This window comes from Pseudomonas sp. RL_15y_Pfl2_60 (assembly GCF_963970595.1).
GTDB lineage: Bacteria > Pseudomonadota > Gammaproteobacteria > Pseudomonadales > Pseudomonadaceae > Aquipseudomonas.
On sequence record NZ_CAXAOE010000001.1, the window covers coordinates 802,053 to 859,723 of the forward strand.

The following is a 57,671-nucleotide window of genomic DNA, read 5'->3' on the forward strand; positions in this document are numbered from 1 at the left end:
GCTTGGCGAACTCGAAGCCGTCCATGTCCGGCATTTGCACATCAAGCAGAATAAGATCGACTTCATGATGTTGTAAAAAAGCCAAGGCGGCGACAGCGTTATCCACGCAATGTATAGCTCGATGAGGGTCCTCAAGTAGCTCCTGCATGGCATCCAGGTTGTCTTGCAGGTCATCAACCACCAATACCACCGAGACCACCGGGGCCTGATCTAGTTGCGGCTCTAACATGCATCCCCCAAACCGTGCGCCGGTCTTTTCTAGCATTGGCCTATAACACTGATGTCGACTGTGGCGCGGATTTCTTGAACGTCAGTTCCAATCAAGTCTAGCTAGACGCCGAAAAATAGCACTGTGCCAGCACCGCTAAATTTCAGGCACAAAAAAGCCCCCAGCTTGGGGGGCTTTTGAGCTTCGCCTGAATTATAGCTGGCGAAGGGTTATCTCCACGCGACGGTTTTGCGCGCGACCTGCTTCGGTCGCGTTGCTGGCAATCGGCTGGTTGGGGCCGGCGCCAAAGGCTGAAATGCGATTGCTCGCAACACCGTTGGCAGCCAGGTATGAGGCAACACTTTGTGCACGAGCATTGGACAGGTTCTGGTTCAGCGCCAGAGAACCGGTGCTGTCAGTGTGACCGGTGATATCAATACCGTTCTTGTCGAACTCTTTGAATACGGTTACCAGCGAGTTCAGCGTTGGATAAAAGCTGCTTGAGATATCCGAAGAGTTGCTGGCAAAAGTGATATTGCCTGGCATGATCAAGGTCAACTGGTCGCCGTTACGCTGGACTTGAACCCCGGTCCCCACCAGCTTCTGACGCAGTTGAGCTTCCTGCTTGTCAACGTAGTAGCCATAGCCACCACCGGCAGCACCACCAACCGCAGCACCGATCAATGCACCTTTGCCTCGATCCTTCTTGCTTGAAGTTGCGGCACCGATCACAGCACCTGTTACGGCGCCAATACCGCCATAAATACCTGCCTTACCTGCTTCGCTTTCCCCGGTGTACGGGTTGTTAGTACATGCGGCAAGAAAAGTGGAGGCTGCAACAATCAGTGCAAAATTACGCACATTACTCATAAAGATTCCTTTGCTTCATAGGTTAAACAGGCATGTACCTGTGCCTTCAGGCTGACGACAGCTTTAAACAAGCCTACCAACTCTTACTCGTCCGCTGCTAGTCGTTCGATGCTCATGCCTTGATAAATGGATTCTCGCGCATCTCATCACCCAACAGAGTGTCAGGACCATGCCCAGTCACCACCGTTGCATCTTCATCAAGACGGTACAGGCGCTGCTTGATGGAGCGCTCGATGGTTGCATAATCGCCGCCCCACAAGTCGGTACGACCAATACCACGCCGAAACAAGGTATCACCGGCAATCAACAGCTTCGCCTCTGGAAACCAGAAACTCATCGAACCGGGAGTATGCCCGGGCGTATGCAAGGCGACCCCACAACCGCAATCCAGGGCCTGGTCATCGGCCAACCACTGATCGGGTGATGGCACAGGAACATAAGGGACACCAAACATCTTGCACTGCATTTCAAGGTTGTCCCACAAGAACTGGTCCTCCTTGTGCAGATGCAGCGTTGCGCCGGTTTTCTCCTTCATCTGCCCTGAGGCCAGAAAGTGATCCAAGTGCGCATGGGTGTGAATGATGCTGACGACTTTCAATCCATGCCGATCGAGGCGAGCCATGATCTCATCGGGGTTACCACCCGGATCAACCACAATTGCCTTCTTACTGACAGAGTCACCAATAATGGTGCAGTTGCACTGCAAAGGCCCGACGGGGAATGTTTCGCGGATTAATGCAGCTTCGATGGAGTCCATAAGGGTTCCTGCTGGGTAGACCGTGCAATTCTGGCACAGAAGTTTAGTGCCCCGCGAACAGATCACAGCCGGTGCTCAATCGTAATCAGGTGCTTTAACGAACGTAAATCAATAAACCATAACCACAATGACCCAGGCATAACTTTTAGTCATGCTTTGCCCGATAAGTGCTGGCACTTAAGAATCAATCACCCACACGGTAGGAAAAGCCTTACATAAAACCGATAGTGTTTTATCCACCATAGCAACGCCTCTTAAAATGAGTTGACGCTAGGCACTTACCGTCATTCGTTTTTTTTAAATTGGATTACATAGAGTCAAAACATGTAGACCCAGAGTTTTTGTATGAGCCTAGAGCCTATTGAGTGAACAGATGACGAGTTATGGCTTCTAACAGCCGAGATATAGGGCTGTAAAAAATGTCCGCAAAATGGAGAAACTAAACCTTACGAATCTGTAAACACTGTTGCTTAGGCTAGACTCTTCGCTGTGCCTAAACAAAGTCACCGAGCGGTTCAACTACATGTATAAGTGCACAATCTATCTCATGCGAACGAGAACAGAAATCGAGTTCGCCTAAGGACACGATGTGTTGATTCAGCTGACTTCGATGTACGTACCAACCCCAAGGATGAGGACGCTGGCAAATGACCGGCAATGGAGACCCGATGTCGCCTCAATGCACGTCTAGCATGAGGTCGGCATCAACCTTCAAGATGCACAAATAAATCAAGGATTTATTGTCACTCGCTAAAAGGTCTCCACAGTCGTATAACGCTGTTACTGGAAAAGATCCTGAACATGAAGTCTTAATAATTATTAAAGTATTTAGGAACCCTATGCGCAAAATCCTGATTGTTGATGATCATCCAGTAATACGTTTAGCCGTTCGAGTACTGCTCGAGCAGGAAGGCTATGAAATCGTAGGTGAAGCTGACAACGGTGTAGATGCCTTGCAGCTTACCAAGGACAAGAATCCCGACGTTGTCATCCTCGACATCGGAATCCCCAGGCTCGACGGACTACAGGTTATTTCCCGCCTGAAAGCGACAGGAGGATTGACTCGTGTCCTGGTGCTAACCTCACAACCGGCCAGTACCTTGGCAAACAGATGCATGCAGGTGGGCGCCGCTGGTTTTGTCAGTAAAGATCAAGATTTGGCCGGGCTCTGCAGCGCAGTCAATGCGATTCTGTCTGGCTATACCTATTTCCCCTACGGGATCTTTGGCTCGACACATGACAGCGAGCAACCCGAAAGCCAGTTACTGGAAAGCCTGTCCGACAGGGAGCTGATGGTGCTGCAATACTTAGCCAAGGGCATGACCAATAAACAGATTGCCGACATCATGTTGCTGAGTAACAAAACGGTGAGTACCTACAAGACACGCTTGCTGCAAAAGTTGGGGGCGACGTCTTTAGTAGAATTACTCGAGTTTGCCAAACGTAATAATGTTGCTTGAGTCTGATGGCTAATTTCCTGCGGATTACCTGCCTGTTCTTATTAAGCCTGTGTGTGCTCACAGATGCGCACGCAGCTAAAATGGCTGAAGCAGTCACACGCTTGGAACTGCTGGGGTTCTCACAGCCAGCTTTGCATCGCACGCAATTAAGCGATGACGACTGGAATTGGTTACGCAAGAAAGAAACACTGGTTCTAGGCACATATGGCACAGACTATCCACCCTTCAGGCTCGGCGCTGATAGCAACGAATTTTCAGGCGTCATTGCGGATATTGTCGAGCTCATCAGACACGAGCTGGGGATAAAAGTTGAGGCCCATCTCTACAAGGATCGCCAGGCAGCTGTGAATGCGCTAAACAGCGGCGAAGTAGACATGCTCAGCTCACTAGGACCGATTGAGAGTACGCCCGGGCTGCTAAAAAGTGACCCCTACGTTAATTTAACGCCTGCCTTGGTACAGAACGCCAGTAAAGGCTGGGAGGTGTCGAAGAAAGACCTATCGGCCAACAAGGTTGCTTACAATTACTTAGACATGAGTCGCTCTCAAGCCCAAGCGTTAATGCCCAAGGCAACACTCACCCCCTATTCAAGTGACCTGGAAGCGTTCTCATCTGTTGCATTCGGTTTACAGGACGCGGCACTAAGTAATGTGGTGTCCGCCAATTATCTGGTCAATATTTTCTACGCAAACGAACTCAAGGTTACCCATGCATTCTGGAGTACGAGACCGAATGGCGCGCGATTTGTATTACGCAACGATAATGAACGCCTACTAAGGATTCTCAATAATGTGCTTCGCAGTGGGATTTCGCCCGAACAGCACAAGCACATCATAAAGCGCTGGAACGGAGGCGGGCTCTCTAACACTAAAATGCCCGAGCTAACCACGCTGCAGAAACGCTGGATTACGACCCATCCGACCTTGCGTGTTGGCGTCGCTGAAAGTTTCGCTCCGTATTCTTATATCGGCAATGACGATCATTACTACGGTATCACCTCCGATCTACTCACTCTGATTCAGGCGCAAACCAACCTAGAAATAGAGATTACCCGGTTTACCAAGATCGATGACATGCTCGAGGCATTGATCAATGGCGAGGTCGATATGCTTGCCGATATGTCTCCGTCGGAACAAAGACGGGACAGGATGGCATTTAGCCGATCCTACCTACCGACGCCTTATGCGCTAGTCAGCGCACTGAACCAAAAAAACATTGTGTCTCTTGAGCAAGTGAGCAATAAGCGTATTGCAATCGAAAATGAACATGCATTGATACCCTTCTTGCGCGAGCACTACCCCAGCCTCAAGTTGGTCGAAGCCACCGATACGACAGATGCGTTTGCAATGGTGGCAGCCGGCGAAGCGGATTTCACCATCCAACCCTTGTTTGTTGCCCGTTACTACATCGCACGTTTCTATCAAAAACAGCTGCACATCAACATGACGTTAAACAAGCCATTATCGGCTGCGTCCTTTGCCCTACGCCGTGGAGACCGTCAACTACAAGAGATCATCAACAACGCACTGGTTGATATCTCACCTGATGAATATGGCGCCCTGATCAATCGCTGGCGCAGTCGGGTGGTGTTGTCCCCTCCCTCCTGGCGCAATTACAAACCCCTGATCTACCAAGCGATAACTGCAGCCGTGATCGTGCTGATGATTTTTCTCGCCTGGAATTTTTATCTACGTAATCAAATACGTAAACGCAAAGCAGCTGAACGCGAGCTTAGCGAACAGATACAGTTCATGGAGCTACTCATCAACGGTACGCCGCATCCGATCTATGTCCGTGACCTCGACATGAGCGTTCGCATCTGTAACGACAGCTACTTGGAAGCCTTGGGCGCATCCAGAGAAGACGTTATCGGCCATGCCGACCTTAGGCATTTTTCCCCCGAAGATGCCCAAGCAATAATGCGCGACCATCACAAGGTCATCACTGAGCGCGAACCGGTGATTGTCGACCGCGCCATCACACTCAATGGCGAGCCCAGGGTTATTTATCACTGGAAACTACCCTACGTGGATCGCGAGGGTGAGGTTCGGGGAATTATTGGCGGTTGGGTCGATATCAGCGATCGGCGCGCCTTGATCGAGCAACTACGTACAGCCAAGGATCAGGCGGATAAAGCGAACCGAACCAAAACCACGTTCCTGGCGACCATGAGCCATGAGATCCGCACACCACTCAATGCGGTGATTGGCATGCTCGAACTGGCCTTGAAACGTGAGAGCAATGCTCCAGCAGACCATGCGTCACTAGAGGTTGCCTATAATTCCGCCCGCGGCCTGTTGGAACTGATTGGAGACATTCTGGACGTGGCCCACATCGAGTCCGGGCACCTGAGTATTCATCCGGAACGCGCCGACCTTAGGCAAATAGCCGAGGGCGTTGTCAGGGTCTTCGAAGGCTTGGCAAGGCAAAAATCGCTTGAGCTGCGGCTGGAACTAGAGGGCGCACTCGAGGAACATGTACTGCTTGACCCGCTGCGTTTCAGGCAGGTGTTGTCAAACTTGGTCAGCAACGCAATCAAGTTTACAGCCCGGGGCCATGTCTTATTAAAGTTGGTCGGTACTGAGCTAGACGACGACTACTTGCAATTGAGAGTCGACGTATCAGATACGGGGATTGGTATCTCCCCGAAAAATCAGAAAATCCTATTCCAACCTTTCGTCCAGGTACATGAAACTTCAGGCGGCAGCGGCTTGGGATTGATGATTTGTCGAAATCTTGTCGAGATGATGGGAGGCAGCCTTGAGTTGGAAAGCCAGGAAGGTATGGGAACCTGCGTCAGCGTGTCACTAAAGCTCTTGTGCTTGGAGCCGGTGCAATCCAGCGTTACTTTATCCCCACCCGAGCATGCCCCCCGACAGGCGCTGCCCAAGCTCAAGATATTGGTAGTCGATGACCACCCGGCCAACCGCATGCTCCTGGCCCAGCAAATGGAGTTTCTCGGGCAACAGGTAGAGTGCGCCGTGGATGGTGAAAACGCCTTTGCGCTTTGGCAGTCGCAACACTTCGACCTTGTTATCACCGACTGCAACATGCCTGTCATGAACGGCTATACCCTGAGCCGGACCATTCGCAGCAAGGAGCAGATGCAAGGTGCAACCCCCTGCACGATCCTGGGCTTCACGGCCAATGCACAACCTGAAATGCTTCAGCGTTGCATCGACGCCGGCATGAACGGCTGCCTGTTCAAACCGGTCGAACTTGATGACCTGGTCAATGCGCTGACTGAAGTAACACCTACCGAGCCTGTGGCCCGGGAAGTGCCATTTGACCAGGAGGCTCTCGAGCGCATATCTGGAGGCAACAAGGCAGTCAACATCCGACTGCTTGAACAGATAAAGATAACGGCGGCAGAAGACCTTTCCAATATCGATAAGCTGTTAGAAAGCACTGACTTGGCCGCCCTTTCGGAACTCGCGCACCGTATCAGAGGAGCGGCGGCGATTATCCGGGCGACTGAGCTGATCAGCTGCTGTGTTGCCGTGGAGCAGGCATGCGAGGATGGTGACACACCGCAGGCCACGGAACAGGCACAGCGAATGGCCAGTGCCCTACGAAGACTGATACAGGCGATTGAACAAGTGAATTCTGCGCACGAAACCCGCTAGAAAGACAAGCAGAGGCCGCGCCATGCCGGCACAGCCTCTGGACAAGGTTATTTATCGGACTCAATGATCGGTAATGCGTAAAGATCAAGCAGCGACTGATCAGTAGCGCTTGGGGCACCGAGGTACTTGCGATAGGTCTTGAGTAACTCACCTGACTCATTCATCTCACTGATTACCGTATCAACCAGCAACCGGAAGTCTTCGTCACCCCGACCGAGCACCATACTGACAGGCGCGCGTTCGTAGATGTTGCCCAACACTCGAATGCTGTTGCTCTTGGCCGACTTGTGCGCATAGCTGGTGAGGAGAATACGGTCGGAAATGAACGCCGAGACTTCACCATCAGCTACGGCTTGAACGCCCTGTTCATGATTGTCGACGGTAATCAATTTCGCGACCAGGCCCAACTTGTTCATCTGCTGGCGAATCCAATCGAGGGTAACTCCGCCTTTGATCACCGCAAAGGTATGGGTTGCGATACCGCGGTTTATGGTTGCCCGCCAGGTAGGTCCTGTATGTCCTTCCTTGCCTTGGAGAATTCTCACCAGGCGTTCTGGCGCATCATCACGAACCAACGCAGCAAGGCCAGCGGTGTAGACCGGCAACGAGTAACTGATCAGCTTACGCCGGGCAAGCGTTTGCGGTAACGGCGTGCATAGAATATCAACATCACCGGAGCTGACCGCCTTAACCGCATCATCATCGCCAACCGCCTTAAAGTTCAGCTGCAGCTCAGGCAGTTCGAGTTGTTGCTTAACCCGCGCAGCGATATTGCGACAAATATCTATGGCGTAGCCATCTACCGTATCACCTTGCCTGCTGCTAAAAGGCTCGACATCCGGCATGTAGCCCATCGTTATTTCACCACTGCTGCGAACGCGGTCGAGCGTTGCCGCAGTCGCCAGCATGGGTATGCTAAAAGCCAGTGCCAGCACACAACCGAGTAGTTTTTTCATATGTTTCATATTCATTTCCTAATCCCTTGATTCCTGATGTCCGAGGCGCTGTGAGCGCAACGGCTATGGGCTTGCAGGCTGGTTTGCAGGTTCATCGGCAAACCGCTTGGCAATAAAGCCATACATCAGGTAACCAACAGCCATGACAATCATGGCACCGAATACCGCGTCTTTACCGGAAGCGTACAGGGCATAAAAGGAGTAAAGCATTGCGACCAGCAAAATCACCACATTGCGTCGAAACACCCCGACACTAACCTTGGCCTTGTACATGATGACCAACAAGGCTGAAAGCGAAGTAACGTAGGGAATCAGGTTGGTGACTGCCGCCAGGTTAACCAGCTTACTGAACTGCTCACTGGCATTTGGCGAGATGGTTGAAACCGCCATCAGGGTCTGCAGAATGCCGCACACGACCATGCCAATCACCGGCGCATTGTGTGTGGTAACCCGGGAAAACAGCTTGGGAAACATACGCTGGTCTGCCGTGACCTTTGCCGTCTGGGCCAAGGTGAACTGCCAGCCCAACAGCGAACCCACGCACGCCATAACAGCAAGTCCCATGATGATCTGCCCCACCAATGGATTGAACATCTGTGCATAAACGGCGGCGAAAGGCGCGCTGGAGTTGGCCAATTCAGCATTGGGCACAATGCCCTGAATCACCGTGGTCGACAGGATATACACCACTGCCGCCCCCAGGGTACCGAACAGGCATGCCAAGGGTACGTTGCGCTTGGGGTCTTCAACGGCATCGGAGTTCTGCGCCGCAGACTCCATCCCCAGGAACGCCCACAGGGTCAGCGGAATGCTCTGGCCAATTGCATCACTCAAGGCCAGATTATGAGGATTCCACGCTGCCGCCAATACATCTGGCTTAAACCAGAACCAGCCAATCACACTCAGCCCTGCGACGGGAATGATCACGCCCCACACGGTAATAGCACCAATTTTCCCAGTAATTTGCGGCCCACCGAAGTTGGCAACAGTGGTTAGCCAAATCAGCCCCACGGTACCAATGAACAGCGGTATTGCACCTGTTCCCAACCATGGGAAAAACGGTGTCAGGTAACCCACAGCCGAGATACCGATGGCCACGTTGCCAATTGCCAACGAAAGAAAGTACAGGAACGAACAAAGGAAGAATGCCGACTTGCCATGGGCTTCTTCACTGTAGGCCGACATGCCTCCCGAGCGATGACAAAATATGCCGCACTGGGCAAAGCAATAGGCAATGGCCATCGACCCGACAGCGGTAATGATCCATGACAACAGTGACACCGCGCCCAGCTGAGCCATGCTCGAAGGCAGCATGATGATGCCTGAGCCCATCATGTTGACCGAGACCAGGGTGGTAAGCCCCATCAGGCCCATTTTCTTTGTTTGCGCCATAAAAGGCTCCTTGTGCTAAACGGCAATATGTTTCACGCACCCATGTGCAGAACTAGGCCTTGACCACGTACACCCTGTAAGTGAGGTCACCGTCAGCGCTGCGCTCTATTTCAACCCCGTGGTTGTCATGTTCAAACCCTGGGAAATGGCCGTCGAACAACTCCATTGCCAACAGGTAATCGATGATTGCGCGCTTGTCCGCGCCCGCTTTCTCCCCCGGCATCATCAACGGAATACCTGGTGGATAAGGCACGATCTGCACCGCCACGGTACGCCCGAGCATATCGCGCACGGCGATCTGCTCGATCTCGCCTTTGACCAACTTGCTGTAGGTCGCCCGTGGTGAACTGATTTGATCCGGTAGCAGGGTGAACGCTGCATCCATGTTGTGCAGCAACTTGGAGGCAAGCATCTCGGCATGCATCTCATCGGCCAGATCTTTCAGGCCCATGCCGCTATAACGTTCGGGATAACTATCGAGCAGGTCAGGCATGACCTGCTCCAGCGATGCATTGTTGTCGTAATGCTTTTTGAACTCCATCAGGCCTGCGACCAAGGAGCCCCACTTGCCTTTGGTGATGCCAATACTGAACAGCAAGAGAATCGAATAAGGCTCGGTTTTCTCGACAACAATGCCGCGACTGGAGAGGAAAGACGAAACCAGCGGCGCCGGAATGCCCGCCTCTTGCATCTCACCTTCAAGGCTTTGCCCAGGCGTCAGTATGGTGACCTTGATAGGATCAAGCATGCAGTAATCGGCACCCAGGTCACCAAAGCCATGCCAGCTGTCCTCAGGCTTGAGCACCCACGACTGACCTTTGCGTAATTGCTCGACCGGCACATCGACAAAGGCTACACCGCCAATCTGGTCTGGCTGCCAGACACCAAACCACCAGTCGCCAGAGTCGCGCTGGCTGATTTCATTGCCAAGCCGAACCATGGCCTGGCGAAAGGCAATTGCCTCGCCAATCGACTCATCGGTTAGGTACTCACCGGAATCATCCATCATCTTCGCCGACACATCGGTCGACGCAATGATGCTGTATTGCGGTGAAGTTGAGGTATGCATCATGAACGCTTCGTTGAACAGCGCAGGCCTGACTGGCACCTTGCCTGAGCGAATATGAATCATGGATGCCTGAGACAGCGCCGCCAAAAGCTTGTGTGTCGAATGAGTGACAGTCACAGTTGCATCATCGGCGTGGCGCTCCCCCCGGTGCATGCCGTAGCGGCCTTCGTACAAGGGGTTGAAGCGCGCGTAGGCGTACCAAGCCTCGTCATAATGGATGCGGTCAACGCTCTTGCTCAGTTCGCGCGTTGTGGTTTGTACGTTGTAGCAAAGGCCGTCGTAGGTCGAATTGGTCAACACCGCCAATGCTGGCTTGGTTTTTTTGTCGGCGAGCAAAGGGCTGTCTGCAATTTTTTTCGTGATAATTTCAGGGCTCATTTCCGACTGCGGAACAGGGCCGATCAAGCCTCGTGCATTACGCCGTGGGCGCAAGTACAACGGCACAGCACCAGTCATGTTCAATGCATAATTAAGCGACTTGTGACAGTTACGGTCGACCAACACCGGATCAGAATCAGTCACTGCCGAATGCAGCACAATCTCGTTACTGGCCGAGCTCCCGCCGACCGAAAAGAAAGTGTAATCCGCACCGAAAACGCGCGCCGCATTACGCTCGGCCTCGAGTACAGGGCCAGAATGATCATTCAAGGAACCAAGCTCACCCACCGAAACACTGAGGTCTGAACGGAGCATTTCCTCACCATAAAAGTCGAGGAAGCTACGCCCTACAGCAGTTTTCATAAAAGCTGTTCCGCCGGTGTGACCCGGAGTGTGCCACGAGTACTCATGGGTGCCGGAGAAGTTGACCAAAGCGCCGAAAAACGGCGGCAAAATACTGTCGAGATAGCGCTTGGCCGCAGCGGCGATGCGTCCGGCAATAAACGCGGGGCTGTCTTCGGGGTGCCAAATAAAGCCGTCAATCTGCTCAAAGAACTCAAGCGGCGCCTGCTTATGCGCGGACTTGCTCATGGCGACGATAATCGGCAATTGCGCAGTGCGCTTGCGGATCAACTGAATGATATCCATGGCCTTTGCCATGTCTTGCTCACACAGCCCCCAACCGAGAATGACACAGCTATAGGCCGGGCTTGCAAGCAAGGCGACTTCACCATCTTCAAGGCTGGTTGCGGTTTCAAAACCCAGGTCATGGGCTGCTAATGCCTCGCCAATTTCCAAGGCGCTGCGCAACATTGCACTGCCCGTTTGCTCTTGTACCTGGGAAATAATCAACACGGGATACTGCTCTGCAAGTTGTCCCGGCAGAGGCTGTTTACGGTTACCCATTTACGCTCACTCCATTAGGCGTGTGAAAGACTGCTAGAGGCTTACTTGAGGCACCAGAAGTGGTAGTCACCGTCCTTATGCACCGCGCCTTCGACTTCTTTCTCGAAGCCGGGGAAATGATTCCCCCAATCTTGCAGTGCCTGGATATAGCGAATCCAGGGACCATCGAGCGGCCCAAGGTTTTCACCCGGCATCACAATTGGAATACCCGGTGGGTAAGGCATGATGCCAACGCCAGTCACCCGGTTTGCGGCCTGAGCCAAAGGCAACAGTTCAGCTTCACCGGCTTGCAATGCCTGAAACGCAGCGCGGGGCGTGGTTTCAATCTTGGGTAGCGAGCCAAATGCCGAAGCCTGCAAGTCATCCATGCGGCTGTTGCGCATAAACTCAAACATCTCTTGGCTTAGGTCACGTAGCCCCATGCCGCTGTAACGCTCAGGTGCTTGAGCGACCAAATCTGGCAACACTTGCGCCAAAGGAAGGTTGTTATCGTAATCACGCTTGAATGCCAGCAATACGCTGATCAAGGTGCCCCACTTGCCCTTGGTCACACCGATGCTAAACAGGCACAGCACCATAAAATCAGTAATGCGAGAAGGCACGATGTTCTTGCGATAGAAATAGGCTCCCAGAATAGGGGCTGGAATGCCCTCGTCCAACAGCTTGCCGTCGGCGCCCATGCCCGGAACCATGATTCCGACCTTGATCGGATCGAGCATGCACCAACCTTCCTCAAGCCCTTCAAAACCGTGCCACTGCGCCCCGGGCTCCAATGTCCAGCAACTCGGGTCGGTGGTCAGTTGCTCGGCGTCAGCATCGGCAAAGTCAACCAGTTCGCCGGTCTTGGCATCTTTAATCTGCGGGGCATTCCAGGGCTCGAAAAACCAATCGCCACGCTCAGCAAATTCACGGTGGGTACGAGCAAGCGCCTGCCTGAAATCAACCGCTTCGCGAATGGTGTCCTGGGTCAGTGAATAACCGCCATTGCCGTCCATCATCGCAGCCCCGACTTCATTGGAAGCAAACAAGGCGTACATCGGCGAAGTGGTAGCCTGGATTACAAAGGACTCATTGAACCGGCTGTGCTCAATCGGATTACGACCATTGCGGACATGGATAAAAGACGACTGAGACAGTGCCGCAAGCAGCTTGTGAGTCGAATGGGTTGCAAATACTGTTGGCTGATCTGGCTGATGGTCCTTAGCCTCACCACGCATGGCAAAGCGACCTTCGTACATGGGGTTAAAACGTGCGTACCCGTACCAGGCTTCGTCAAAGTGAATACGGTCTACATTCTGCGCCAGCATGTCTTCTGCCTTTTCGACGTTCAAGCACATGCCGTCGTAAGTACAGTTAGTGACTACCGCATATACCGCTTTATTGCCTTTGGCTTGCGCAGCCAGAGGGTGACTGGCGATCGCCGCATTGATTCGCTCGGGTTCAAATTGCGTAGGCAATAACGGGCCGATGATGCCGTAACGGTTACGTGTAGGTGTCATATAGATCGGTAAGCCACCGGTCAGAACCAGGCCTTGTTCAATCGATTTGTGGCAGTTGCGATCGCACAACGCATATTGGTTTTCACCCACGCACGCCATGAAGATGGTGCGGTTTGAGCCTGATGTACCGTTAAGCACGGCGTAACTGGCATGGGATCCAAACACCCGGGCGCAATAGGCTTCAGACTCACCGACCGGGCCGCTGTGATCCAGCACCGAGCCCAGGTTGCCGCGCTCGATACCACTGTCCGCACGGAACAGATTTTCGCCAAAAAAGTCGAAAAACACCCGGCCAATGGGTGACTTGGTAAAGGCAATCCCGCCCTGATGACCGGGTGCTGCCCAAGAGTGTTCATCCTTGACCGTGTAGCGCAACAATGCGTCGGTGAACGGCGGCAGCAGGTGTTCCAGATAACGATTGATCGCGGCCACCACCCGGCCAGCAATGAAGGGCGCAGTGTCTTCAAGCATCCAGACAAACTCATCGGCCAACTCCATCGCCTCGACCGTGATACTTTTCTTGGCATCGCGATCAGCCATCAAGAAGACCGGAGCGCGCTCGTGGCGCTGGCGTATAGCGCGCAATAACTCCAATGCCTGGATGTGGCTTGCGGTATCGTTTTGTCCCAGGGTCCAGTCGACACAAAAGCAGTGCAAGGCGGCATCAGATGTCACGCAGGCCAAGCCGTCTTCATAGGAAGTAGCCAACACCAATTCGGCATTACGGCCACGAAGTTCTTCTTCAAGCTCTGCCAATACCCGACCGCGGGCACTGTTTGGATTACCCAAATCGTCATCGACGACCAGAACGCGCATCATGAGCTTTTTATTGGTTCTTCCAATCATTCTGGCCATCCTTGTCTGTTCAAGTTTGAAGGCAGCGATCTAATCACCAGAGCGCTCAGCTCCGCTTGATATAGGTCAATACTTTCGACTAGTTGAAAAACCAGCGTAGGACAAGTTTTTAGTACTTGCTGAATAACTATTATTTGCTATTGACTAACTAGACATGCACAAGCAAACAGCCACTACCGCGGGTTGCAGTAATACCGCCACACAGGCCCACATCGATAGGTGAAATAGTCATTTGCCTGAGAAGGACAAGCGCATCAATAAAACCGACAAACGGTACGCATATTTATCCAGCCCCGCATGGCTTTTGAGCAAATCATTCTGCACAAAACGCGTCAAGGACAGTATTTTCAGCGATAGTCACTGGGCAATTTACCGGTCCATTTCTTGAAGGCTCGGCGAAAATTTGAAGGGTCATTGAAACCCAACAAATAAGCGATTTCATACAATGGCAAGTGCGTGGTAGTCAGGTACTGAAGCGCCAAGCTGCGACGCACGTCATCCAGTACTTGTTGGTAACTGGTGCCCATGTTGGAAAGGTGCCGACGCAAAGTTCGAGTGCTGGTGTGCAGGGTTTTCGCAGCGCTTGCCAGATCCGGAAAATCGCCAGGGCGGGCAAGCAATAAACGGCGCACGCGAGTCAGCAACCGTTCCTCAACATCCAGGGTGGAAAGCAACACTTCACACTGCTGCTCACACATCTGCACCGTAGCCGGATTAGCCAAGGCCATTGGTTTATCCAGATAAGTCCTGGGCATGCTTAACGAGTGGTAGGCTTGCTCGAACTTTGCGTCCACACCAAATACCTGCTTGTAGCGATCCGCATACCCCGGTGCGCTATAGCTGAAACCCACTTCAATGTTACGCAGTCGCTCACCGACTAAAAAACCGGCAATAGTGAACAAACTTGCGAGCAAGCCCTCTGCCGCAAAACGATTGAGGTTACCCAGCGGCATGCTTTCCCTGGCACGCAGTTCAACCCGGTCAACCAACTCAATCAGTTCAAGTTCGAAACTGATACCAAGCACCCGGTAGTACTTCAACGCAAACTGAATCGCCTTACCGAGGTTGGCACTGGCAAGCACGGCGTAACCCAGGATTCCGTGCGTCGAAACGTTCAAGCGTTGGCCAAGTAATAATCCCAATGCGGGCTCATTGCAGAGCTGCAATGCACTGAGCGCAAGCAGGTTGAAATCCACAAGGGACAAACGACCGTTTGGGTTATCCAAGACTTGCAGGCGAACATTGGCATGCGCACAAACCTGCTCGCGGTTGACGCCCAGTTCATCTAATAACTCAAGCAGTGCCTCTGCATAGGCAACAGGCACCAGTTCGGCGTTGAAATTCAAGGTCGGGTCATCCCTTTCTTATTGTCTTTGGCCAGATATGACCATAGACCAAAATAGGTTTTCAAACTGCACTCATTGTTGGCCAAGGCATGCATGCCAGCAATGGCCATATATGACCTGAATATTGGCAGTTGATAACCTTTTCTAATAGTCACCAGCCACTCATAGTGATGCTCTAGAAGAACTAAAAATAAGGAGACAGCATGGTTAGCACTACGCCTGCGGGATTGAAAATTCGCCCCAGACATATGGATTTTGACTTCCCCAATCCTTTGCCTCGCCACTGGCATAGCGGTGACGCATTCAAGAGCCATCTGTTTGACTCCATGTCGGTGCTGTTTCCTGACGGCGAACGCTTTTTTATCGATTCGGTTCGCAACTTTCGCGAGCAAATAACAGATCCAGAATTGTCAGAACAGATTCGTGGTTTCATTGGCCAAGAGGGTCATCATAGCCGCGAGCACCTGGTCTATAGCGACCGGTTGAGAGACTTGGGCTATGACGTTACGCGCATGGAAAACCGCGCCAAAAAACGTATTCACTACACGCAAAACAACTTCTCGGCAAAACGTCAGCTAGCCGCAACCGCGGCCATGGAGCACATCACCGCGATCATGGCGGATGGACTTTTGCGCAACGAAAAACAGATGGAGGGCGCCCACCCAATGATGCGCCAGTTATGGCGCTGGCATGCACTGGAAGAAACCGAGCACAAGGCGGTGGCTTTCGACGTTTACAACCAGGTAGGCGGCAATAGAAAAATCCTTCATCGGGCAATGCGCATAGGCACATTTTTCTTCATCAAGGACACATTTCTTGGTCTGGCACACATGCTCAAACAAGACGGCTTGCTATGGAATTGGCGGGTCTGGCGTGACGGGCTGCGCTGGATGTGGGGCAAGGAAGGTGTATTTCGACCGATGATCAAAACCTATAAAGACTTCTTCAAAGAAGATTTTCATCCATGGCAGCACAACAACATTGAACTGCTTTATGCCACACGCCTTGAATTTGATAAAGCACAGGAACCAGCCGCAGCCTAGCTGCGGCAACAATGGGAACACCTTCGCCAGTGCTATGCGATGTCAGGCGCACTGCACTGGCGAGATTGCGCACAGCAGATAGCCAATTTCGACCTAATCATCGCAATTGCCTGCCTGTAAAAACTGCAAGGCATCGGCTGCGCTTTGCCAAGGAATTTCCTCCATGGGCAAGTGCCCCACACCCGGATATGTTTTCACTTGGAGACCCGGTAAATCTCGCTCCCACAACTGCACCTGCACTGGCGAAATCCAGCGGTCGACCTCACCCCATAACAGCAAGGTCGGCACCTTGAGCCTGGCAACCGCAGCAGGTGTTTGCTGCAACTGAGTACGATTGGTCAACACCAGTTGCCTGAAAATCTGCATCATCGCCTTACGATTTCCAGGACGACGACTTAGCCGATAATAACGTTCGACCACATTCGCCTTGATTCTTTTATGGTCACCATAAACCTCTTTTACACCCTGGGCGATCAATGCCCTGGGCATCCAGATTGACATAAACAGGATAGAGCCCGGCAACTGGGAGGCGGCGATCATCCATGGAAGTTTTTTCATGGCGTAGCCAGCAGGATCAATCAACACCAGTTTTTCAACACGACCGGGCTGGTTCAGAGCAAAGTTCCACGCCAAATAACCGCCCAGAGAACTACCTGCGAAACTGGCTTTATCAACATGCAGATGATCCATCAACAAGCCCAACACCCTGAGCATGCGCTCAAGCGTATAGACGCCGTCCTTGCCAGGTCCAGTCAAGCCAAACCCTGGAAGATCAAAACGAATCACTCGGTAATGCGGGTTGAACTCGGTAAACCAATCATCCCAAGTGTGCAGCGATGCAACCACGCCGTGAAGCATAATGATGACCGGCAGCTTGCGGTCACCCTGGTCACGGTAGTGCACATTGAAGCCATCAAGTTCGACAAAGGCTGAGCCACTGCCAGCCGCTGCATAAATCGATGTGAGATCACGCAAGGCTAAGGCGCCAATCCCCATAGAAGTGAACAACTTAGTCACAGGCGAAAACAGCGCGGTACTGAGCGACATTAAAAGCCCCTTTTTTTATAGTTTTTGGATGCGGTGCTGAAGCAGCCGCCGGGTAGCTCTGAGACAGGCTCACGGACAAGCACGCACAAAGCCTTTGGGGATAACAGCACATAGAAATAAAGGCCTGTACCTCACCTAGGTACAGCTAGCGCTGCGGTGACGGCTTGAGCCACCCTGAGTGCTACTACTTGACTCGATGCCGGTAACACCCCTGAACACTGGCGCCCAGTCAACACCCAAGTCACACCATACTTTCCTTCGGCAGACGCAAGCCGTCTCAGCACGCTAGCCTCAACTGATGCGCGCTCACACAGAACTCAGGGTAAAACTGAAGACTCCATACCGATCAATCAGGTTTCTGGTGGTCGCGTTGCTATTGCTATGGCTAAACGCTGCAGAAGCCAGGCAACTGTTTTATCTGGGCCAAGCGATCCCGGATATACAGCGCCCTTGGAGCAGCATGGATTACCAGCGTTTGATAGAAGCGCTGCAGCAGGTCAATAAAACCCAGGCCAATGCACTGCCAAAACGTAGTGGTGAATTTACCGGACCTATCTATCAGCGCATGGTGAGCGCTGATAATTTGCAAGCACAATTGAATATCTACAGGCCACTGGAGTCGCGCCAGAACGAGGCCCGTGAGGCGTTGTTTCAACTCAAAGAATTAATGCGCCTGTACTTTGACTTTAAGGCATCCAAACAGCCCTACGCAGCTGAAGCGCTGGGTTTGATGAGCTACTCGCTGAATCAACAAGCGGTGCTATTTACCTTAACAACAGAGTTTTGGATGACCCTTTCGCCTAGCGAACAGCGTAACCCCGTGCGCCTGAAAGGATTGTCCGAAACCAAGGCTGGCGCTGCGGTGCTGACTAAAAGCGCACTCGATTACCTAGGGCTCACCCAGCAGTTCGCTCGTGCAGAGTTGGTTCTGTATAGCGCGGAGCTAAGCAAGCAGCTGCCGAGTCTGTTTGTGCACCTTTCCAACGATACCCGCCAGCAACTGATACAGAGAATCAGCCTTATTGCAAAATCTCACACCTATCCGGCTGTGCGTTCTAACTTTGCATCACTGCAGCCGGTGTTGGTGGCGCTTCAAGATGATATGCAAAAACAAATCACAGCCAGTAACCGCAAACCCGCTGAACATAAATCCAGACAGCAATTGAATTTACAGTTGCCTACCTCTGATCTTCCCTTCTAGATGCCGGCCTGCTTGCCTGCCGACTAGACCAACTCAAACCTCAGAGTAACCCCAAGCTATTGGCACGGGCCACAGCCTGGGTACGCCGCTCAACACCTAACTTGCTGTTGATATGCCGGGCGTGGGTTTTAACGGTATGCAGCGAAATGAATAGTCGTTCACTAATCTCCTGGTTAGAACAGCCCTTGGCAATCAACTCCAGTACTGCCCGTTCCCGACCGCTCAACGGCTCAGTGAGGCTTACATGATCATTTGGTACTTCAGGCAAAGGGGCCAGAGCAGGCAATAACGCCAGTAAAGCCTCGTTGACCGGGGTTGTAGCACGCGCCACAAGTTGCTCGCGCAGCCACCTAGGTTTATGCACCAAGAGTTCATCAAACTGTAGCAAGCCTCCACCAGCAGCCATATCCAGTGCGCTATTGAGATGCTGCTGCGCCTCTGCCTCGCGTCCACCGTGGAGCACCAACATAGCCAATTGCACTTGCGCAAATGAGCCAATAAATTGCCCGCCGGTTGTTTGCGCCCGCTGAACTAAAGCCTTCAAGCGACGCTCAGCTTCGCTGGCACAGCCTTTAATTCGCTCAAGCACCGCCAGGTGAAAATCAATGTGCAGTGCAAGTTGTGGGTGATATTCAGGCGCTGTCGCAGCTTGGCCAGCCCCGTATGTTTCATCCAGACGCTCAAGCCATGCCTCGGCAAGGTCAACCTGGCCTTGACGCAACCACAACTCGCATTTGATCAGAGTGATCATGGCCAGATAGTAAACAGGCGGCACATCCCAGATATGCATGAGTCGTTCAGCATCACTGAGCAGTGCAAAAGCTTCAGGCAAACGTCCTTCGCGACCTTCTTGACTGGCTAGAACGCAATAGCCTATCAGTACGCTGATATCGCGACAGGCACGGGCCTCTTTAATCCCTGCGCGTAGGTGCGAGGCCGCCTTATGTGGCTGCATACGGAATGAAAGCAGAGTTCCTTCATACAGTGTAAGCCTTGCCCTGGCCGCATAGAAACGATGTGCTGGAACATCACGCAGCAGTTCCAGGCCTTGGCGAGTCTCAGCCAGGGCCCGGCAGACTTCACCGCGGGCTTGCAGTACTCGAGCACGATCGTAGTATGCAAGCGCCTCAAAAAGTGGATTACCAATGCGCTGGGCAAGTTCTAGCGCGTCGCGATTAAGACCACGCGCCCGCCATAAGTCGCCCTGCACTATTGCCAGGTTCGCCAATACCGAAAGGCAGGTAAGTCGTGGTCCATAGCGCTCATGGGATAACCCAGCCAGTGCCGCAGTGCAGAACTCGATGGCTCGCGGACTATCACCACGCCCCCGGGCAATCACCCCGCTGATCGCCAACCATTGCGCCACCAGTTCCTGCTGTTGCTGAGCAGAAGGCGCGGGCAGGAAACGGCTAAGCTGCGCGGCCAGTTCCTCAGCGGCATCGAGCTGGCAGGCCAGGGCCAAAGCCCAGCTGTAAAGCAGAATCAGCCTGGAGGTACTACTAAGCAAGTGATCGGGCAGGTCCATTTTCCAACGCAGCAATGCCGATACATTTTGCTCCGCCAGTAATTGCTCTTCTGACAAGCTCTGCACCAAGTTTGCCGCGACGTCGGGTTGGCCGGCCTGTAGAGCCTGCTCAATTGCCTCATCCAGAAGACCATGAGAGGTAAACCAACGGCATGCACGTAAATGCATGTGTGCAACCTTTGCTTCCGAGCCTTGCACAGGTCGTGCGCGCAGCAAATCGGAAAACAGGTGATGGTAACGAAACCATTTGCCCTGCTCGTCGAGAGGAACCAGAAACACCTGATGTGTCTGCAAGTAATCGAGAATACTGGCGCTGTCACGGCTATCACGAATCACATCGCATAGCTCAGCGCAGAAACGATCCATGCTTGCAGTGTCATACAAGAATGCCTGAACGTCGGCAGGTTGACGCTCAATAACCTCCTCCAGCAAATACTCACGTATGAGCCCTTGCGCACCATGGGGGACGGCCATGACATGCTGTAGGTCGGCTAACTGACCTGCATCAGTTGCTGCCAGCAGCCATAAGCGCAGGCCCGCAATCCACCCTTCGCTGCGAATACATAACTCGGCTAATGCTTCAGCCGGCAAGCTTGCGCCTTGGCGACCCAGCAACTGGCTTATTTCATCTTGCGTAAGACGTAAGTCCTGTTCGTTGAGCTCAAGTAACTGCTGGGATAAACGCAGCCGGGCAAGGTGCCAATCCGGACGCTGGCGACTCGTTACCAAGAGCAGCATCTCACTAGGCAGATGATTCAGCAGAAATTGCAGACAGCGATCAAGAACGGCCCCCTGGGCAAGATGATAATCATCGAGCACCAGCAATAAAGGCTGGCGAGGGTCCAGCGCTTGGCTCAAGTCATCAAGAAATGCATCGAGCCACTCTTCAAATGCAAAGGGCTGATGACGCTGGCGCATTTTCAGCAAGCCAAGCGCCTCATCGCCAACACTGGGGTAATGTTGCTGCAGCCCTAACAGCAGTCGCTCAAGAAACTTGCCAGGGTCACTGTCCCGCTCACTCAAACCCAGCCACAGGTTTTGCCAGTTGCTCGGCAACTGTTCACAAAACTCGATGGCCAGAGAGCTTTTCCCAAAACCGGCAGGCGCCGAGACCAGCAATAGACGACCCTGCAAACCATGCTGTAATCGCTGGCAAAGGCGAGAGCGGGCGATATGCCCTTCAGGCAGTGGTGGCCTGTAGAAACGTAATTCCCCTTGGGCGGTGATCCGCGATGAGCCAGGCAGGTTGGATAAATCGGTCATTTGCCAGTTCTTGGATTAGTTAGGAGAGCAATCTACATGACTTAATCCCAGACTAACGTTTAGATCAAGCCATTTGAAGCCCTTAGGTGTTACCACAAATATAAGAAATTGCTTACAACCGCAAAAACGCATGCAGCTCAAGGCTCAGGCAATTTATACCGCCAGGTTGCATTTTTTGAGGTTGCCAATGCACTGTCATTAAGGCCCTGACTCTTGCGGCATTGAGACGGCAATAAAAAAACCGGCACTAGGCCGGTTTCTTTAACAACAGCTGAATACGCTTAGCGCACGCCAGCCTGACGCAGTGCCGCTGGAGTGAAGTCACTCTCGGTGGCCTTGAAGTTGAAGTCGTAAGCTTGTTTCTCTTCGTTCTTCATACCCAGAGCCAAGTAACGGCCTGACAACAGGTCATACAGGGTTTCCAGGGTGTACCAAGGCACCTGATAGTTGTAGTAGTACTGGGAATGCGCTTCAGCTACACGCCACAGGGTGCCACGGCCATCGTAATGGTCGATTTCAGCCGCTTGCCAGGTATCTTCATCAATGAAGAAGTCACGCTTGGCATAGATATGGCGCTCGCCCTTTTTCAAGGTTGCAGTCACGTGCCATACGCGGTGTAGCTCATAGCGGGTCAAGTCTTGGTTGATGTGACCTGGCTTGAGAATTTCCGAATACTTCAGCTTTGGCGAATCCAGGTCATAGCTGTTGTAAGGGATGTACTTCTCTTCTTTACCCACCAGCTTCCAGTCATAACGATCTGGAGCACCGTTATACAAGTCAAAGTTGTCCGAGGTACGCAGGCCATCGGCTGCGGTGCCTGGACCGTCATACGAGACCTGAGGCGCACGACGCACACGACGCTGGCCGGCGTTGTAGAGCCAGGCCAAACGTGGCTCCTTCACCTGGTTGAGCGTTTCGTGTACCAGCAGTACGTTACCAGCCAGACGCGACGGCGCTGTTACCCGTTGCTTGAAGTAAAACAGCACGTTGCTTTCTTTGCTTGGGTCAAAGTCAGTCAGGGAGTTGCGGAAGGTGAACTCATCCTGGAAATACACCAGTGAGTAGGAACCATTTGGTTGCGGCGTAGCTTGCGCCACAACCCGCTTGATGCTGCCGCCGCGATAGCGGGTGATGTGGTTCCAGATAACTTCCAGACCATCTTTCGGGATTGGGAACGGGTTGGCAGTGTCGAAGTTCTCCATGCCGTTACCGCCCTCAATCAACTTGGTGTTGAGCGCATTTTTCTTGGTCGCCTCGATAATCTTGGCGGGCACAGTTGCCGAACGATGCGTGGTGTAGACCGGCATCTTGTAGGTGGTTGGATAACGCTTGAACATCGCAATCTGACCTGGGGTCAGATTGGCTTTGTACTGATCCATGTTTTCGGCAGTGATGGTGAACAACGGCTTTTCGCTGGCGAACGGGTTGGACAGGAACCCGCCCGCGTCAACCGTACCTGCGTTGGTTGGCAAGCCGCCAGTCCAAGCAGGAATGGTACCAGCTGCGTTACCAGCCTTTTCAGCACCTATTGGAGTCAAGCTAGCTCCCAACTTGGCGGCTTCCTCAGCAGAAACAGCAGCCAGTACGCTGGTGGAAAGTAAACTCAAGGCAAAAAGCATTGCACTCGATTTGAGCAGACTTCTTGTTGTTTTCATAAATACAGTCTCTTCCTTTAAATCTGGATGCCTTAGAAGTTCATACCGAAACTAAGCGCAGCAAAGTCGCGATCCGACTGAGTGCTGTAGTCACCACCAAAGAAGTTGGTATACGACAGGCTAGCGGTATAGGTGTTCTGGTACTCGGCATCTAGTCCCAGGCTTAGACCTTTACGGCCCTCTTCGAAGTTGGCCCCAGGCCCTGGAGAATAACCGTCAACGTCGTGCGACCAGGAAACGCTTGGCTTGAGGTTGACCCCCGCCAAAGCATCCGGGTACTCCCAGATTGCCCGAGCGCGATAGCCCCAGGAATCAGCAGTGGTAAAACCATCGTTGTTGCAATGACGGCTGACGTTTTTGGCAGTCGGGCTGCCCAAGGTGCCTGCGTTCAATGCCTCACAAGACGGAGCACCACCAATCTGGCCTGGCAGAGCGCCTGGACCGAAGATAGGGTCACGGCCGTAACGGACGTCGCTGGTGCTTTCAAGACCGCCAACGTGGGTCCAGCCAATTTCACCTACCAGGGTGAGTCGGCTAGCGCCCATCACCTGATCGATAAAGTGAGTGAACGTGGTTTGCAATTGGGTGATTTCTTTACGGCGGTAACCTGGCAAGTCCTGGCCTGCCTGGCCATCCAGCAACGAAGCGTTGTCGTATACCGCATTGCCGCCAATGCTGATCGGGTTCAAGCCAGCATAGAGGATATCGGTGGTATTGAGCTGAACGGGCGCATTCGGCCGATAGCTCAACTCACCGCTCCACGCAGTACCTGTAGGCAAGGTGGTCGAAAAGCTCAAACCATATAAGCGAATGTCTTCTGGGTATTCGATGTAGTAGCTGCCGTTACCCGCGGTTGCGGCTGCGGCTAAACGTGCAGCGGTTGAAGGCCCAACCAGGCCAGCCGCAGCAGTTGCCACCGAATTAATGGTATTGGTGGCGTCAACTGAAGCGCCCTGGCCGCTGAAAATCGGCAGGCGGCTGTGGTAGTTCATGAAGTAAGCGCCAAACTCGGTATCAAGCTGGTCGGCGAAGTAACGGAACGCAACGCCATACTGACCGCTGTCTCTGGCGTCACGGTCACCTGCACGTTTCACCACCAGACCTTCATCCCAAGGCGATGGCGTTACACCCAAGCCAGCGCCACCAAGGATGCTGTTAATCAGGTTGACCGCGGCGGGATCATTGGACAGTACTGCCAGGTTCTGGTCGCAGCCATCGGCAACTACGTCAGGCTGAGAAAAGAAGGTGCCGCAATTATCGACAACAGTCTGGTCCCACTCCAACTGATAGAACGCCTCCATCGAGAGGCTGTCAGTTAGGCTTTGAGAGACGTAGAACATGTTAACGGGAATCAGGCCTTCCTTGATTTCTGCGCCAGGACGACGGAAGGCGGAGACGTCAACAGGGTTGATCGAGTTGATCGAGTTCTGGATGAAGGTACTTTCACCCCAGCTGACCACCTGCTTACCCAAACGCACGGTACCTGGCTGATTGCCGATTGCGTAGTTGTGATAAACGAAGGCATCAAGGATTTCAGCGCCCGATGCCTGCGCCGCAGTTTTACGGTTGTGGTCATCGATATCTTTGAATGGACGGTCTTCATCCTTCAGTTCGAAGTCATACCAATACTTGCCGCGAACAAACACGCCGGTATCGCCATACTTCAACTCAAGGTCGTGAATACCTTTGAAGATCTTCGAGAATGTTTCGCCACTCTTGAAGTTAAGGCGCGAATCGTCAGAGGTTTGCGAGAGACCACGTCCGCCGTTGTTAACGCCGATCAGGTCTTTGTCAGGGCTTTCGGTAGACCAACTGGCACCCACAGAAAGTGATGAGTCGAACTGACCCTCAATTTCACCGATGTTGAAGGTCACACCAAATGCAGGTGTTGCAAGAGTAGAAGCGAGGCCGACTGCCAAAGGCAATTTCGCCAAACGCCACTGTGGACTTATTTTTATTGTCATCGACACAACTCCCTGGTGTTTTATTTTTATATATGGCTCGACTATATCCAGCGGGTAATACGAATAGATCCCTCGAAAGTGTGATTTGTTGATCACCAACCACTCTGGCTCAACGGTTTCAGTGTCTATGACAATCTACCGTCAGAGCAAGAATGGCTATAAAACAGCAATTAGCAAGCCAAACGCTTGTTTGACTGATCAGTCACACTCAATCCTTCGACTGACGTGGGCTAAAGCGTCGACAAAAACTCGCTTCCCGCCTCCTGCCATTGGGCGATATCCACGCGAATTCGTTTCTTATCCAACTTACCGACACTGGTCTTGGGAATTTCAGTAACAAGCGCAATTTGCGTTGGGATTGCCCACTTATTTATGTGGCCTTGCTCAACGAAAGGTTTGAGATGTTCCTTGAGTCCCTTGGCATCCAACTGCTGGCCTTCATGCAACACCAGTAATGCGAAGGGTCGCTCTCCCCACTGCGGATCAGCCACGCCCACGACTGCCACCTCACGCACGGCGCTGCAGCGGCTGATAAGGTCTTCAAGCGCCAATGACGACAACCATTCGCCACCGGTTTTAATCACATCCTTGATTCGGTCACGGATATCAATAACCCCCATGCCGTCAATAGTGGCAACGTCCCCGGTGTGCATCCAGCCGTGCTCCCACAACTCCTCACCCTTCTCCGGCTCACGGAAGTAACCTTGGGTCAGCCAAGGCGAGCGCAACACCAGTTCGCCTTGGGTTTCGCCATCAGATGGAAGAATTTTGCCCTCGCCGTTCATGATGACCGCTTCCACCATCGGCACTGGAACGCCGGCCTTGATACGGTAGGTGATGCGCTCATCTTCGCTGCCCGCTTGCAGCTCGGCATTGAGGTAGCCACAGGAAATCAACGGACAGGTTTCCGACATGCCATAGGCGGCAGTCAATTGGATACCCTTCGCTTTGGCAGCATCATAGACAGCCCGATTGAGCGAACTGCCGCCAATGATCATTTTCAACCCACCAAAGTCATGGTCCTTGGCGCCCGGACTGTTGAGCAGCATTTGTAAAATGGTCGGTACGCAGTGCGAGAAGGTTACCTTCTCCTCACGAATCAATTTGCACAGCAATTCAGGCTCGTAACGGCCTGGGTAAACCTGCTTGATCCCAAGCATGGTCGCCACATAGGGAATACCCCATGCGTGTACGTGAAACATCGGCGTGATAGGCATGTACACATCACTGTTGCCGAGCAGGCGGATGCTATCGAGAGAGCCAACCGTGGTGCCCAATGCCAACGTGTGCAGCACCAGTTGACGATGGGTGAAGTACACCCCTTTTGGATTACCCGTGGTGCCGGTCGTGTAGAAAGTGGTCGCCACCGAGTTTTCATCGAAGTCAGCAAAATCATAATGGGCGCTGGCGCTGGCGAGTAATTGCTCGTATTCACCAACACAATCAGGGAGGTTGGAGGTTTTAGTCTCGGTATCGGTCAGTAACAGCGTCTTTTCAACTGTAGTGAGCTGACTCGCCAAGCCGTTATAAAGCTCGACGAACTCGGTATTGACCAGAACAAACTTATCCTCGGCGTGGTTCATGGTGTAGAGGATTTGCTCGGCAGACAGGCGGATATTAATGGTATGCAGCACGGCACCAATCATCGGCACCGCAAACATGCATTCCAGATAGCGATGGCTGTCCCAATCCATCACCGCGACCGTATCACCGGCCTTGACCCCGGCCTCGCTCAGAACATTGGCTAAGCGTGCAATGCGCTCATTAAGAGTCTTGTAGTCGTAACGAACCTGATCGCGATAAACAATTTCTCGGGTCTTTTCATAGCGACCGCCTGAAAGCAGTAAGCGCTTGATCAATAACGGCGATTGATGAGCATTAGCTGCGGGTGGAATTATCCGGGTTTGCAACATTTGGCACCTGTCTACAGTCGGTCGTTAAAGTTGATACGACTCTAGATACCTGCAGCAGGCAGCAAATCAGCCAAAAGAATGATTTGCGACGTGACTCTTTGGTCGATATTGGTCACCAGATACAATCCCTCCATAAACCGGTCACTATTAGTCACCAAAATAGCTTGCAGTTCTTACTTTAGAGGTAACCACCATGCCTGACATCGTTATCGTGAGCGGCGCTCGCACCCCAATGGGCGGCTTTCAGGGCAGCCTGGCGAGCATTAGTGCGGTCGAGCTTGGCGCCACCGTTATTCGTGAAGCGGTCAACCGAGCGGGCATTGCCCCAGCCGATGTGGAAGAAGTGATCATGGGCTGTGTACTCCCTGCAGGCCTTAAGCAAGGCCCTGCCCGCCAGGCCTCGTTGAACGCTGGCCTGCCTAGCGCAACCGGCTGCACCACGATCAACAAGCTCTGTGGTTCGGGCATGAAAGCTGTGATGCTCGCCCATGACTTGCTGAAAGCGGGCACTAATAAAGTCATGATCGCGGGCGGGATGGAGAGCATGTCCAACGCCCCCTATGTCATTGAAAAAGCTCGCAACGGCTTGCGCATGGGGCACGGGGAAATCAAGGACCATATGTTTCTTGATGGCTTGGAAGATGCAACCACGGGTCGCCTGATGGGCTCCTTTGCCCAGGAAACCGCCGACGCCCATGGGATTAGCCGCGAGGAAATGGATGCCTACGCCATTGAGTCGCTTAAACGTGCGCAAGCGGCCATCAATAACGGTTCCCTTGATGCAGAGATAGTCCCGGTGACCGTCAGCAGCCGCAAAGGCGACGTCGTGGTAAAAGATGATGAGCAGCCGCATAACGCCAATCTGGATAAAATCCCCGGCCTGCGTCCAGCTTTCAAAAAAGACGGCACCATCACCGCTGCCAATGCCAGCTCCATCTCAGACGGCGCCTCCGCACTGGTCATGATGACGGCGGAAGAAGCAGCCAAGCGTGGCCTCAAGCCGCTGGCAAAAATCGTTGGCCATGCCACCCAAAGCCAAGCTCCAAGCGAGTTCACGCTGGCGCCGGTCGGTGCAATGACCAACCTGTTCAATAAAACCGGCTGGAGCAAGGATCAGGTTGATCTGTTCGAGATCAACGAAGCCTTTGCCATGGTCACCATGCTGGCGATGCGCGAACACAACCTTGACCACGCCAAGGTCAATATCTATGGCGGCGCTTGCGCCCAGGGCCACCCCGTGGGTTCTACCGGTTCGCGGATTATCCTGACACTGATCAACGCGCTGAAGAACACTGGCGGCAAGCGTGGCGTTGCGGCGCTGTGTATTGGTGGCGGCGAGGCCACGGCTATTGCGGTAGAACTGCTCTAATTACCGTCTCGCAAAAACCAACGCCCGGCTTTATGCCGGGCGTTTTGGTGTTTAGATGCAAGGCTTCTAGCGTAACGAAGTAAACGCCAGCTTGATACCCAGCCCCACCAGAACCACGCCCATTAGCCGGTCAAACCAGTGGCCCATCCGCGCGAAGCCAGCCCGCACACGCCGGTGACTAAACAAGATCGCCACTAGGCAAAACCACAATGCCGTTGCAGCCGCCAGATACACCCCGTAGCCAGCCTGAATCGACAGCGGCGTGTGTGGGTTGATCACCACGGTAAACAACGACAAGAAAAACAATGTGGCTTTCGGGTTGAGCCCATTGGTCACAAAACCGGTGACGAAAGCGCCGCGCGCGCTGCGTTCGCCAACCGGTTTATCCAAGTCGAGGCTCGTCGGATCTGCCGGTTTAGCGCGCAATGCCTTGATGCCGATATACAGCAGATAAGCCGCAGCCAGCCATTTCAAGGCGTTAAAGAGTACGATCGATTGCGATACGATCAGGCCAATGCCGAGCAATGAATAAGCTACATGGACAAAAATACCGACACCTACACCCAAGGCGGTGTAAATCCCTGCACGCCGGCCAAAGCCTACGCTCTCGCGCACCACAATCGCAAAGTCCGGCCCCGGACTGGCAACGGCCAGTAGATGGATTAATGCTACGGTAAAAAACTCGGCCCAATACATGGCAGTCTTCATTCCCATGAGTCTGTTAATCTCGCAAGACTACGCCCTTTCCACCCGCCAAATAAAGGTACAGCTGATGAGCAACAGTCACCTCGCAGTATTTCTCGACCACAGTTCTCTTGACCTCGGCGACCTCGACATGGCGCCTTTGCAGCAGGCCTTTGGTGAGCTTCGCGTGCATGATCGCACTACGCCACAACAGATCATTGAACGTCTGCAAGGTGCTCAAGTCGCCATCATCAACAAGACCGTCATCAACGCTGAAACATTGGCTGCCTGCCCGGACCTCAAGTTAATTCTGATCTCGGCAACCGGCACCAATAACGTCGATCTGAAAGCTGCGCGAGAGCACGGAGTGACAGTGTGCAACTGCCAAGGCTACGGCACGCCTTCGGTCGCGCAACACACCCTGATGCTATTGCTGGCCATGGCCACTCGACTCCCGGACTATCAACGTGATGTAGCGGCAGGCCTGTGGCAAAAATCATCACAGTTCTGCCTGCTGGACTATCCGATCGTCGAGCTCGAAGGCAAGACCCTGGGTGTACTCGGCCACGGAGAACTGGGCGGTGCCGTTGTCAAACTGGCTGAGGCATTCGGCATGCGTATCCTGATCGGACAAATTCCTGGACGCCCGGCCCGCCCTGACCGCCTGCCGTTGGCCGAGCTGCTGCCACAGGTTGATGCACTGACCCTGCACTGCCCGCTCAATGCCGACACTGAAAACATGCTGGGCGCCGAACAACTCAAATTGATGAAGCCAACGGCCTATATCATCAACACCGCACGCGGCGGCCTGATCAACGAGCAAGCCTTGGCTGACACCTTGCGCAGCGGTCATCTGGGCGGAGCGGCCACCGATGTCCTCACCCAGGAGCCACCTAGCAACGACAACCCATTGCTGGCAGGTGATATCCCACGCCTGATTATCACTCCGCACAGTGCTTGGGGCAGCAAAGAAGCGCGCCAGCGTATCGTGGTGCAGATGGCAGAAAATGCTCAGGCATTTTTCAGCGGTGCAGCGCGTCGCGTAGTCAGCTAAGCTGCGCGCCTTTTAAATCGAGGAGCGACCATGGACCCGCGAAGTGAAGTATTGCTGCGACAGGCAGAGTTGTTTGCCGGCCCACTACTCTTGGCGGGATTACCCAGCGATGACCTGCTCGGGCATTTAGCCAATGCCCAGAGCTGGAGCTGGCACGCAGGTGACCATGGCCTGCTTGAATCACGTTTTGCCGGGCGTAACCACTTTGGTGTCAACGCCCCGCAAATCGCAGCGCCAGCTGCGGTACTGTTCCTGCCCAAGTCCCGTGACCTGACCGAATACCTGCTCACTGCACTGGCGGCTCAACTGGCCGGCGGTGATTTATTTCTAGTCGGAGAGAAACGTGCCGGCATTGAGCGCGCAGCCAAGCAAATGGCGGCGTTCGGTAAACCACGAAAACTCGACAGCGCGCGTCATTGCCAGCTCTGGCAGGTACGGGTCGATAACGCGCCGCCCGCGCCCGACCTTGAAGCGCTGGCGCAGCACTACACCTTGCAACTGGCCGATGGTCCATTAACAGTGGCCAGCTTGCCCGGCGTGTTCAGCCATGGTCGCCTTGATGTAGGAAGCCAGCTGCTACTCGAACACCTGGACGGCCTGCAGCCGGGGCATATGCTCGACTTTGGCTGTGGCGCCGGGGTGCTGGGCTCAGCCCTGAAACGCCGCTATCCAGATAGCCAGATAAGCATGCTGGATGTCGATGCCTTTGCCGTTGCCAGTAGCCGCCTGACCCTGGCGCTTAACAACCTTGAAGCCGAGGTTATTTGCGGCGACGGAATTGATGCGGCACCCTTAGGGCTGAGCACTATCCTCAGCAATCCGCCGTTTCATCAAGGTGTGCACACGCACTACCTCGCCAGCGAAAACCTGCTGCGTCAAGCTGCCGAACACCTCAAGCCCGGCGGCCAATTACGCATAGTCGCCAATAGCTTCCTGAAATATCCAGCCTTGATCGAACAGCACCTTGGTACCTGCACGACACAAGCCGAGGCAAAAGGTTTTCGTATTTACGACGCCCGCAAGAACTAAGCCTTTGTTTAATTCAACTTGCCCAACCTCGCCTCTTTAGGCAGAATGCCCGCGTCCTAGGGGAGTAGTCTCCCGCAAACCCTGCGCAGCAGCGCGTTTGCCCGGCGCTCGTCAACATACTTGGTCAACAGACCATGGCGAGTGCGACCCAGGCCCAAGCGGCCAGCGGTTTGACAAGACCTATGACACGCACACCTTACCCGGGGCGGGGAGGCTGTACGTGTCATAGCCGTTTTGACCCGCCCCTCAGGAAGCCTGATGCTAGAATCCTTAACCGTCCCTACCCTGATCGTTGCCCTGGCTGAAATCGGCGACAAGACACAACTGCTTGCGCTATTGCTGGCGGCACGCTTTCGTAAACCCTGGCCGATTATCGCTGGCATCATCGTCGCCACCCTGGCCAACCACTTTGTCGCCGGAGCCGTAGGCAATTGGGTGGCCGGACTCTTCTCCCCCGCGACGCTCAGCTGGGTGCTCGCCATCTCGTTTATCGCAGTGGCCTTGTGGACACTGGTGCCGGACAAGCTCGATGACGACGAAGCCTCGGGCCTCAAGCGCTACGGCCCCTTCCTGACGACCTTGATCGCCTTCTTCTTGGCTGAGATGGGCGACAAGACCCAAGTCGCGACGGTGATGCTGGCAGCGCAATACCCACATTTGATTCTGGTGGTGATCGGCACCACATTGGGCATGTTGGTGGCCAACGTTCCCGTGGTTTTGGTGGGTAATTTTGCCGCTGAACGCTTGCCGCTGACCTTGATTCGTCGCCTGGCGGCAAGCGCCTTTGCGGTTCTAGCAGTGTACGCGGCCTACCAGGCGTTGAAGCTCAGCGGCTATTTATAATCGCACCGGACGCTGAGATACGGGTTCAGGTCGCGCGGCTTTGGAGACGCGCCGCGCCGCCTGAACAAACGCAATTATTTATCGATATAACCGTTATCACCAAACCACTTAATAGTGCGCGCCAAAGTTGCATCCAGTGACTGTTCGGCCACGAACCCCAACTCCTCTCGCGCCTTGCTGCCGTCGAGAAATTGGCCACCCGCCATCACGGCAATTGCCGTATCACTGAGTAACGGTAGCTGGCCGATCAACCGATAACGTAAACGTCCAAGGGCGGCGATAACCCTTACAAGGTGTAATGATGCAGGCTTTGGTGCTGGCACGCCCAGTTGCTGGGCAATCTTCGCGCTGAGCTCGGACAGCATGATGTTGTCGCCGGTCAACAGATAACGCTCGCCAAAGCGCCCCTTCTCCAACGCCAGCAGCAACCCACGCCCCGCTTCGGCGGCATCAATTACATTGCGCGCGCCTTGCACATAGCGCGTCATTTGCCCCTGGGCGATGGCTGTGATCAAGCGCCCCGTGCTCGGTCCATAATCGTATTCGCCCAAGGTCATGGCAGGAATCGCCGTAATCACCGGCAGTCCGCTGCGAGCCTGCTCTCGGGCTTGTTCATCAAGCGCCCACTTACTCAGCAAATAACCATTACGCCAGCTCGGCATGGCTGCATAGAACAACCCTTCATGACCCAGCTCGCCTTGCGGATGACGCGGCAAGGCAATCGCTGCGCCAGTGTAGACAATGCGCGGCACCTCGGCAGCCAGGCACGCTGCATAGAAATGATTGTTGAGGTCAAGCGCGGTCGATACGTCATCCTGCCAGCGCCGAGGCCGAGTTGGGTAATAACCTGCACTAAAGATGACGCCGTCAATGTCCCTTAACGCCTGAGCCAACGCCTCATGATCAAACAGGTCGGCCACTCGGTATTCGGGGTTCAGATAGGCGAGACGCTCAATACGTGATGACGGCCGATGAATCAGCACCAACTCATGCCCCGCCGCGCGAATGGCGCGTGCGCTGTGGTGGCCCAGTAAACCGGTAGAGCCAATGACTGCGTACTTCACAACTTCACCTTTGCCGATAAAAAAGCCCAGAGAAGCTGAGCGCTCGCTGGGCTGTTTAATTCACAGGTTGGAGTTAGCGCTTGGCCTGCTGGTAGAGCGGCATAACCTTTGGAATAGCAGCCTTCAGCGAGGCAATGCGACTATCTGATGAAGGGTGAGTGCTCATGAATTCCGGTGGTGCGCCTTCACTGGCCTTGGCCATCTTGTTCCACAGGCTGACGGCCGCGTTCGGGTCATAACCGGCACGCGCGGCCAATTCCAGGCCGATCAAGTCTGCTTCGTTTTCATTCGAGCGGCTGTTAGGCAACGTCATGCCATATTGCACGGCGTAGTCGGTGAGCCCCATGACATCTTGGCCGAGCCCCAACAACGCACCAGCGCCCTGCTTGGCGATCTCTATTCCATAGGCCTTGGACATGGCTTCACGCCCATGTTCACGCAAGGCGTGGGCAATTTCATGGCCCATGACCGCAGCAATTTCATCATCGCTCAGCTTTAGTTTTTCGATCAGCCCGCTGTAGAAAATAATCTTGCCGCCTGGGCCGCAATTAGCGTTCAGCTCTGGACTATCGATCAAATTAACTTCCCATTGCCACTGCGCGGAGTCAGGACGAAAGTTCGGCGCTTGCTTGATCAAACGATTGGCGATGTTTTGCAAGCGCTTGGCATCGGCCGTGTTTTTTTCCAGTTTGCCCTTGCTTGAAGCTGCAGCCACCGTCTCTTTATAGGACTGTGCGTAAGACTGATTAACTTCCTCGGTCGAGAGCATGCTGAACATGTACTGTTTGCGATCGACACCCACGGCACCACCGCTGGTAGTGTTCACAGCTTGGCATCCTGCCAGCACCAGTGCCGCAGCGAGCGCCGTTACGGACAACGACTTGTTCATCCTGAATCTCCTTTGAGTAAGGCGGATATGCTAGGCCGCACAGCACCGCTGAGCAACTGTAAAAACATCAGGATAGGCAGTGGTTCCAACGCAGTTAGGCCGGAGTGAGGCATTCCGGGGCATCGAGCTTTGGATCATTGACCAGATTCGCAAGGACCCGCTCACGCAATTGAGGTTGCGGGCTGTTGAGTAGGTCCAGCAGCACATCAAGCGGCGTCTCGGCATCAAGCCAGAGTTGCTGCTGGGCCTCATTCAAAATCAGTGGTCTACGCTGGTTGGCCGCGGCTTGGGTAATCACCGCGGCGCTTAAATACACCGCGCCATCGACTGGGTACGCCTCCCAAAGTGCAGCAAAATACAATGTCGGCGTATCGCCAGCCAGCCAGTAAGGGCGCTTGCGGGTCGTGCCGCGCCATTCGTAAAAGCCATTGGCGGGGAGCAATCCCCGGCGCTGGCGAAATGCGTCACGGAACATCGGCTGGTCGGCGACGGTTTCGGCACGTGCCTGGGCCGGCGTTTTACTGAGATCAGTCAACCAGGCCGGGGTCAGACCCCAACGCACACGGCTGAGCCTTGGCTCACCGGCTTCACGATGCAACAAAAGCACTTGGGAGTTGGGCGAGATACTCCAATGTGGCTGTTGGTCCGGCGGAAAACCGGGCAAGCCGGAAAATGCCGGCGACCAACGGAAAAAAGCATAACGTCCACACATGGTTTGACTCAATTGAGCAGCAGGTCATGCAATGCACAGGCATCGCATGCCGGGTTCGACGAAGCGCGCTAACAGACCAGCTCGCCTAGATAGCTTTCGGGCTCATCACCCGGTAGCGGTTGTGCACCATTGTACGCAGTGATCAGCTCACGTGCCTGCCCGGCTTGCAGGTCATTGACCATAAGCCCAAGCAAACCGCTAGCCGGTAACTCGCCAACAGCCCCAGCCAGGTGTTGCCCTGAAATAAAGGCTTCTATTCCTTCACTGGCGAGCATGCCGAGTAACAGCTCAGCCTCGATCAGGTCACGCGGTTCATAGATACGTTGCATCAGTCATTCTCCCCTCTGACATCCAATGTCCAGTCCTCACCATTAGTCGAGAGGTCAAAGACAATCGGCCGACAACACACTTCGCAGTCTTCAATATACTGTTGATCTCCCGCAGAGAGGTCGAGCAGGGCCTCAACCGTCTCACCGCAATACGGGCATTGATACATCTGACTTTCGAGCATCTAAGCCTCCTTGTGACTTGAGGGTATAATGGCGGGTCTATTGCAAGCCCATGCACATACTGTTGATATGCGCCTCGATGCAGACCCACAGTAAATGCAGGGCCTTTACTTCAAAGCCTGGCATCACCTTGCCAGCTAATCACATGAGATCATGATGGGCGAATTCGATTCCATACGGCCCTACGCCGACGCAGAAGTTCCCGCCGTTCTGGCGCGCTTGCTTGCGGACGACGTATTTCTCGGCATCCTCACCCAGTTCCGTTTCCCGCGCTTGGCCAAGCCATTTGGTTGGTTGCTTAAACCACTTATAGCCTATCGGCTGCGCAAAGAGTTTATTGGTGTCAATTCTGTCTCTGCGCTGCAGGACAAAGTTGAGCCCTATGTTGACCGCTCGATTGAAGATGCCACAGACGGCGTCACCTATTCAGGTGTAGAAGGCCTCAAGCGCGGCAGCGCCTATTTACTGCTGGCCAACCATCGTGACATCGTCATGGACCCGGCTTTCGTCAACTATGCGGTTTACCACGCAGGCTTGCCGACACCGCGTATAGCGATTGGCGATAACTTGCTGCAAAAGCCCTTTGTCAGCGACCTGATGCGCCTCAACAAAAGTTTTATCGTGCACCGCACCATTAGTGGTCGCCGCGAAAAAATGGCGGCCTACCAATTGCTCTCGGCCTATATCAGCCATTCGATTATCAATGACTGTGAATCGATCTGGATCGCCCAGGCCGAAGGCCGTGCCAAAGACGGTGACGACAGAACTGACTCGGCAATCCTCAAGATGTTTCATATGAGCCGCAAAACCGAGCCATTCGGTGATGTAATCCGCTCACTGAAGCTGACCCCGGTGTCGATCAGCTATGAATACGACCCCTGCGACCTGGCCAAAGCGCGCGAGTTGTATATCCGCGCAACCACTGGCACCTATGAAAAGGCTGCTGGTGAAGACGACCTGAGCATCGCCTTGGGCATTACAGGCTACAAAGGTCGCGTGCACATTCACTTTGGCAAGCCGATTGAGGATGAGTGCGAAGACAGCAAGCAACTGGCGCTAAAAATGGATCAGTGCATTCTCGGCGACTACCGCTTGTTCCCGGTTCACTACCTGGCTTACGAGATGTGGGCGCAGCGTGATCCGCAGCTAGAGGTGCCGACAGCCGCTGAACTGTTCGCCAAGGACGAGCTTGATACTGCCAAGGAGCAGTGGCAAAAGCGCTTGGCCGCATGCCCTGCCGAACAGCAGCCGTACCTGATCCTGCAATACGCCAACCCGGTGCGCAACCAGTACCGAGTCAAGGCAGGGCTGGCCTTGTAAGCCGGTGCGCTTGATCAGAAAAGGCAGCTTTCAGGCTGCCTTTTTTGGTTCAGGTCGACACTTAGAGTTGTGTGCTCAACTCGGACAACAGCAAGCCAAGCACCAACGCCACACTGGCGAAACTGTAAAAAAACGGATTCAAGCGCTGGGTCGGCAGCTCAATCATTGCCGCACCATCAGCCTGCTTACCTGCATTAGAGCTGGCCATACGCGCCAACGCACGCTGTTCACGGATACGGGTCATGACTAGCAACGCCGCGCCAGCCACGGCAAAGAACAACGCCAGGCCATTAACTGTTTGTCCTGGATACGCCAAAAACAATGACCATAACGCTTGCAGGAACATCAACATCTCCACATCTAAGCTGGTGCAACTTGCCATCGCCTGCACCAACAAGGGGACAAACCACCCCAAAACTGCCGAAAAGTCTGAACAAGGCAGCGCTACTTACGCCTGAAACTTCAGTTTGAAGGGGTCAGGCGCGCCATACAGCCCGATTTCAGCGAGGTTTGAGCAACCGCATCAAAGCCTTCTCTGCCCTGAGAGGCCCACAATAAAGCGCTGCAGTTTACGCGACCCAGTTGCTTAGATGATTCACTTCCGACGAATGAAAAGCTCAGATCAAAGCTGTCTGAAAATCGTCATATAACTGGCCTAATGTTTGAATCCTCTATGTTACGCACCCACGCAATACTGCGCGGCGCGCCTCCTAGGTTAGAGAAGAGGAAACTGTCATGCTCAACCCACAACCTGTTGACCACGATTACATGATTGAATCGCTGGACGAAGTGGACGATGTGATCGACGAGCTTTCTTTCAACGTTCAGGACAATCACTGGCTGGTGTACTGCTCAATGGGCGGTCATGAACATTACGACCTGCCCGATATCGACATGCACACAGGTTTCAGCCTGCCTGAACTCTATGACGATGCCGCATGAGGGCCGCCCGCGATAAGCACCCAGCAAAAAGCCCGCAATTGCGGGCTTTTTGCTGCTAGGCGAACGCTTACTGAGCCAGAATCTGGCCAATAGTGGGATCTTTGAAACTACGCGTCAGCGCATCGCTGAGTACATCGCTGACCAACTTGGTGTTGGTTTCCTGATTCGGTGCGGTTCCGGAACGCTGGTTCAGTGAAGCGCCGTAACGCCCGGTGTAGCGACGGGTGCTGTTCTGCACTTCAGCACGGATGGTTGCGCTGATGTCAGACTCATTGACGAACATGTTGTCCTTGGGCGACTGGAACTTCAAATCAGCCAAGGTCAGGGTCAAGCTCGGTGCATTGACGGCGTTGGCCGTCGGAGTGAAACCCAGCAGGCGTAGAGCGGCTTCAGCCTGGGCTTGCAGCTTGGGCACTATGCTATTGGACGAGACGGAGATCGAGCTGGTTTCCGGGTACAAGCCACCACGCGTGCCCAGCACTGGAGACGGACGACCATCAACCACACGAACTACAACCGGCTGGCCACGACCAACGGCTGTAAGCGGGCCGGTCAGCTTCGGATCGGGATTAAGTTGTTGAGGGCTGAGTGCGCAGCCAGCCAATGTCAGGCTCGCTACAGCTAACAGACCAATAAACAGGCGGTGCAGCATGCTCGTTTCTCCCTATTTGAGACGCAAAAAAGTTGCCGGCAGTATACCCAGCCAGCGGGTGCGCTAACAGCGTCAAGCAATAAGACTGCAAAAGGCCACTACCGGTTCCTGTAATGGCCTTGTAATGCACTTGTGGGATAAAGCCTTCAAGGTTTCAGAAAGCGCAACAAGCGCCACTGGTACAAGCCTCAACGACCACCATCGGAGGTCGCCTGGCATGAACTGTCCCGTGATCGCTAACACAGCAGTTTTCCGAGGAACCTTAGTCTTTGTGAAAGCGAGGTATTAACCATGTCATTATTGCGTTCGCTGTTCGCACCGCACCGTCCAATCCGTACTTTTGCGCTGCTCGATAGCTATGGCCTGTGCCGCGCCTTCAGGCAGTCAGCCCAGGCCCCGTCTGGCGTTGGCTGGGTTGAGATAAGAGAAATCCACCTCAACTGGCTAAATCAACCATTGCCGCCAAGCGCCAGAATCGCACCGGTCGTCACATACTCAAATCGCAAAAAACCGTTGGCTGCCTGACCGGCGGAAGAATAAAAGTCACACGAGGCGATCAATTTTTCCGCTTTCGCCTTATAATCGCGCCCCGATTATAAGGACGCCTCCTGATCGGCCTCGCCGTCCCGCTGATGCACAAGCCATCGGCAATGCCCCAGAGAGTCGCCCACTTCGCACCCTGCTTTGGCTGCAATCAATTGGTTGGTCGTGCAACAATGCCGGCATCTTGTGCCGCATCGGTTGAGCGAACGGCTGACGCATGCCAATCAGCGGCGCGAACTTTTGAGGTTCACGACTCCAAAAGAGCGTGAAAAAAACGGTTTTAACAACTTCACAAGAGTGTGGCGAAAATATGAACAGCATTGCGTGTGGTAAACGCTCTGTTATCACTCAATCCCAAACCAGCGGAGACCTCAGCAACAGCTGACCTGCGAAGTTTCACGCGAAGGCTTAAAGCCGAGATTTGGGTGCTGATTTTGGAGAAGTGGTAATGGCGCAAAACGATTACGAAGCAGTAGATATGGTGCTTGTCGGTGCCGGTATCATGAGTGCGACTTTGGCCGTACTTTTGAAAGAACTCGATCCGAGCATCAAGCTTGAAATTGTTGAACTGATGGATTCCGGAGCCGTTGAAAGCTCCAATCCTTGGAACAACGCAGGCACCGGCCACGCCGGGCTGTGTGAGCTGAACTACACGCCTGAGGCGGCGGATGGCTCGATCGACATCAAAAAGTCGGTCACCATCAATACTCAGTTCGAGGAATCCAAGCAATTCTGGGCCTATCTGCTTGAACAAGGCAGCCTCGGCTCTCCGAAAAGCTTTATCAATCCGGTGCCGCACTTGAGTTTCGTGCGCGGCGAGAAAGGTATCGCATTTCTCAAGACTCGCTTTGAGGCGCTGAGCAAGCATCACGCCTTTGAAGAGATGGAATACACCGAAGATCGCGAAACCATGGCGCAGTGGATGCCACTGATGATGCCAGGCCGCGACCCGAACGAGCGCAATGCCGCCACCCGTGTGATGGCCGGTACCGACGTCAACTTCGGCGCCTTGACCAAACACCTGCTCGACCACCTGAGCAAGCAGCCTGATGCGCTGGTCAAGTGCAACCAGAAAGTCACCGGGCTTGAGCGCAGCGGTGATGGCTGGCGTGTAACCATCAAGAACACCAAAGATGGCAGCACCCGCCAGCTTCAGAGCAAGTTCGTCTTTCTCGGCGCAGGTGGTGCGGCTTTGCCATTGCTGCAGAAGTCGGGTATTCCAGAAGGCGAAGGCTTTGGCGGTTTCCCGGTCAGCGGCCAATGGCTGCGCTGCGACAACCCTGAAGTGGTCAAGCACCATCAAGCCAAGGTCTACAGCCAGGCAGCGGTTGGCTCTCCACCGATGTCGGTACCACACCTGGACACCCGCGTTGTCGACGGCAAGAAGTCCTTGCTGTTCGGACCCTATGCTGGTTTCTCGACCAAGTTCCTGCGTCATGGCTCGTTGATGGACCTGCCGCTGTCGGTACGGCCCAATAACATCGGTCCGATGCTCGCCGTTGCCCGCGATAACTTCGACCTGACTCGCTACCTGATCAAGGAAGTGATGCAGTCGGAAGAGAAGCGCATCGAAACCCTGCGCGGCTTCTACCCTGAACTGAACCCTGCTGACTGGCGCCTTGAAATCGCCGGCCAGCGCGTACAGATCATCAAGAAAGATCCAAAGCGTGGCGGCATCCTGCAATTTGGTACTGAGTTGGTGGCGGCGGCTGATGGTTCTCTAGCGGCTCTGCTGGGTGCCTCACCAGGTGCATCGGTGACGGTTTCGATCATGCTTGATCTCATCCGCCGCTGCTTCCCTGAACAGGCTAAATCCGAGCAGTGGAGCAATAAGCTCAACACCATCTTCCCAGCAATGAGTGATGTGCTGGCGACAGATGCCGAGCGTTACCGCGAGGTTCAGGCGCGCTGCAACCGTCTATTGCAACTCACCGAGCCAGAAATGGCCGAAGCTGAGTTGAATTAACGGCATCAAGGCCGCCGGCAACGGCGGTTAGCGTCATCTAGACACCCTGCAAGGCTATGCTTTGCAGGGTGTTTTCAGTTTCGCTGGTTAATTTAGCCCGAGCACAATTAGCTGGGTACGTGCTTGGGGCTAAGGCTAAAAGCAGTTGCGGCGCTTATGAGGAACTGGCGGGGTAGCGGTTAGGCTGACGCCGAAAGCGGGTGAAAGCTGAAGTAGACGCGAAGCGCTTCAACCATCTCGGTGTACTCGGCGGGCGGCGCTATCAATGAGAAACCCGAGTCAAAACAACCTGGCGTCACATCCTCATGCGACCATTGGCATGTCGCGGTAAAGTCGATAAAGCATTGCGTGGGCTTGCCGGGAATCTTGATCCGCATGTCGAAACGGCCACCCACCAGCATCGGCAATTGGCTGACCAATAACATGCCGTCAAATGATACGTTGCCTATATAACCCATAGGCTTATCAGTGACGCGATTGTATACCTTCAAGTAGTAAGGTAATTGATGACGCTCAATGTGTCGCTGCATTGGCATAGTGGCATATCGCTATGTTTTGTCAGGTAGTATGGCCGCACTTATTCATTTAGACCAGTTCATTGACAACCACTGGCAATCTGTTGGCGCAAATCAGCGCGCGCCTTATCCAGTTGCTCATCACTGTAGTAGGTTCGTTCGCCATTAGCCTCAACTCGGTAATAACGACGCCCTTCAGGCATTTGCGCCAGGTTATCGCGTAACGCCCGGCATTTGGCATCTTGCTCACTGCGGCGCTGGGCAGATGCCGCGTTTGCCTCCGCCTGTTCCTGGCGACGCGCATCATAAAATCGCTCAGAGCGCTGCTCACTGTTGCGGGTGGCCTGGTCACGCTCGATGACCTGCGGCTTGACCTCAACAACCTCGGCGCCCTGCCCGACCGGCCGCTGGTCAAAATGCACCTGGCCATTGGCGTCGGTCCATCGATAAATCTCTGCCGTAGCCAATCCAGGCAACAGCAATAGCCAAACAAACAACCGCATACATCCCTCACCGCAGCAGATTGAGAACCTCGCCAACCAAGAGCACTCAGGCCCTTTTACTAAAGCGCAGTACCGGTTGTTTTCAGCCGGGTTGGCGTGACTTTATGCCCCAGTTCACTGAGCGTCTGCAACCGGGCTTGCGCACGAAATGCATACTCGCTTGCCGGATAGCGACTGATTATAAATTGATAGGTTTGCGCAGCATCGACAAACAGGTTCTGACGCTCAAGGCATTGCCCACGCAGCAATGAAATTTCCGGCTGTATATAGCGTCTGGAACGGCTGTAACGCTCGGCCTGCGACAACTCGAGCATCACCGCTTCACAATTGCCTTTGTCATACGCCTCATAAGCGCTGTTCAAATGGCGATCAAGCGCCCAGCGCGTACAGCCTGACATGGCCATCAGCACAGCTATCAACAATAGGGTCCGCATACATTCTCTCCTTCAATGAAGAGGCTATCGGCACGCCCGCAAAAAGCTTCAGTGCAAAGCGCTGACGAACATTAGCTGCAACCTAAAACGCCTAAACTCTTACTGCGAAAGCCCTTCCTTGGCTGGAAATAGACAAGGCAGCACTGGCGGTATTGAGTCGTACTAACCTGTATCCAGTAATGAAGGGCGATAAAACACCCTTACCTGCACCCTGTGAGCAAGGGAACCAATGAAAAAAGGTAACGCTGTAGTTTTTCAGTGGTTTCCAGATAATGACCGATTAAATAAGCCGGTAGTGCAGATGAACAATGACTACAGCCTTACAGCGTAGTAGCCTCCCAGCCAGCTTCAACTCAGGAGTCTGTGCATGACCTTTCGTCGTACCAAAATCGTTGCCACACTTGGCCCATCCAGCAACTCGCCCGAGGTGCTTGAACAACTGATTCTCGCTGGGCTTGATGTCGCTCGCTTGAACTTCTCCCACGGAACACCCGACGAGCATAAAGCACGGGCCAAACTGGTTCGTGACCTTGCGGCCAAACATGGCCGCCATGTAGCGCTGCTCGGTGACTTGCAAGGCCCTAAAATTCGTATCGCCAAATTCACCAACAAGCGTATAGAGCTTGCCGTTGGCGACACCTTCACCTTCTCCACCAGCCACCCGCTGACAGAAGGCACGCAAGACATCGTGGGTATCGACTACCCGGACCTGGTGAAAGACTGCGGCGTGGGCGACGAGTTGCTGCTCGACGACGGCCGTGTGGTCATGCGCGTAGAGTCCGCCACTGGTGACGCCCTGCATTGCTCGGTACTGATTGGCGGCCCGCTCTCGGACCACAAGGGTATCAACCGTCGCGGCGGCGGTCTGACTGCGCCAGCACTTACCGAAAAAGACAAGGCCGATATCAAGCTCGCCGCCGAAATGGACCTTGACTACCTCGCAGTCTCGTTCCCACGCGATGCCTCTGATATGGAATACGCACGCCAACTGCGCGATGAGTCGGGCGGCACGGCATGGCTGGTCGCCAAGATTGAACGTGCAGAAGCGGTTGCCGACGACGAAACCCTCGACGGCCTGATCCGCGCCAGCGATGCCGTGATGGTTGCCCGTGGCGACCTGGGCGTCGAAATTGGTGATGCTGAACTGGTCGGCATTCAAAAGAAAATCATCCAGCATGCGCGTACGCACAACAAGGCTGTGATCACTGCCACGCAGATGATGGAGTCGATGATTCAAAACCCGATGCCAACCCGCGCCGAGGTTTCTGATGTTGCCAACGCCGTGCTCGACTACACCGACGCCGTCATGCTTTCGGCAGAAAGTGCCGCTGGTGCCTACCCGCTTGAAGCGGTGCAGGCAATGGCGCGCATTTGTGTCGGTGCCGAAAAGCACCCAACCAGCAAGACCTCAAAGCATCGCATGGGCGAGCGTTTCCAGCGTTGCGACGAGAGCATTGCCCTGGCGGCGATGTACACCGCCAATCACTTCCCGGGTGTCAAAGCGATTATTGCCCTGACTGAAAGCGGCTACACGCCACTGATCATGTCGCGGATTCGCTCTTCGGTGCCTATCTACGCATTCTCTCCGCACCGCGGCACACAAGCACGCGCAGCCATGTTCCGCGGCGTCTACCCAGTACCCTTTGACCCAGCTGAACTGCCGCCAGAGCAAGTCAGCCAGGCGGCTGTGGATGAACTGCTCAAGCGCGGCGTGGTTGAGCCAGGCGACTGGGTCATCCTGACCAAGGGCGACAGTTACCACACCATCGGTGGCACCAACGGCATGAAGATCCTGCATGTCGGCGAAGCGTTGATCTAAGCCTCGCAAAGCTATACCCCCAAAACGCCCGATGCATGCATCGGGCGTTTTGGTTTTTGCAAAGGGTCGCAAGCCGTTACCAAGCCAGGATCAGGCAAAGCGTTTCGCCCAGGGAAATCAGCTACAGATTAGAAAAATCAGGCTTACGCCGCTGCATAAAGGCGGTCATGGCTTCGCGTGCTTCCGGCGAGTGCAGGCGTTGGCTGAACAACTCGCCTTCCTCAACGATAACCTGGCGCAATTGCTCACGATTGGGTGCTCGCATCAGCCGTTTACTGTCCGCCAATGCCGTGGGCGGCAGTGAGCCAAAACGCTGGGCCATATCAAAAGCCTTGGCGATTGTCGCCGCGCCATCATGTAGCGCTTGATTGGCAATTCCCCATGCAGCCGCCTGCTCGCCGCTGAATGCACTGCCCAACAGCAACAATTCCGTGGCTTTTGCCTGGCCGAGCAACTGCGGCAAGATCATGCTGGAACCGTATTCAGGGCAAAGCCCCAGGCTCACAAATGGCATCTTCAAGGTCGCATCACGGCTGGCATAAACCAGGTCGCAATGCAGCAGCAGGGTTGTACCAATGCCTACGGCTGGGCCACAAACAGCCGCAACCACCGGTTTGGAGAAGTCGAACAGCGCTTGCATAAACATGAACACTTCACTGTTCAAGCCAGCAGGCGGTGCTTGCAGAAAATCGGCAACGTCATTGCCACTGGTGAAACAATCATGCCCACCGGTGATCAAGACACTGCGAACGCTGGCATCCTGATCGGCCTGGGTCAGTAACTCAGCCATGGTTTTGTACATCGCCCGGGTCAGCGCATTCTTTTTCTCGGGGCGATTCATACGCACAATCATCACCTCGCCTTCGCGCTCAGTCAGTATGTGCTCGGTCATGCGAACTCCTGGTAACAGTCCGCAAACGCATGAAACGACTAGGCGTGCGGCAAGAAAATATCTGAGAAGGTCTGGTTGCGCGGCACGCCTGCCATATACAGGCTGCGCGCAAATAACTCGACGTTATCGGGTTGCCCGCAGATTAAGGCCAGTGTTTGCCGGGAGACAAGCCGCAGTTGCGCCAAAGCCGCGGGCAACTCAGCCGTGCTGACTTGCTGGATCTCGAGCTGAGAAGCGCTACCCAGCAGAGCTTGCAGGGGCTCGCGCAAATACAGCGCCTGGGCGTCATGGGCACTGTGAATAAGACGAATCTTGCCTTGATGATTGTGCGCCAAGGCATCGCGCAGCACGCCATAAAGAGGGGCCAGCCCAGTCCCAGCGGCCAGTAAAAGCAATGGCCGCTCTTGCCAGTCCAGCTCGTAGCGCAAGGCACCGCCGCTGACCACGCCGACATGCAGATCGTCACCGACCTTGAACAAACGCGCCGCATTGGAAAATGCCCCGCTACGCCGACAATCGATATGAAACTCCAGAAAAGGATCGACTTCAGGCAGGCTGGCAAAAGAATAAGGCCGTGCAATACCATCGGCCGTCCAGAGCAAGGCATGCTGCCCAGCACGATAAATCACGGGTTTATCGGGGATCAGGCGCAGCCGTAACACATCAGCGCTGAGCCAATCACATGCTGAAAGGGTTGCACGCCTCGCCTGTTTGGCCGGGTCATAGAGTTCGACACTCAGGTCAGAAACGATTTGGCATTGGCATGCCAACCGCCAGCCTTGCGCCCTGCTTTGGGCATCCAGCGCCTGCGGTTGGTTGTCTTGCGGTTCGCCAGCCACACAACGCACGATACAGGCATGGCAGCTGCCTGCCCGACAGCTGTATGGCACTTTTATCCCAAGATCGAGCAAGGTATCGAGCAGGTTTGCTGCCGGGGCAACGTCGAATACTTGCCCCGCCGCACGCAGCTCAGGCATCCGCATTGGCCCAGGCGGCCGCGCAACGGTTGCGGCCAGTGCGTTTGGCCTGGTACAGCGCTTGATCGGCACGGTGCAGTGCTTCGTCCAGGTCGTCGTCCATTTCCAGCAAGGTCATTCCTACCGATAAACTGAGATTATCCACCTTTATACCTAAAGGTTCCGCCCGGCTAAAGGCCTCACGCAAACGCTCGCAACAGGCTACAAAGTGGTCTGGCTCGGTATCAGGCAATAACAGCACAAACTCTTCGCCACCATAACGCGCGACCACATCGCCATCACGCAGGCAGGTTTGTGCAACGCTGGCGAACGTCTGCAACACTCGGTCACCGGAAGCGTGGCCATGAATATCGTTGATGCGCTTGAAATGATCCAGGTCAATCAGCGCTAGGCCATGCTTGTGCCCACGGCGCAGGCTGGATAATTCACGGGAGGCAATATTGAGGAAATGTCGACGATTGAACAAACCAGTAAGTTCATCCGTTGAAGCCAGGTCCTCAAGCTGGCGCATCATACCGCGCAAGGTGTCTTGGTGAGCCTGCAGCGCAAAGCGGCGTTGACGCATGCGCTGGCGCATACTGTGCACATAACTGGCGAACAAACTCAACCAGGCCAGTGCCACGCTGAGTACACAAACCTCCAGTACCGCCAGCTCAGGCCTGGATAACTTCAGATTGTAGGCCTCAACAATATTCAAACCAGCGAAACCGATAAACGCCACGATGGCGCAACGCACGAACACTTTTGGCCTAAGTTGAAAAACCCCAAACATCAAGATCAATACATACATGATCAGCATTGGGCCACGGGCATCATCAAGCATTGACAGGCTCAGGGTCTGCAAGACCAAACCAACCAGCACCTGCGGCTCGGTCAGGCTGGGGTCCTGAAACAGCAAGTTCCTACCCGAAAGAAACAGGCCCAGAAACACCAACTGACTGATTACGACGCCTGCGTTCAGCAATAGAAAATTGCTCAACGGTATCTCTAGATGATTGTAGATAAAGGCGACAGTGCCCAGAACCATCGCTAGAAAATAGGTAAAGACGGCCATACCAAAGCGCTTCAGCATGAGGCTCTGCAGGGTGCGGCTAGCAAGGACTTGAGCACTTTTACTCATGGACTCCATCCCATAAAGGCATCTTGCCACTACTGTACCTTTAACTCTGTAAACTAACTAGCTACTGATGTGCAGAATCTAAGCCGCATCAGGCGGGTGCCCGCCAGCCTGACTGCGCGCTATACTACGCGCCCTTTTTTACCGTACGCACACCGGATAGCCCTATCGGTGCACCCATCAAGTTCCTGCCCAAATAAAGGAGCGCCAAGCATGACCGTGATCAAGCAAGACGATCTGATCCAGAGCGTTGCAGACGCCCTGCAGTTCATCTCCTACTACCATCCCGTTGACTTCATTCAGGCAATGCACGAAGCCTACCTGCGTGAAGAGTCGCCGGCTGCACGCGACTCCATGGCCCAGATCCTGATCAACTCGCGCATGTGCGCTACCGGCCATCGCCCGATTTGCCAGGACACCGGCATTGTCACTGTCTTTATTCGCGTAGGTATGGATGTACGCTGGGATGGCGCAACCATGGGCGTTGACGACATGATCAACGAAGGTGTGCGCCGCGCCTATAACTTGCCTGAAAACGTGCTGCGCGCCTCAATCCTGGCTGACCCGGCAGGCGCTCGCAAGAACACCAAGGACAACACGCCAGCGGTTATCCACTTCTCCATCGTGCCAGGTGACAAGGTTGAGGTTGACGTCGCAGCCAAAGGCGGCGGCTCCGAGAACAAGTCGAAGATGGCCATGCTTAACCCGTCCGATTCGATCGTTGACTGGGTGCTCAAGACTGTACCGACCATGGGCGCAGGCTGGTGTCCGCCAGGCATGCTCGGCATTGGTATTGGCGGCACGGCTGAAAAAGCCGCTGTGATGGCCAAAGAAGTGTTGATGGAATCAATCGACATTCACGAATTAAAGGCACGCGGCCCGCAGAACCGCCTTGAAGAGCTGCGTCTTGAGCTGTTCGAGAAGGTCAACCAATTGGGCATCGGCGCTCAAGGTCTTGGCGGCCTGACCACCGTTCTCGACGTCAAGATCATGGATTACCCAACCCACGCAGCCTCGCTGCCGGTGTGCATGATTCCTAACTGCGCAGCCACCCGTCACGCCCACTTCGTGCTCGACGGCTCCGGCCCTGCTGAGCTTGAAGCGCCATCGCTGGACGCCTACCCGGAAATAGTCTGGGAAGCCGGTCCATCGGCGCGCCGGGTTGACCTCGACACCCTGACTCCAGAAGACGTGCAAAGCTGGAAGCCGGGTGAAACCGTATTGCTCAATGGCAAGATGCTCACCGGTCGCGATGCGGCGCACAAACGCATGGTTGAAATGCTCAACCGCGGCGAAGAACTGCCCGTCGACCTCAAGGGCCGCTTCATCTACTACGTCGGCCCAGTTGACCCTGTGGGTGACGAAGTCGTTGGCCCAGCAGGCCCGACCACTGCAACGCGGATGGACAAGTTCACCCGCCAGATCCTCGAAAGCACAGGCTTGCTGGGCATGATCGGTAAATCCGAACGTGGCCCAATCGCCATCGAAGCGATCAAGGACAACAAAGCGGTGTACCTGATGGCTGTTGGCGGCGCTGCGTACCTGGTGTCGCAGGCAATCAAAAAGTCCAAAGTGCTGGCATTCGCCGAGCTGGGCATGGAAGCGATCTACGAGTTTGAGGTCAAAGACATGCCGGTCACTGTGGCAGTCGACACCAAGGGCGAGTCTGTGCACATCACAGGCCCGGCGATCTGGAACAAAAAGATCACTGAAAGCCTGGCTGTGGAAGTCAAGTAAGCACACATTCCGCAGCTGAATGCTCGCGGCTTGCAAAGCTCAAAACGCCCCGACTGGTTCGGGGCGTTTTGCTTTGTGTTGCCTGGATTGAATACCGCAGATGGTTCCGCTGGTAATGCATTGATACATGTTCAGGCACAGGCATGCCAAGTTCTCTTTGATTGCCGCATTATCTAGCGCATAAGCCGTTGCAGCTTGCTCCATGCCCGCCCTTTGTCCTCGAGCCGCCCAGTCCGGCGTGTAACTTAATAATCCGTTAAGACTCTTTAAGCACGATACACACCAAGCCCCTTGCTTTGAGAGTACCGCCATGGATTTACCCTGGACTCAACAAGACCAGCCAATCGCCAGGATTGGCCGAGATAAGCCGCTAAATCTGTTTATTACCCATGCTGACAGTGTGCGCCGCCCACAGATCGAGGCATTCATACAGCAACGGTTTGCCCAGCAATACGCCGCCAACGTACATCACTTCATGCCGTGTCTATTTGGGCTCGAAAGTGAAAGCGGGGAGCTTCTTGGCGCTGTCGGACTGCGCAGCGCTGCGCAAGGCCCATTGTTTCTTGAGCGTTACCTTGGGCAACAAACCGAGACCGTCATTGCACAATCCACCGGCACACTTGCGCCAACCCGTAAGCAGCTGGTCGAAGTCGGTAATTTAGCTGCGAATAGCGCCGGTGCAGCGCGCCTGCTGATTGTTGCCATTACTGACTTGTTGGTGGCCATGGGGTTTCGCTGGGTAACATTTACCAGCACGCCTGCCCTGCTCAACAGCTTCCTACGCCTGGGGCTGACTCCGCTGGCATTAGGCCCTGCTGACCCAAAATGCATGGGCGATGAGTTAGTCGACTGGGGCAGTTATTACGAAAGTAATCCGCAGGTGATGGCTGGCGACATCTTCAATGGCCACCAGCGCTTGATGCAACTCGGTGCCTATCCACGCCTGGGTCATAAAGCATTCTACGCACTTGAGGAAATGCCTAATGTGGCTTGCAGCTGAACGCTTTTTCCAGCAACTGCGCAGCCGCAATCACTCAGTCGCGATGCGCCAAGGCACTGACACCCTGAGCTACTGCCAACTGGTCGACGAAGTCAGTGCACGCAGCGAAAGACTCCTCGCCCAGGGCATGACCCGTGTCGCGCTGGCACTGGACAATGGCATCGAATGGGTGCTGTGGGACTTGGCCATTTTGCATGCAGGGCTGGTATGCATCCCCTTGCCTGGATTTTTTTCGACGTCCCAACAACGCCACGTCCTGAACAGCGCCGGCGTCGATTGTTTGATCGGCAAACCAAATGAGATGAGCCATTCACTGGGTTTCAGCGAAAGCGCTGAAGGCTGGTTACAACGCCTGCCAGAGCACTATCCTGCACTGCCTGCCGGGACCTGCAAAATCACCTACACCTCAGGAACCACTGGCACCCCTAAAGGCGTGTGCCTGGACATTGCCACACAGCTAGAGGTCGCCAACAGTCTTTATCTCGCCAGCTTGTCGTGTTCCGTCGAACGGCACTTATGCATTCTTCCGCTGGCGACGCTGCTGGAAAACCTGGCAGGCGTTTACGCACCGCTGATAGCGGGCGCACAGGTTGAACTGATTCCGATGGCTAAATCCGGCTTGCAAAGTGCCAGTCAGTTCAACCTCATGCAATTTCTAACCAGTTTGAATGAGCTGCAACCCCATAGCCTGATTCTACTGCCACAACTGCTGCTGGCACTTGTTGCGGCAGCTGAGCGTGGCCTACCGCTGCCTTCATCCCTGCGTTTTATCGCCGTCGGCGGTGGTCGAGTCGCGCCCCAGCTACTGGACCGGTGCGGTGAACTCGGCTTGCCAGTTTATGAAGGCTACGGCTTATCGGAATGTGCCTCGGTCGTGTGCTTGAACACTCCTGAAGCCCGCAAGGTTGGCACCGTTGGCAAACCACTTGGGCATTTACAGATCCGCCTGGCTGATGACGGCGAGGTGATGATCAAAGGGTCGCGCATGCTCGGCTATATCGGTGAAGCAGCGCCGCAGGATGAATGGCTTGCCAGCGGTGATATTGGCCACTTTGACGGCGAATACCTGGTGCTGCATGGACGCAAGAAACACCAATTCATTACCGCTTTCGGGCGCAACGTAAACCCTGAATGGGTAGAAGCTGAACTCACCCAGCAACTTCCCATCGCCCAGGCATGGGTTCAAGGCGAGGCCATGGCGCAGAACATTGCGGTACTGGTGCCACGCTTCCCCAATGCCACAGATGAAGAACTAGCAGAGGCGGTCCTCAAAGTTAATCAACAACTGCCGGATTACGCCCAAGTCCATCACTGGCTACGCGCGGAACAACCCTTTAGCGCCGCCAATGGCATGACCACAGCCAATGGACGGCTACGCCGCAATGCAGTGCAGCAACACTATCAAAAGGCGATTGCCAATTTAATCGCCGATGAACCGATGACTGGAGCCCTCCAATGAATTTTTATGACGCGCTACTCGAGCAAACCACTGAGGAGCGTAACTACCTACTCAGTGCACCTATCATCCAGCAAGTGATGTCAGGCACCGTCAGCCTGAACAGTTACATTAGCTTTCTCACCGAGGCATACCACCACGTCAAGCACACAGTCCCATTATTGATGGCATGCGGCTCACGCCTGCCTGAACGGCTGGAATGGCTACGCGCAGCGGTAGCTGAATACGTTGAGGAGGAGTACGGCCACCAGGAGTGGGTACTCAATGATATCGCTGCCTGTGGTGGCAATCCTGAAGCTGTACGCAATGGTACGCCCAGGCTGCCGACAGAGTTGATGGTGAGCTATGTCTACGACCGTATCGCCCGCAACAACCCTGTAAGTTTCTTTGGCATGGTCAACGTGCTCGAAGGCACCAGCATCACCCTGGCCACGCAAGCAGCCGGAGTGATTCAAGACAAACTGCAACTGCCAGACAAAGCGTTCAGCTATCTGAGCTCGCACGGCAGTCTGGACATCGAACATATCGAATTCTACAAAAAACTGATGAACCGCCTCGACAATGCAGATGACCAGGCAGCCGTGACGCGTACCGCCAAGGTGGTTTATCGCCTGTACGGCGATATGTTCCGCAGTTTGCCGCTCTCAGCCTAGGAAACCGTGATGAATCTCTCGCAATGCCGTGCCCTGTTAACTGGCGCAAGTGGTGGTATTGGCCAAGCCATTGTTGAGCACCTCGCCACCCGAGGTGCGCGGCTGCTATTGGTCGGTCGAAAAACAGATGCGCTGCAAGCCTTGGCCGAGCGTTTCCCGAATAACCTAGAAACCGTGCAGGCAGATATCAGCCAGCGCAGCGGACGTGAAGCGGTGGTTGCCGCAGCCCAGCGGTTCGGCGGTATAAATACATTGATCAACGGCGCGGGAATCAATCATTTCAGCCTGCTTGAACAACATGATGAAGACCAGTTAGCCCAGATGATTGAGCTAAATGTCACCTCGACCATGCAGCTGACTCGCCGTCTATTGCCTATTCTGCGCCAGCAAGGCCGCTCCTTGATCATTAACCTAGGCTCAACATTTGGCTCGATAGGCTATCCCGGTTTTACGGCCTATTGCGCCAGCAAATTTGCCTTGCGCGGCTTCTCAGAAGCGCTTCGCCGCGAGCTCGCTGATACTCAGGTCAAGGTGCTGTACTTTGCCCCACGGGCCACCCAGACCCGCATGAATTCCGACAATGTTGTTGCAATGAACAACGAGCTCAAGGTGGCCATGGATGCTCCTGACACAGTCGCGGCACAACTGGCTAATGCCATAGATAAGGAAACCGAAGAGTCTTACCTCGGTTGGCCTGAGAAACTATTTGTTCGCATCAACAGCTTGCTACCACGTGTCGTTGACCAGGCTCTGCGCAAACAATTGCCTGTTATTCAACGCTTTGTACGTCACAACGACTAGGAGTCTTTATCCATGCACACATTTATTCGCAACACCGCCTGTATCCTGCTTTGCCTAGCGAGCCTGCCCGTATTCGCATTAAGTGCCCAAGGACAAGACAGCCTTAAACAACTGCAGCAGCGCTGGGCTGAAATCAATTACAGCCTGCCTGCTGACCAGCGTGAAGCAGCCTTTGAAAAACTCAGTATCAGCGCTGAACAAGCAGTAAAATCCGAACCAGACTCAGCTGAACTGTTGATCTGGAATGGCATCATTCTAAGCACTTACGCGGGCGCTAAAGGTGGGCTCGGCGCACTTGGTTTGGTCAAGGATGCTAAAACCAAACTCGAACAAGCACTGCAAATAGACCCTCGTGCGCTCAGTGGCTCTGCATACACCAGCCTGGGCAGCTTGTACTACCAAGTACCCGGCTGGCCCATTGGCTTTGGTGACGACAGCAAAGCAGAGACTATGCTCAAACAAGCACTGGCGATTAACCCAAATGGCATTGATCCAAACTACTTTTACGCCGACTTTCTGTTTCGCCAAAAACACTACCAAGATGCGCAAAAAGTTGCACTCAAAGCTCAGCAAGCAGCTCCACGTCCAGGCCGGGAAACCGCCGACAAAGGTCGCATGCAAGACATCCGCTTACTGCTACAAAAGATCGACTCAGAGCTTAAGTAATAGACTTGGGACAGGTTTGAATAGCTAGAAAGGAGTTACAAATGCGTATTCTGCTTGTCGAGGACGACCCGGCCTTGGGTGAAGGTATCCGTACGGCGCTCAAACCTGAAGGCTATACCGTTGATTGGCTGCAAGACGGCAAAAGCGCCCTGCATGCCCTGAGCGAAGAAGCCTTCGACCTGGCAGTACTCGACTTGGGTTTGCCGCGCATGGATGGCCTGCAAGTACTCAAGCACCTGCGGGCGGCGGCCAACCCGGTCCCTGTTTTAGTGCTGACGGCACGCGACTCCACGGCTGATCGCATCACTGGACTGGACGCAGGTGCAGATGACTACCTGATCAAGCCCTTTGATGTTGCTGAACTAAAAGCCCGGTTACGTGCACTGTTGCGTCGTAGCTTCAATCGCCCGCAGCCTGCCCTGGAGTATCGTGGAATCAGCCTCGATCCGGCCAGCCATGAGGTTAATTACCAAGGCCAAACTATTTCCCTGCAACGCAAAGAGTTCTTGTTGCTGCATGAGTTGCTTGCTCAACCTGGCCGCGTCATGAGCCGCGATAAATTACAGCAAGCGCTCTACGGCTGGGATGAAGAGATTGAAAGCAATGCGCTTGAAGTCCATGTACACCATTTGCGTAAAAAGTTTTTCCCGGAGTTGATCCGGACTATCCGCGGCGTAGGCTACTTGGTCGACAAAGCATGATGCGTTCGATTCGCACGCGAACTCTGGCACTGGTTCTCGGCTTGTTGAGCGTGACCATGACGGTTATTTCCTTCAAGAGCTACCATGACGCCAGGCATGAAACCGAAGAACTGTTTGACGCGCAACTTGCACAAACCGCCCGCTTGCTGGCGGGCTTCGTCGGCGCCGATATGCCCGACGGCTCGCGAGCCCTGCTCCAAAATGCACTCGACCAAGCGCTAGCCGACAGCCGTAGCGACGAGAAAATGCTCGGTGGCCATCCTTACGAAGGCAAGTTGGCCTTCCAGGTGATTGATGACCAGGGCAAAGTATTATTGCATTCGGCCAGTGCCCCCGAGCCTGCGTTGCAAAGTATTCTCGCAAAACTGCATCAGCAGGCTCTACCTGCGCACCTCCATACAGAAGGCGAACCTCTTTCGACGCTCGAGCGTAGCTTGATTGGCTATCACGACATCGAAATGGACCAGAACCAATGGCGGCTATTCATGCTCAGGGACCTCCAAGATAATCATTGGATAATGGTCGGTGAGCGCGGAGATGTGCGCGGTGAACTGGTCAGTAAAATTGCCAAGCGCAGCCTGATACCCGATCTATTTGGCCTGCCGCTGCTCGCGTTACTGGTTTGGGGGGCTGTCGGCTGGGGACTACGTCCGCTACAAACGATGGCAAACAACATCAAGCGCCGAGCCCCGGACAATCTCGCCCCCTTGATTGTAGGGCCGTTACCGTCTGAGCTGGAGCCGATAAATGCGGCGCTGAACCGATTGCTGATGCAGGCTAACCAATTACTCAACCAGGAAAAACGCTTTATCGCCGATGCAGCACATGAACTGCGGACTCCGCTTGCAGTGTTACGCATTCATGCGCAAAACGCACTGCAAACCACCGACCCGAACGACCGCGACGAAGCCCTCAGACAGCTTGGTGTTGGCGTCGAGCGGGCAACCCGGGTGGTCGCTCAATTGCTGACGCTCACCCGGCTCGATCCGCATGTGGTGCAACTGGCGATGGTTGACTTTGACCTGCTGGCCTACAGTCGTAATGAGCTGGCAGAGCTAACCCCCCTGGCCCTAGAAAAAAACCAGGAATTGACCCTTGATGCGGATGAAAATGCCGACTTCACCCTACACGGTGATAGCCCGAGCATTGGCACGTTACTGCAAAACCTGATCAGTAATGCGGTGCAGTACACGCCAGAGGGTGGTCATGTACAGGTTTGCTTGGAATCGAGTGCCAATCGCTTGCGCATTCGAGTTCAAGACAGTGGCGTAGGTGTTGATGAACACCAGCGCGAAAAGGTGTTTGAACGTTTTTATCGACAAGGCGGCGGCCAAGGTGCCGGGCTTGGCCTTTCAATTGTAATGAGGGTGGTCGAGTTACATGGCGGCACCATTGCACTAATGGACTCCCCCTTGGGCGGCCTTGAGGTCAGCGTTGAATTGCCTAGGTCAAGCGTGGCTAACGGTACGCCCGACCACGCTTAACTCGGCCACGGTGCCGCGCCGTTGTGCCAGGTAACGACTGCAACTCACCCGCAAAAAGGAGGCGAAATTCACCACCTCGCCGCGATAATCCATGACCTCGTCGTAGAGCTTGCTGATCAGCTGATTGGTGCTCATACCGTCAACCTCGGCGATCTCGCGCAGAATATCCCAAAACTGATTCTCCAGACGCAAGGTCGTGACCACGCCGCGAATTCGCAGAGAGCGCGAACGCGACTCGTACAAAATAGGGTCGGCTTTTACGTAAAGCTCACACACGGGCTCATCCTCCTTCACATGCCAGGTAAAGCCATGAAAACATGGCTTCGATGGCTTTAGCCTACAGGGAAATTTTAGCCCCCAGCAGCATCAAAAAGCCTGCCAGCCAGGTCGGATGCGCAGGCCATGCAGGCGCGGTCACCAGGTTACCTTCAACGTGAGCATGGTCAACGGCGATATCAACAAAGGTACCGCCCGCCAATGTCACTTCAGGGGCGCAAGCAGGATAAGCACTGCACTCGCGCCCCTTGAGCACGCCAGCAGCAGCGAGCAATTGCGCGCCGTGGCAAACAGCCGCAATCGGTTTATCGGCCTTGGCGAATGCTTGCACCAGCTTGAGCACATCGGCATTGAGGCGCAGGTACTCAGGCGAACGTCCGCCAGGCACGACCAAGCCGTGATAATCCTTGGCCTTAACATCGGCAAAGTTGAAGTTCAGGGCGAAATTATGCCCAGGTTTCTCGCTGTAGGTCTGATCACCTTCAAAGTCGTGAATGGCCGTACGCACAGACTGCCCAGCTGTTTTATCCGGGCAGACCGCATGCACGGTGTAGCCAACCATTTGCAACGCTTGAAACGGCACCATCACTTCGTAATCTTCGACGTAGTCACCGACTAACATCAGAATTTTCTTCGCAGCCATGTTTGCATTCCTCGCTCGGTGGTTAATCTCGGCAAGCAGTATCTGCCCATTGCAGGATAGACAGGTAATAGCCGGTGACTACTTCAAGCAGATGTGCAAATTGGCTGAATCAGAACCCGAGATAACGCACAGACTCGCTCCAGAAATCCGGCTCAGGAGCTGTTGGCGTGATAGTACGCAAGGGTTGGAGCTGGCGCGTATGAATGATCTCGGTCAGGGCCACTTCGGCGGAGACCTGTTGCACTGGTCCATCACCAATCGCAGGTTCAGGGCTCTTTCCCGGTGGTGGATTAAGCTCGTCATAGCGAAAGAAGTAGCGACTCCCCGCCTCGCTGGTCAGGGTGAATTTGGCAATGCTGACAAAGTCGAACGAGCCGCCGGCCAGCCACGTCCAATAACTGCCCAGCAATGGGCGGCGTAGCTCAAGCTGAAAGTGAGCAGGATCTGTCTCGAACGCCAGGTAGCCATTGCTTGGCAAACTGCCTTGGAGCTGGTCATTCACAAACACCCCTGGGGCCTCAAGCTCCTGATCAGCCCAGGCACTCTTTGGTCGGTAGAGGTAGACAATCGCACGTTCGGGCGCAGTAGCTTGCTGCGCAGTAAATGCCGGGCCTTGTGTATCAGCAAAAAAACCACCCAACGTTGAAGAACAGGCGCCAAGCCCGAAACAGATCGGCATGAACAATATGGGTAAGCAGCGCATAACCATTCCTTTTGTTGTTATGCGCTGAGCATATTCCTGGGCGACAGCCACTAACCCCCGACAAAAGTGCGGCACTTGAAACCGACCTTAGGAAACCTCTGAAAAAGCTAGCGAGCGCCAGCGAGTAGAAGCTGCGAAATAGCGCAGTAGATGTTAAGCGATTCCTTAGCGGCGCCGGTCCAGCAGATTGACCGCAATGCGGTCAAGCCAGCCCCAAAGCCGTTGTTGCAGCCGCTTCCACAGTGGCCGGGCGAGCCATAGGTCCAGGTCAACCTGGCGACTGTCGGCAAAGTCAGCTTGCAGGCGATCGACAATGGCTTGGGTAAAGGTTTTGTCCACCGCCTCAAGGTTGGCATCAAGGTTGAAACGCAGATTCCAGTGGTCAAAATTGCATGAGCCGATGCTCACCCATTCATCGACCAACACTATTTTTTGATGGGAAAACCGTGGCTGATACTCAAAAATTTGCACACCTGCGCGCAACAAGCGCGGGTAATAACGATGCCCGGCCAAACGTACAGGCTGGTGATCGGTGCGTCGTCCACTGAGCAGCAGACGCACATCGACACCCCGGGCCGCCGCCTTGCGCAGGGCCCGACGCACCTTCCATGTCGGCAAGAAATAAGGCGTGGCAAACCAGATGCGACCTTCGGCTGACTGCAGTGCACGCACCATGGATTGCAAAATGTCTCGGTGCTGCTTGGCGTCCGCATAGGCCACACGACCCAGGCCGACACCTACTGGCGGCGATACCGGCAGACGATTAAGCCCGGCAGTCGCCGAGG

51 protein-coding genes and 1 riboswitch (2 of these 52 cut by a window edge) are annotated in these 57,671 nt (G+C 54.3%); of the genes, 20 read left to right on the top strand and 31 right to left on the bottom strand.

The features are described from left to right. From AACY26_RS03805 to AACY26_RS03815, 3 genes are all read right to left on the bottom strand, one after another. On the bottom strand, positions 1-229 hold the start of the coding sequence (locus tag AACY26_RS03805) for a putative bifunctional diguanylate cyclase/phosphodiesterase (RefSeq protein WP_339511129.1). The gene continues 1,901 nt to the left of window position 1, outside the view; the window shows 229 of its 2,130 coding nt (coding positions 1-229); the start codon lies at positions 227-229; its stop codon lies off the left edge, out of view. 192 nt (positions 230-421) lie between these two features. After that, positions 422-1,078 (bottom strand): OmpA family protein, encoded by a 657-nt coding sequence (locus AACY26_RS03810; protein WP_010486367.1) that lies wholly within the window; start codon positions 1,076-1,078, stop codon positions 422-424. Between the two features lie 112 nt (positions 1,079-1,190). Further along, a complete protein-coding gene (locus AACY26_RS03815) occupies positions 1,191-1,835 on the bottom strand; it encodes an MBL fold metallo-hydrolase (RefSeq protein ID WP_339511132.1) in 645 nt (214 codons plus the stop codon). 839 nt (positions 1,836-2,674) lie between these two features. Between AACY26_RS03815 and AACY26_RS03820 the strand changes: the two genes are divergently transcribed. Next, entirely contained in the window at positions 2,675-3,295 is a 621-nt protein-coding gene (locus AACY26_RS03820; RefSeq protein ID WP_339511134.1) for a response regulator transcription factor, read from the top strand. A 5-nt stretch (positions 3,296-3,300) separates the two neighbouring features. After that, a complete protein-coding gene (locus AACY26_RS03825) occupies positions 3,301-6,921 on the top strand; it encodes a transporter substrate-binding domain-containing protein (protein WP_339511136.1) in 3,621 nt (1,206 codons plus the stop codon). Positions 6,922-6,968: 47 nt separating this feature from the next. On the opposite strand, the gene AACY26_RS03830 is transcribed toward AACY26_RS03825, so the two are convergent. From AACY26_RS03830 to AACY26_RS03850, 5 genes are all read right to left on the bottom strand, one after another. Continuing rightward, on the bottom strand, positions 6,969-7,892 hold the full coding sequence (locus AACY26_RS03830; protein WP_445261268.1) for an amino acid ABC transporter substrate-binding protein: 924 nt from the start codon (positions 7,890-7,892) through the stop codon (positions 6,969-6,971). A 48-nt stretch (positions 7,893-7,940) separates the two neighbouring features. Continuing rightward, positions 7,941-9,269, bottom strand: coding sequence for a putrescine-ornithine antiporter (gene potE, locus AACY26_RS03835; protein ID WP_339511138.1), 1,329 nt, complete (start codon positions 9,267-9,269; stop codon positions 7,941-7,943). A gap of 52 nt (positions 9,270-9,321) precedes the next feature. Continuing rightward, positions 9,322-11,622 (bottom strand): Orn/Lys/Arg decarboxylase N-terminal domain-containing protein, encoded by a 2,301-nt coding sequence (locus AACY26_RS03840; protein WP_339511140.1) that lies wholly within the window; start codon positions 11,620-11,622, stop codon positions 9,322-9,324. Positions 11,623-11,663: 41 nt separating this feature from the next. Then, positions 11,664-13,967, bottom strand: a complete 2,304-nt coding sequence (locus tag AACY26_RS03845) for an Orn/Lys/Arg decarboxylase N-terminal domain-containing protein (RefSeq protein ID WP_339511142.1) — start codon at positions 13,965-13,967, stop codon at positions 11,664-11,666. A 356-nt stretch (positions 13,968-14,323) separates the two neighbouring features. Further along, the gene (locus AACY26_RS03850) at positions 14,324-15,322 is read right to left on the bottom strand and encodes an AraC family transcriptional regulator (RefSeq protein ID WP_339511144.1); all 999 of its coding nucleotides are present in this window, start codon (positions 15,320-15,322) and stop codon (positions 14,324-14,326) included. A gap of 203 nt (positions 15,323-15,525) precedes the next feature. Between AACY26_RS03850 and AACY26_RS03855 the strand changes: the two genes are divergently transcribed. Further along, a complete protein-coding gene (locus tag AACY26_RS03855; protein ID WP_339511146.1) occupies positions 15,526-16,365 on the top strand; it encodes a metal-dependent hydrolase in 840 nt (279 codons plus the stop codon). Between the two features lie 93 nt (positions 16,366-16,458). Here AACY26_RS03855 and AACY26_RS03860 read toward each other — a convergent pair whose 3' ends face one another. After that, a complete protein-coding gene (locus tag AACY26_RS03860) occupies positions 16,459-17,412 on the bottom strand; it encodes an alpha/beta fold hydrolase (protein ID WP_339511148.1) in 954 nt (317 codons plus the stop codon). A gap of 328 nt (positions 17,413-17,740) precedes the next feature. Here AACY26_RS03860 and AACY26_RS03865 point away from each other — a divergent pair, with 328 nt between their 5' ends. Further along, complete coding sequence (locus tag AACY26_RS03865; RefSeq protein WP_445261277.1) at positions 17,741-18,613, top strand: hypothetical protein; 873 nt, start codon at positions 17,741-17,743, stop codon at positions 18,611-18,613. A gap of 40 nt (positions 18,614-18,653) precedes the next feature. Here the strand turns inward: AACY26_RS03865 and AACY26_RS03870 are convergent, their stop codons facing one another. The 4 genes from AACY26_RS03870 to AACY26_RS03885 all read right to left on the bottom strand — a co-directional run bounded on the left by AACY26_RS03870 (position 18,654) and on the right by AACY26_RS03885 (position 26,933). Next, complete coding sequence (locus tag AACY26_RS03870; protein ID WP_339511150.1) at positions 18,654-21,401, bottom strand: LuxR C-terminal-related transcriptional regulator; 2,748 nt, start codon at positions 21,399-21,401, stop codon at positions 18,654-18,656. 281 nt (positions 21,402-21,682) lie between these two features. Then, positions 21,683-23,056 carry a DUF1329 domain-containing protein gene (locus tag AACY26_RS03875; protein WP_339511152.1) on the bottom strand — a complete coding sequence of 458 codons (1,374 nt, stop codon included), beginning with the start codon at positions 23,054-23,056 and terminating at the stop codon, positions 21,683-21,685. Between the two features lie 32 nt (positions 23,057-23,088). Then, positions 23,089-25,020, bottom strand: a complete 1,932-nt coding sequence (locus AACY26_RS03880) for a DUF1302 domain-containing protein (RefSeq protein ID WP_339511154.1) — start codon at positions 25,018-25,020, stop codon at positions 23,089-23,091. 230 nt (positions 25,021-25,250) lie between these two features. After that, positions 25,251-26,933 carry a fatty acid--CoA ligase gene (locus AACY26_RS03885; protein ID WP_339511156.1) on the bottom strand — a complete coding sequence of 561 codons (1,683 nt, stop codon included), beginning with the start codon at positions 26,931-26,933 and terminating at the stop codon, positions 25,251-25,253. A 193-nt stretch (positions 26,934-27,126) separates the two neighbouring features. On the opposite strand from AACY26_RS03885, the gene AACY26_RS03890 reads away from it, so the two are divergent. Beyond that, positions 27,127-28,302: an acetyl-CoA C-acyltransferase gene (locus AACY26_RS03890; RefSeq protein WP_339511158.1), complete on the top strand. Its 1,176-nt coding sequence runs from the start codon at positions 27,127-27,129 to the stop codon at positions 28,300-28,302. A 66-nt stretch (positions 28,303-28,368) separates the two neighbouring features. Here the strand turns inward: AACY26_RS03890 and AACY26_RS03895 are convergent, their stop codons facing one another. Continuing rightward, positions 28,369-28,998, bottom strand: a complete 630-nt coding sequence (locus AACY26_RS03895) for a LysE family translocator (RefSeq protein ID WP_339511716.1) — start codon at positions 28,996-28,998, stop codon at positions 28,369-28,371. A gap of 76 nt (positions 28,999-29,074) precedes the next feature. Here AACY26_RS03895 and AACY26_RS03900 point away from each other — a divergent pair, with 76 nt between their 5' ends. The 3 genes from AACY26_RS03900 to AACY26_RS03910 all read left to right on the top strand — a co-directional run bounded on the left by AACY26_RS03900 (position 29,075) and on the right by AACY26_RS03910 (position 31,912). Continuing rightward, positions 29,075-30,040: a 2-hydroxyacid dehydrogenase gene (locus AACY26_RS03900; RefSeq protein WP_339511160.1), complete on the top strand. Its 966-nt coding sequence runs from the start codon at positions 29,075-29,077 to the stop codon at positions 30,038-30,040. A 30-nt stretch (positions 30,041-30,070) separates the two neighbouring features. Then, positions 30,071-31,069 (top strand): class I SAM-dependent methyltransferase, encoded by a 999-nt coding sequence (locus AACY26_RS03905; protein WP_339511162.1) that lies wholly within the window; start codon positions 30,071-30,073, stop codon positions 31,067-31,069. Between the two features lie 47 nt (positions 31,070-31,116). Further along, positions 31,117-31,313: riboswitch (yybP-ykoY riboswitch) on the top strand. Positions 31,314-31,327: 14 nt separating this feature from the next. After that, entirely contained in the window at positions 31,328-31,912 is a 585-nt protein-coding gene (locus AACY26_RS03910; protein WP_339511164.1) for a TMEM165/GDT1 family protein, read from the top strand. 74 nt (positions 31,913-31,986) lie between these two features. Here the strand turns inward: AACY26_RS03910 and AACY26_RS03915 are convergent, their stop codons facing one another. From AACY26_RS03915 to AACY26_RS03935, 5 genes are all read right to left on the bottom strand, one after another. Next, positions 31,987-32,976: an NAD-dependent epimerase/dehydratase family protein gene (locus AACY26_RS03915; protein WP_339511166.1), complete on the bottom strand. Its 990-nt coding sequence runs from the start codon at positions 32,974-32,976 to the stop codon at positions 31,987-31,989. A 73-nt stretch (positions 32,977-33,049) separates the two neighbouring features. Next, a complete protein-coding gene (locus AACY26_RS03920) occupies positions 33,050-33,865 on the bottom strand; it encodes a M48 family metallopeptidase (protein ID WP_339511168.1) in 816 nt (271 codons plus the stop codon). 94 nt (positions 33,866-33,959) lie between these two features. Beyond that, entirely contained in the window at positions 33,960-34,577 is a 618-nt protein-coding gene (locus AACY26_RS03925) for an SOS response-associated peptidase (protein WP_339511170.1), read from the bottom strand. Between the two features lie 68 nt (positions 34,578-34,645). Continuing rightward, positions 34,646-34,906, bottom strand: coding sequence for a putative signal transducing protein (locus AACY26_RS03930; protein ID WP_339511172.1), 261 nt, complete (start codon positions 34,904-34,906; stop codon positions 34,646-34,648). Continuing rightward, complete coding sequence (locus tag AACY26_RS03935; RefSeq protein ID WP_010486319.1) at positions 34,906-35,088, bottom strand: CPXCG motif-containing cysteine-rich protein; 183 nt, start codon at positions 35,086-35,088, stop codon at positions 34,906-34,908. Before AACY26_RS03935 ends, AACY26_RS03930 begins: the two co-directional genes overlap by 1 nt. Positions 35,089-35,242: 154 nt before the next feature. Between AACY26_RS03935 and AACY26_RS03940 the strand changes: the two genes are divergently transcribed. Then, positions 35,243-36,406, top strand: a complete 1,164-nt coding sequence (locus AACY26_RS03940; protein WP_339511175.1) for a 1-acyl-sn-glycerol-3-phosphate acyltransferase — start codon at positions 35,243-35,245, stop codon at positions 36,404-36,406. Positions 36,407-36,467: 61 nt separating this feature from the next. On the opposite strand, the gene AACY26_RS03945 is transcribed toward AACY26_RS03940, so the two are convergent. Then, positions 36,468-36,752, bottom strand: a complete 285-nt coding sequence (locus AACY26_RS03945; protein ID WP_339511177.1) for a hypothetical protein — start codon at positions 36,750-36,752, stop codon at positions 36,468-36,470. 389 nt (positions 36,753-37,141) lie between these two features. Here AACY26_RS03945 and AACY26_RS03950 point away from each other — a divergent pair, with 389 nt between their 5' ends. Continuing rightward, complete coding sequence (locus AACY26_RS03950; RefSeq protein WP_010486314.1) at positions 37,142-37,348, top strand: hypothetical protein; 207 nt, start codon at positions 37,142-37,144, stop codon at positions 37,346-37,348. 67 nt (positions 37,349-37,415) lie between these two features. Here the strand turns inward: AACY26_RS03950 and AACY26_RS03955 are convergent, their stop codons facing one another. After that, entirely contained in the window at positions 37,416-38,000 is a 585-nt protein-coding gene (locus AACY26_RS03955; protein WP_339511180.1) for a YajG family lipoprotein, read from the bottom strand. A gap of 991 nt (positions 38,001-38,991) precedes the next feature. On the opposite strand from AACY26_RS03955, the gene mqo reads away from it, so the two are divergent. Then, complete coding sequence (gene mqo, locus AACY26_RS03965) at positions 38,992-40,509, top strand: malate dehydrogenase (quinone) (RefSeq protein ID WP_339511184.1); 1,518 nt, start codon at positions 38,992-38,994, stop codon at positions 40,507-40,509. A gap of 179 nt (positions 40,510-40,688) precedes the next feature. On the opposite strand, the gene AACY26_RS03970 is transcribed toward mqo, so the two are convergent. Genes AACY26_RS03970 through AACY26_RS03980 form a run of 3 tightly spaced genes read right to left on the bottom strand, consistent with a single transcriptional unit; the run spans position 40,689 to position 41,961 of the window. Continuing rightward, positions 40,689-41,045, bottom strand: a complete 357-nt coding sequence (locus AACY26_RS03970) for a PilZ domain-containing protein (protein WP_339511186.1) — start codon at positions 41,043-41,045, stop codon at positions 40,689-40,691. A 59-nt stretch (positions 41,046-41,104) separates the two neighbouring features. Beyond that, a complete protein-coding gene (locus AACY26_RS03975; RefSeq protein WP_339511188.1) occupies positions 41,105-41,527 on the bottom strand; it encodes a DUF4124 domain-containing protein in 423 nt (140 codons plus the stop codon). A 59-nt stretch (positions 41,528-41,586) separates the two neighbouring features. Continuing rightward, positions 41,587-41,961 carry a tetratricopeptide repeat protein gene (locus AACY26_RS03980; protein ID WP_339511190.1) on the bottom strand — a complete coding sequence of 125 codons (375 nt, stop codon included), beginning with the start codon at positions 41,959-41,961 and terminating at the stop codon, positions 41,587-41,589. Positions 41,962-42,328: 367 nt separating this feature from the next. Between AACY26_RS03980 and pyk the strand changes: the two genes are divergently transcribed. Continuing rightward, positions 42,329-43,780, top strand: coding sequence for a pyruvate kinase (gene pyk / locus AACY26_RS03985; protein ID WP_339511192.1), 1,452 nt, complete (start codon positions 42,329-42,331; stop codon positions 43,778-43,780). A gap of 121 nt (positions 43,781-43,901) precedes the next feature. Here the strand turns inward: pyk and AACY26_RS03990 are convergent, their stop codons facing one another. Genes AACY26_RS03990 through AACY26_RS04000 form a run of 3 tightly spaced genes read right to left on the bottom strand, consistent with a single transcriptional unit; the run spans position 43,902 to position 46,769 of the window. Beyond that, positions 43,902-44,672 (bottom strand): enoyl-CoA hydratase, encoded by a 771-nt coding sequence (locus AACY26_RS03990; protein WP_339511194.1) that lies wholly within the window; start codon positions 44,670-44,672, stop codon positions 43,902-43,904. A gap of 38 nt (positions 44,673-44,710) precedes the next feature. Continuing rightward, complete coding sequence (locus AACY26_RS03995) at positions 44,711-45,649, bottom strand: iron-sulfur-binding ferredoxin reductase (RefSeq protein ID WP_339511196.1); 939 nt, start codon at positions 45,647-45,649, stop codon at positions 44,711-44,713. Continuing rightward, entirely contained in the window at positions 45,642-46,769 is a 1,128-nt protein-coding gene (locus tag AACY26_RS04000; protein ID WP_339511198.1) for a GGDEF domain-containing protein, read from the bottom strand. The genes AACY26_RS03995 and AACY26_RS04000 overlap by 8 nt, the downstream gene beginning before the upstream one ends. Positions 46,770-46,979: 210 nt before the next feature. Between AACY26_RS04000 and AACY26_RS04005 the strand changes: the two genes are divergently transcribed. From AACY26_RS04005 to AACY26_RS04040, 8 genes are all read left to right on the top strand, one after another. Next, complete coding sequence (locus AACY26_RS04005) at positions 46,980-48,503, top strand: fumarate hydratase (protein ID WP_339511199.1); 1,524 nt, start codon at positions 46,980-46,982, stop codon at positions 48,501-48,503. A 310-nt stretch (positions 48,504-48,813) separates the two neighbouring features. Next, positions 48,814-49,503, top strand: coding sequence for a thermostable hemolysin (locus AACY26_RS04010; protein WP_339511200.1), 690 nt, complete (start codon positions 48,814-48,816; stop codon positions 49,501-49,503). Continuing rightward, the gene (locus AACY26_RS04015; protein ID WP_339511201.1) at positions 49,487-50,962 is read left to right on the top strand and encodes an AMP-binding protein; all 1,476 of its coding nucleotides are present in this window, start codon (positions 49,487-49,489) and stop codon (positions 50,960-50,962) included. Before AACY26_RS04010 ends, AACY26_RS04015 begins: the two co-directional genes overlap by 17 nt. Continuing rightward, complete coding sequence (locus AACY26_RS04020; protein WP_339511203.1) at positions 50,959-51,612, top strand: TenA family transcriptional regulator; 654 nt, start codon at positions 50,959-50,961, stop codon at positions 51,610-51,612. The genes AACY26_RS04015 and AACY26_RS04020 overlap by 4 nt, the downstream gene beginning before the upstream one ends. A 9-nt stretch (positions 51,613-51,621) precedes the next feature. Then, positions 51,622-52,413, top strand: coding sequence for an SDR family oxidoreductase (locus AACY26_RS04025; RefSeq protein ID WP_339511205.1), 792 nt, complete (start codon positions 51,622-51,624; stop codon positions 52,411-52,413). 12 nt (positions 52,414-52,425) lie between these two features. Further along, a complete protein-coding gene (locus AACY26_RS04030; protein ID WP_339511207.1) occupies positions 52,426-53,079 on the top strand; it encodes a tetratricopeptide repeat protein in 654 nt (217 codons plus the stop codon). Positions 53,080-53,120: 41 nt separating this feature from the next. Then, positions 53,121-53,780 (top strand): response regulator transcription factor, encoded by a 660-nt coding sequence (locus AACY26_RS04035; RefSeq protein WP_339511209.1) that lies wholly within the window; start codon positions 53,121-53,123, stop codon positions 53,778-53,780. After that, positions 53,780-55,264, top strand: coding sequence for an ATP-binding protein (locus AACY26_RS04040; RefSeq protein ID WP_339511718.1), 1,485 nt, complete (start codon positions 53,780-53,782; stop codon positions 55,262-55,264). Before AACY26_RS04035 ends, AACY26_RS04040 begins: the two co-directional genes overlap by 1 nt. On the opposite strand, the gene AACY26_RS04045 is transcribed toward AACY26_RS04040, so the two are convergent. From AACY26_RS04045 to AACY26_RS04060, 4 genes are all read right to left on the bottom strand, one after another. Then, positions 55,229-55,540: a ribbon-helix-helix domain-containing protein gene (locus AACY26_RS04045; protein WP_339511211.1), complete on the bottom strand. Its 312-nt coding sequence runs from the start codon at positions 55,538-55,540 to the stop codon at positions 55,229-55,231. The two genes, AACY26_RS04040 and AACY26_RS04045, sit on opposite strands and share 36 nt — an antisense overlap. 61 nt (positions 55,541-55,601) lie before the next feature. Beyond that, the gene (locus AACY26_RS04050; protein WP_339511213.1) at positions 55,602-56,183 is read right to left on the bottom strand and encodes a DJ-1/PfpI family protein; all 582 of its coding nucleotides are present in this window, start codon (positions 56,181-56,183) and stop codon (positions 55,602-55,604) included. 109 nt (positions 56,184-56,292) lie between these two features. Next, positions 56,293-56,886, bottom strand: a complete 594-nt coding sequence (locus tag AACY26_RS04055) for a DUF2846 domain-containing protein (protein ID WP_339511215.1) — start codon at positions 56,884-56,886, stop codon at positions 56,293-56,295. A gap of 165 nt (positions 56,887-57,051) precedes the next feature. Next, positions 57,052-57,671 carry the 3' portion of a phospholipase D-like domain-containing protein gene (locus AACY26_RS04060; protein WP_339511217.1) on the bottom strand. The gene runs 538 nt beyond the window's last position, so only the last 620 of its 1,158 coding nucleotides appear in the window; the start codon falls outside the window, past its right edge; it ends in the stop codon at positions 57,052-57,054.

Bases quoted from the DNA above. Each gene is read 5' to 3' on its own strand.
- AACY26_RS03825 (WP_339511136.1), top strand. From the start codon at position 3,301: ATGGCTAATTTCCTGCGGATTACCTGCCTGTTCTTATTAAGCCTGTGT.
- AACY26_RS03990 (WP_339511194.1), bottom strand. From the start codon at position 44,672: ATGACCGAGCACATACTGACTGAGCGCGAAGGCGAGGTGATGATTGTG.
- AACY26_RS03845 (WP_339511142.1), bottom strand. From the start codon at position 13,967: ATGATTGGAAGAACCAATAAAAAGCTCATGATGCGCGTTCTGGTCGTC.
- AACY26_RS03975 (WP_339511188.1), bottom strand. From the start codon at position 41,527: ATGCGGTTGTTTGTTTGGCTATTGCTGTTGCCTGGATTGGCTACGGCA.
- AACY26_RS03810 (WP_010486367.1), bottom strand. From the start codon at position 1,078: ATGAGTAATGTGCGTAATTTTGCACTGATTGTTGCAGCCTCCACTTTT.
- AACY26_RS04035 (WP_339511209.1), top strand. From the start codon at position 53,121: ATGCGTATTCTGCTTGTCGAGGACGACCCGGCCTTGGGTGAAGGTATC.
- AACY26_RS03940 (WP_339511175.1), top strand. From the start codon at position 35,243: ATGGGCGAATTCGATTCCATACGGCCCTACGCCGACGCAGAAGTTCCC.
- AACY26_RS04025 (WP_339511205.1), top strand. From the start codon at position 51,622: ATGAATCTCTCGCAATGCCGTGCCCTGTTAACTGGCGCAAGTGGTGGT.
- AACY26_RS04000 (WP_339511198.1), bottom strand. From the start codon at position 46,769: ATGAGTAAAAGTGCTCAAGTCCTTGCTAGCCGCACCCTGCAGAGCCTC.
- potE (WP_339511138.1), bottom strand. From the start codon at position 9,269: ATGGCGCAAACAAAGAAAATGGGCCTGATGGGGCTTACCACCCTGGTC.
- AACY26_RS04055 (WP_339511215.1), bottom strand. From the start codon at position 56,886: ATGCGCTGCTTACCCATATTGTTCATGCCGATCTGTTTCGGGCTTGGC.
- AACY26_RS04050 (WP_339511213.1), bottom strand. From the start codon at position 56,183: ATGGCTGCGAAGAAAATTCTGATGTTAGTCGGTGACTACGTCGAAGAT.
- AACY26_RS03905 (WP_339511162.1), top strand. From the start codon at position 30,071: ATGGACCCGCGAAGTGAAGTATTGCTGCGACAGGCAGAGTTGTTTGCC.
- AACY26_RS03945 (WP_339511177.1), bottom strand. From the start codon at position 36,752: ATGTTCCTGCAAGCGTTATGGTCATTGTTTTTGGCGTATCCAGGACAA.
- AACY26_RS04005 (WP_339511199.1), top strand. From the start codon at position 46,980: ATGACCGTGATCAAGCAAGACGATCTGATCCAGAGCGTTGCAGACGCC.
- AACY26_RS03970 (WP_339511186.1), bottom strand. From the start codon at position 41,045: ATGCCAATGCAGCGACACATTGAGCGTCATCAATTACCTTACTACTTG.
- AACY26_RS03890 (WP_339511158.1), top strand. From the start codon at position 27,127: ATGCCTGACATCGTTATCGTGAGCGGCGCTCGCACCCCAATGGGCGGC.
- AACY26_RS04010 (WP_339511200.1), top strand. From the start codon at position 48,814: ATGGATTTACCCTGGACTCAACAAGACCAGCCAATCGCCAGGATTGGC.
- AACY26_RS03980 (WP_339511190.1), bottom strand. From the start codon at position 41,961: ATGCGGACCCTATTGTTGATAGCTGTGCTGATGGCCATGTCAGGCTGT.
- AACY26_RS03955 (WP_339511180.1), bottom strand. From the start codon at position 38,000: ATGCTGCACCGCCTGTTTATTGGTCTGTTAGCTGTAGCGAGCCTGACA.
- AACY26_RS03885 (WP_339511156.1), bottom strand. From the start codon at position 26,933: ATGTTGCAAACCCGGATAATTCCACCCGCAGCTAATGCTCATCAATCG.
- AACY26_RS03875 (WP_339511152.1), bottom strand. From the start codon at position 23,056: ATGAAAACAACAAGAAGTCTGCTCAAATCGAGTGCAATGCTTTTTGCC.
- AACY26_RS03815 (WP_339511132.1), bottom strand. From the start codon at position 1,835: ATGGACTCCATCGAAGCTGCATTAATCCGCGAAACATTCCCCGTCGGG.
- AACY26_RS03830 (WP_445261268.1), bottom strand. From the start codon at position 7,892: ATGAATATGAAACATATGAAAAAACTACTCGGTTGTGTGCTGGCACTG.
- AACY26_RS03860 (WP_339511148.1), bottom strand. From the start codon at position 17,412: ATGTCGCTCAGTACCGCGCTGTTTTCGCCTGTGACTAAGTTGTTCACT.
- AACY26_RS04030 (WP_339511207.1), top strand. From the start codon at position 52,426: ATGCACACATTTATTCGCAACACCGCCTGTATCCTGCTTTGCCTAGCG.
- AACY26_RS04040 (WP_339511718.1), top strand. From the start codon at position 53,780: ATGCGTTCGATTCGCACGCGAACTCTGGCACTGGTTCTCGGCTTGTTG.
- AACY26_RS03880 (WP_339511154.1), bottom strand. From the start codon at position 25,020: ATGACAATAAAAATAAGTCCACAGTGGCGTTTGGCGAAATTGCCTTTG.
- mqo (WP_339511184.1), top strand. From the start codon at position 38,992: ATGGCGCAAAACGATTACGAAGCAGTAGATATGGTGCTTGTCGGTGCC.
- AACY26_RS03920 (WP_339511168.1), bottom strand. From the start codon at position 33,865: ATGAACAAGTCGTTGTCCGTAACGGCGCTCGCTGCGGCACTGGTGCTG.
- AACY26_RS03900 (WP_339511160.1), top strand. From the start codon at position 29,075: ATGAGCAACAGTCACCTCGCAGTATTTCTCGACCACAGTTCTCTTGAC.
- pyk (WP_339511192.1), top strand. From the start codon at position 42,329: ATGACCTTTCGTCGTACCAAAATCGTTGCCACACTTGGCCCATCCAGC.
- AACY26_RS03840 (WP_339511140.1), bottom strand. From the start codon at position 11,622: ATGGGTAACCGTAAACAGCCTCTGCCGGGACAACTTGCAGAGCAGTAT.
- AACY26_RS03950 (WP_010486314.1), top strand. From the start codon at position 37,142: ATGCTCAACCCACAACCTGTTGACCACGATTACATGATTGAATCGCTG.
- AACY26_RS03855 (WP_339511146.1), top strand. From the start codon at position 15,526: ATGGTTAGCACTACGCCTGCGGGATTGAAAATTCGCCCCAGACATATG.
- AACY26_RS03870 (WP_339511150.1), bottom strand. From the start codon at position 21,401: ATGACCGATTTATCCAACCTGCCTGGCTCATCGCGGATCACCGCCCAA.
- AACY26_RS03930 (WP_339511172.1), bottom strand. From the start codon at position 34,906: ATGCAACGTATCTATGAACCGCGTGACCTGATCGAGGCTGAGCTGTTA.
- AACY26_RS03895 (WP_339511716.1), bottom strand. From the start codon at position 28,998: ATGTATTGGGCCGAGTTTTTTACCGTAGCATTAATCCATCTACTGGCC.
- AACY26_RS03820 (WP_339511134.1), top strand. From the start codon at position 2,675: ATGCGCAAAATCCTGATTGTTGATGATCATCCAGTAATACGTTTAGCC.
- AACY26_RS03995 (WP_339511196.1), bottom strand. From the start codon at position 45,649: ATGCCTGAGCTGCGTGCGGCGGGGCAAGTATTCGACGTTGCCCCGGCA.
- AACY26_RS03935 (WP_010486319.1), bottom strand. From the start codon at position 35,088: ATGCTCGAAAGTCAGATGTATCAATGCCCGTATTGCGGTGAGACGGTT.
- AACY26_RS03925 (WP_339511170.1), bottom strand. From the start codon at position 34,577: ATGTGTGGACGTTATGCTTTTTTCCGTTGGTCGCCGGCATTTTCCGGC.
- AACY26_RS03910 (WP_339511164.1), top strand. From the start codon at position 31,328: ATGCTAGAATCCTTAACCGTCCCTACCCTGATCGTTGCCCTGGCTGAA.
- AACY26_RS04015 (WP_339511201.1), top strand. From the start codon at position 49,487: ATGTGGCTTGCAGCTGAACGCTTTTTCCAGCAACTGCGCAGCCGCAAT.
- AACY26_RS04020 (WP_339511203.1), top strand. From the start codon at position 50,959: ATGAATTTTTATGACGCGCTACTCGAGCAAACCACTGAGGAGCGTAAC.